At 47.9% G+C, this 55,673-nt stretch carries 59 protein-coding genes (2 of these 59 cut by a window edge); 31 read left to right on the top strand and 28 right to left on the bottom strand.

Annotated features, from left to right (window positions below; all coding sequences use genetic code 11):
* A protein-coding gene (locus tag ACZ5NB_RS14715; RefSeq protein WP_460234702.1) for a proline--tRNA ligase crosses the window boundary here: on the bottom strand, positions 1-91 show its 5' portion. It extends 1,634 nt beyond the left edge of the window; the window shows 91 of its 1,725 coding nt (coding positions 1-91); its start codon is at positions 89-91; the stop codon falls past the left edge of the window.
* Positions 92-202: 111 nt separating this feature from the next.
* On the opposite strand from ACZ5NB_RS14715, the gene ACZ5NB_RS14710 reads away from it, so the two are divergent.
* The gene (locus ACZ5NB_RS14710) at positions 203-628 is read left to right on the top strand and encodes an HIT domain-containing protein (RefSeq protein WP_460234701.1); all 426 of its coding nucleotides are present in this window, start codon (positions 203-205) and stop codon (positions 626-628) included.
* 86 nt (positions 629-714) lie between these two features.
* Here the strand turns inward: ACZ5NB_RS14710 and ACZ5NB_RS14705 are convergent, their stop codons facing one another.
* Positions 715-1,149 carry an HU family DNA-binding protein gene (locus ACZ5NB_RS14705; RefSeq protein ID WP_460234700.1) on the bottom strand — a complete coding sequence of 145 codons (435 nt, stop codon included), beginning with the start codon at positions 1,147-1,149 and terminating at the stop codon, positions 715-717.
* Between the two features lie 550 nt (positions 1,150-1,699).
* On the opposite strand from ACZ5NB_RS14705, the gene ACZ5NB_RS14700 reads away from it, so the two are divergent.
* The 13 genes from ACZ5NB_RS14700 (at position 1,700) to queE (ending at position 12,417) form a co-directional block, all read left to right on the top strand.
* Positions 1,700-2,029 (top strand): FmdB family zinc ribbon protein, encoded by a 330-nt coding sequence (locus ACZ5NB_RS14700; protein WP_460234699.1) that lies wholly within the window; start codon positions 1,700-1,702, stop codon positions 2,027-2,029.
* 116 nt (positions 2,030-2,145) lie between these two features.
* Positions 2,146-3,933: an aspartate--tRNA ligase gene (aspS, locus tag ACZ5NB_RS14695; protein ID WP_460234698.1), complete on the top strand. Its 1,788-nt coding sequence runs from the start codon at positions 2,146-2,148 to the stop codon at positions 3,931-3,933.
* A 181-nt stretch (positions 3,934-4,114) separates the two neighbouring features.
* A complete protein-coding gene (gene ruvC, locus ACZ5NB_RS14690; RefSeq protein ID WP_460234697.1) occupies positions 4,115-4,633 on the top strand; it encodes a crossover junction endodeoxyribonuclease RuvC in 519 nt (172 codons plus the stop codon).
* Between the two features lie 49 nt (positions 4,634-4,682).
* On the top strand, positions 4,683-5,312 hold the full coding sequence (ruvA, locus tag ACZ5NB_RS14685; RefSeq protein ID WP_460234696.1) for a Holliday junction branch migration protein RuvA: 630 nt from the start codon (positions 4,683-4,685) through the stop codon (positions 5,310-5,312).
* A gap of 23 nt (positions 5,313-5,335) precedes the next feature.
* Positions 5,336-6,424 carry a Holliday junction branch migration DNA helicase RuvB gene (gene ruvB / locus ACZ5NB_RS14680; protein ID WP_460234695.1) on the top strand — a complete coding sequence of 363 codons (1,089 nt, stop codon included), beginning with the start codon at positions 5,336-5,338 and terminating at the stop codon, positions 6,422-6,424.
* A gap of 18 nt (positions 6,425-6,442) precedes the next feature.
* Positions 6,443-6,847, top strand: coding sequence for a tol-pal system-associated acyl-CoA thioesterase (gene ybgC / locus ACZ5NB_RS14675; RefSeq protein WP_460234694.1), 405 nt, complete (start codon positions 6,443-6,445; stop codon positions 6,845-6,847).
* A 115-nt stretch (positions 6,848-6,962) separates the two neighbouring features.
* A complete protein-coding gene (gene tolQ / locus ACZ5NB_RS14670; RefSeq protein ID WP_460234693.1) occupies positions 6,963-7,658 on the top strand; it encodes a protein TolQ in 696 nt (231 codons plus the stop codon).
* Positions 7,659-7,683: 25 nt separating this feature from the next.
* Positions 7,684-8,109 carry a protein TolR gene (tolR, locus tag ACZ5NB_RS14665; RefSeq protein ID WP_460234692.1) on the top strand — a complete coding sequence of 142 codons (426 nt, stop codon included), beginning with the start codon at positions 7,684-7,686 and terminating at the stop codon, positions 8,107-8,109.
* Between the two features lie 32 nt (positions 8,110-8,141).
* Complete coding sequence (tolA, locus tag ACZ5NB_RS14660; RefSeq protein WP_460234691.1) at positions 8,142-8,900, top strand: cell envelope integrity protein TolA; 759 nt, start codon at positions 8,142-8,144, stop codon at positions 8,898-8,900.
* A complete protein-coding gene (gene tolB, locus ACZ5NB_RS14655; RefSeq protein ID WP_460234690.1) occupies positions 8,897-10,201 on the top strand; it encodes a Tol-Pal system beta propeller repeat protein TolB in 1,305 nt (434 codons plus the stop codon). The genes tolA and tolB overlap by 4 nt, the downstream gene beginning before the upstream one ends.
* 63 nt (positions 10,202-10,264) lie before the next feature.
* Entirely contained in the window at positions 10,265-10,777 is a 513-nt protein-coding gene (pal, locus tag ACZ5NB_RS14650) for a peptidoglycan-associated lipoprotein Pal (RefSeq protein WP_460234689.1), read from the top strand.
* 58 nt (positions 10,778-10,835) lie between these two features.
* On the top strand, positions 10,836-11,642 hold the full coding sequence (gene ybgF / locus ACZ5NB_RS14645) for a tol-pal system protein YbgF (protein WP_460234688.1): 807 nt from the start codon (positions 10,836-10,838) through the stop codon (positions 11,640-11,642).
* 124 nt (positions 11,643-11,766) lie between these two features.
* Entirely contained in the window at positions 11,767-12,417 is a 651-nt protein-coding gene (gene queE, locus ACZ5NB_RS14640) for a 7-carboxy-7-deazaguanine synthase QueE (RefSeq protein WP_460234687.1), read from the top strand.
* Positions 12,418-12,429: 12 nt separating this feature from the next.
* Here the strand turns inward: queE and ACZ5NB_RS14635 are convergent, their stop codons facing one another.
* From ACZ5NB_RS14635 to ACZ5NB_RS14620, 4 genes are all read right to left on the bottom strand, one after another.
* Entirely contained in the window at positions 12,430-13,536 is a 1,107-nt protein-coding gene (locus tag ACZ5NB_RS14635; RefSeq protein WP_460234686.1) for a D-alanine--D-alanine ligase family protein, read from the bottom strand.
* Between the two features lie 436 nt (positions 13,537-13,972).
* Positions 13,973-15,367, bottom strand: coding sequence for an FAD-binding oxidoreductase (locus tag ACZ5NB_RS14630; protein ID WP_460234685.1), 1,395 nt, complete (start codon positions 15,365-15,367; stop codon positions 13,973-13,975).
* Between the two features lie 80 nt (positions 15,368-15,447).
* Positions 15,448-16,185, bottom strand: a complete 738-nt coding sequence (locus ACZ5NB_RS14625; protein ID WP_460234684.1) for an oxygen-binding di-iron domain-containing protein — start codon at positions 16,183-16,185, stop codon at positions 15,448-15,450.
* A gap of 36 nt (positions 16,186-16,221) precedes the next feature.
* Entirely contained in the window at positions 16,222-16,833 is a 612-nt protein-coding gene (locus ACZ5NB_RS14620) for a chemotaxis protein (RefSeq protein WP_460234683.1), read from the bottom strand.
* A gap of 170 nt (positions 16,834-17,003) precedes the next feature.
* Between ACZ5NB_RS14620 and ACZ5NB_RS14615 the strand changes: the two genes are divergently transcribed.
* Positions 17,004-18,401, top strand: coding sequence for an exonuclease domain-containing protein (locus tag ACZ5NB_RS14615; RefSeq protein ID WP_460234682.1), 1,398 nt, complete (start codon positions 17,004-17,006; stop codon positions 18,399-18,401).
* Between the two features lie 10 nt (positions 18,402-18,411).
* On the opposite strand, the gene ACZ5NB_RS14610 is transcribed toward ACZ5NB_RS14615, so the two are convergent.
* From ACZ5NB_RS14610 to ACZ5NB_RS14600, 3 genes are all read right to left on the bottom strand, one after another.
* Positions 18,412-18,747, bottom strand: coding sequence for a zinc ribbon domain-containing protein YjdM (locus tag ACZ5NB_RS14610; RefSeq protein WP_460234681.1), 336 nt, complete (start codon positions 18,745-18,747; stop codon positions 18,412-18,414).
* Between the two features lie 367 nt (positions 18,748-19,114).
* The gene (locus tag ACZ5NB_RS14605; RefSeq protein ID WP_460234679.1) at positions 19,115-19,765 is read right to left on the bottom strand and encodes a pyridoxamine 5'-phosphate oxidase family protein; all 651 of its coding nucleotides are present in this window, start codon (positions 19,763-19,765) and stop codon (positions 19,115-19,117) included.
* The gene (locus tag ACZ5NB_RS14600) at positions 19,737-20,300 is read right to left on the bottom strand and encodes a CDP-alcohol phosphatidyltransferase family protein (protein ID WP_460234678.1); all 564 of its coding nucleotides are present in this window, start codon (positions 20,298-20,300) and stop codon (positions 19,737-19,739) included. The genes ACZ5NB_RS14605 and ACZ5NB_RS14600 overlap by 29 nt, the downstream gene beginning before the upstream one ends.
* A 142-nt stretch (positions 20,301-20,442) precedes the next feature.
* Here ACZ5NB_RS14600 and ACZ5NB_RS14595 point away from each other — a divergent pair, with 142 nt between their 5' ends.
* Entirely contained in the window at positions 20,443-21,141 is a 699-nt protein-coding gene (locus ACZ5NB_RS14595; protein WP_460234677.1) for a class I SAM-dependent methyltransferase, read from the top strand.
* Positions 21,142-21,146: 5 nt separating this feature from the next.
* Here ACZ5NB_RS14595 and ACZ5NB_RS14590 read toward each other — a convergent pair whose 3' ends face one another.
* Both ACZ5NB_RS14590 and ACZ5NB_RS14585 read right to left on the bottom strand, forming a co-directional pair.
* A complete protein-coding gene (locus ACZ5NB_RS14590; protein ID WP_460234676.1) occupies positions 21,147-21,734 on the bottom strand; it encodes a LysE family translocator in 588 nt (195 codons plus the stop codon).
* A 40-nt stretch (positions 21,735-21,774) separates the two neighbouring features.
* A complete protein-coding gene (locus ACZ5NB_RS14585) occupies positions 21,775-22,566 on the bottom strand; it encodes a PhzF family phenazine biosynthesis protein (RefSeq protein WP_460234675.1) in 792 nt (263 codons plus the stop codon).
* Positions 22,567-22,768: 202 nt separating this feature from the next.
* Between ACZ5NB_RS14585 and ACZ5NB_RS14580 the strand changes: the two genes are divergently transcribed.
* From ACZ5NB_RS14580 to ACZ5NB_RS14570, 3 genes are all read left to right on the top strand, one after another.
* Positions 22,769-24,184 (top strand): aminotransferase-like domain-containing protein, encoded by a 1,416-nt coding sequence (locus tag ACZ5NB_RS14580; protein WP_460234674.1) that lies wholly within the window; start codon positions 22,769-22,771, stop codon positions 24,182-24,184.
* Positions 24,185-24,216: 32 nt separating this feature from the next.
* A complete protein-coding gene (locus ACZ5NB_RS14575; protein ID WP_460234673.1) occupies positions 24,217-24,846 on the top strand; it encodes a hypothetical protein in 630 nt (209 codons plus the stop codon).
* A gap of 443 nt (positions 24,847-25,289) precedes the next feature.
* Entirely contained in the window at positions 25,290-25,580 is a 291-nt protein-coding gene (locus ACZ5NB_RS14570) for a hypothetical protein (protein WP_460234672.1), read from the top strand.
* On the opposite strand, the gene ACZ5NB_RS14565 is transcribed toward ACZ5NB_RS14570, so the two are convergent.
* The 10 genes from ACZ5NB_RS14565 to pcnB all read right to left on the bottom strand — a co-directional run bounded on the left by ACZ5NB_RS14565 (position 25,577) and on the right by pcnB (position 35,042).
* A complete protein-coding gene (locus ACZ5NB_RS14565) occupies positions 25,577-25,996 on the bottom strand; it encodes an MmcQ/YjbR family DNA-binding protein (RefSeq protein ID WP_460234671.1) in 420 nt (139 codons plus the stop codon). The genes ACZ5NB_RS14570 and ACZ5NB_RS14565 overlap by 4 nt on opposite strands.
* A gap of 19 nt (positions 25,997-26,015) precedes the next feature.
* On the bottom strand, positions 26,016-26,537 hold the full coding sequence (locus ACZ5NB_RS14560) for a DUF2314 domain-containing protein (RefSeq protein WP_460234670.1): 522 nt from the start codon (positions 26,535-26,537) through the stop codon (positions 26,016-26,018).
* A gap of 25 nt (positions 26,538-26,562) precedes the next feature.
* Entirely contained in the window at positions 26,563-27,429 is an 867-nt protein-coding gene (locus ACZ5NB_RS14555; RefSeq protein WP_460234669.1) for an MBL fold metallo-hydrolase, read from the bottom strand.
* Between the two features lie 104 nt (positions 27,430-27,533).
* Complete coding sequence (locus ACZ5NB_RS14550) at positions 27,534-28,583, bottom strand: M14 family metallopeptidase (RefSeq protein ID WP_460234668.1); 1,050 nt, start codon at positions 28,581-28,583, stop codon at positions 27,534-27,536.
* 22 nt (positions 28,584-28,605) lie between these two features.
* Positions 28,606-30,081, bottom strand: coding sequence for a glutamate--cysteine ligase (locus ACZ5NB_RS14545; RefSeq protein ID WP_460234667.1), 1,476 nt, complete (start codon positions 30,079-30,081; stop codon positions 28,606-28,608).
* 69 nt (positions 30,082-30,150) lie between these two features.
* A complete protein-coding gene (locus tag ACZ5NB_RS14540) occupies positions 30,151-31,557 on the bottom strand; it encodes a YihY/virulence factor BrkB family protein (RefSeq protein ID WP_460234666.1) in 1,407 nt (468 codons plus the stop codon).
* A 26-nt stretch (positions 31,558-31,583) separates the two neighbouring features.
* Positions 31,584-32,411 carry a 3-methyl-2-oxobutanoate hydroxymethyltransferase gene (gene panB, locus ACZ5NB_RS14535; protein WP_460234665.1) on the bottom strand — a complete coding sequence of 276 codons (828 nt, stop codon included), beginning with the start codon at positions 32,409-32,411 and terminating at the stop codon, positions 31,584-31,586.
* Between the two features lie 47 nt (positions 32,412-32,458).
* Positions 32,459-33,136, bottom strand: coding sequence for a deoxynucleoside kinase (locus ACZ5NB_RS14530; RefSeq protein ID WP_460234664.1), 678 nt, complete (start codon positions 33,134-33,136; stop codon positions 32,459-32,461).
* 10 nt (positions 33,137-33,146) lie between these two features.
* Positions 33,147-33,695: a 2-amino-4-hydroxy-6-hydroxymethyldihydropteridine diphosphokinase gene (folK, locus tag ACZ5NB_RS14525; protein ID WP_460234663.1), complete on the bottom strand. Its 549-nt coding sequence runs from the start codon at positions 33,693-33,695 to the stop codon at positions 33,147-33,149.
* A gap of 3 nt (positions 33,696-33,698) precedes the next feature.
* The gene (gene pcnB, locus ACZ5NB_RS14520; RefSeq protein WP_460234662.1) at positions 33,699-35,042 is read right to left on the bottom strand and encodes a polynucleotide adenylyltransferase PcnB; all 1,344 of its coding nucleotides are present in this window, start codon (positions 35,040-35,042) and stop codon (positions 33,699-33,701) included.
* Between the two features lie 367 nt (positions 35,043-35,409).
* On the opposite strand from pcnB, the gene ACZ5NB_RS14515 reads away from it, so the two are divergent.
* Positions 35,410-35,580, top strand: a complete 171-nt coding sequence (locus ACZ5NB_RS14515) for a hypothetical protein (RefSeq protein ID WP_464107567.1) — start codon at positions 35,410-35,412, stop codon at positions 35,578-35,580.
* On the opposite strand, the gene ACZ5NB_RS14510 is transcribed toward ACZ5NB_RS14515, so the two are convergent.
* The 4 genes from ACZ5NB_RS14510 to dksA all read right to left on the bottom strand — a co-directional run bounded on the left by ACZ5NB_RS14510 (position 35,577) and on the right by dksA (position 41,798).
* Positions 35,577-36,995: a sigma-54-dependent transcriptional regulator gene (locus ACZ5NB_RS14510; RefSeq protein ID WP_460234661.1), complete on the bottom strand. Its 1,419-nt coding sequence runs from the start codon at positions 36,993-36,995 to the stop codon at positions 35,577-35,579. The genes ACZ5NB_RS14515 and ACZ5NB_RS14510 overlap by 4 nt on opposite strands.
* A gap of 156 nt (positions 36,996-37,151) precedes the next feature.
* Positions 37,152-40,094 (bottom strand): ATP-binding protein, encoded by a 2,943-nt coding sequence (locus ACZ5NB_RS14505; protein WP_460234660.1) that lies wholly within the window; start codon positions 40,092-40,094, stop codon positions 37,152-37,154.
* A 245-nt stretch (positions 40,095-40,339) separates the two neighbouring features.
* The gene (gene gluQRS / locus ACZ5NB_RS14500; protein ID WP_460234659.1) at positions 40,340-41,293 is read right to left on the bottom strand and encodes a tRNA glutamyl-Q(34) synthetase GluQRS; all 954 of its coding nucleotides are present in this window, start codon (positions 41,291-41,293) and stop codon (positions 40,340-40,342) included.
* Positions 41,294-41,354: 61 nt separating this feature from the next.
* Positions 41,355-41,798, bottom strand: a complete 444-nt coding sequence (gene dksA / locus ACZ5NB_RS14495) for an RNA polymerase-binding protein DksA (RefSeq protein WP_460234658.1) — start codon at positions 41,796-41,798, stop codon at positions 41,355-41,357.
* A gap of 246 nt (positions 41,799-42,044) precedes the next feature.
* On the opposite strand from dksA, the gene sfsA reads away from it, so the two are divergent.
* Entirely contained in the window at positions 42,045-42,770 is a 726-nt protein-coding gene (gene sfsA / locus ACZ5NB_RS14490; RefSeq protein ID WP_460234657.1) for a DNA/RNA nuclease SfsA, read from the top strand.
* Positions 42,771-42,784: 14 nt separating this feature from the next.
* On the opposite strand, the gene ACZ5NB_RS14485 is transcribed toward sfsA, so the two are convergent.
* From ACZ5NB_RS14485 to ACZ5NB_RS14475, 3 genes are all read right to left on the bottom strand, one after another.
* Positions 42,785-43,135 (bottom strand): Rieske (2Fe-2S) protein, encoded by a 351-nt coding sequence (locus tag ACZ5NB_RS14485; RefSeq protein WP_460234656.1) that lies wholly within the window; start codon positions 43,133-43,135, stop codon positions 42,785-42,787.
* A gap of 110 nt (positions 43,136-43,245) precedes the next feature.
* Positions 43,246-44,028 carry a Crp/Fnr family transcriptional regulator gene (locus tag ACZ5NB_RS14480; RefSeq protein WP_460234655.1) on the bottom strand — a complete coding sequence of 261 codons (783 nt, stop codon included), beginning with the start codon at positions 44,026-44,028 and terminating at the stop codon, positions 43,246-43,248.
* 199 nt (positions 44,029-44,227) lie between these two features.
* Positions 44,228-44,506, bottom strand: a complete 279-nt coding sequence (locus tag ACZ5NB_RS14475; RefSeq protein WP_460234654.1) for a TfoX/Sxy family protein — start codon at positions 44,504-44,506, stop codon at positions 44,228-44,230.
* Between the two features lie 298 nt (positions 44,507-44,804).
* Here ACZ5NB_RS14475 and ACZ5NB_RS14470 point away from each other — a divergent pair, with 298 nt between their 5' ends.
* The 10 genes from ACZ5NB_RS14470 to ACZ5NB_RS14425 form a co-directional block, all read left to right on the top strand.
* On the top strand, positions 44,805-45,485 hold the full coding sequence (locus ACZ5NB_RS14470; RefSeq protein WP_460234653.1) for a M15 family metallopeptidase: 681 nt from the start codon (positions 44,805-44,807) through the stop codon (positions 45,483-45,485).
* 37 nt (positions 45,486-45,522) lie between these two features.
* Entirely contained in the window at positions 45,523-46,182 is a 660-nt protein-coding gene (locus ACZ5NB_RS14465; RefSeq protein WP_460234652.1) for an HAD family hydrolase, read from the top strand.
* Between the two features lie 210 nt (positions 46,183-46,392).
* The gene (locus tag ACZ5NB_RS14460) at positions 46,393-46,827 is read left to right on the top strand and encodes a MarR family winged helix-turn-helix transcriptional regulator (protein ID WP_460234651.1); all 435 of its coding nucleotides are present in this window, start codon (positions 46,393-46,395) and stop codon (positions 46,825-46,827) included.
* Between the two features lie 3 nt (positions 46,828-46,830).
* Positions 46,831-47,889, top strand: a complete 1,059-nt coding sequence (locus ACZ5NB_RS14455) for an HlyD family secretion protein (protein ID WP_460234650.1) — start codon at positions 46,831-46,833, stop codon at positions 47,887-47,889.
* Between the two features lie 25 nt (positions 47,890-47,914).
* Positions 47,915-49,432 (top strand): DHA2 family efflux MFS transporter permease subunit, encoded by a 1,518-nt coding sequence (locus ACZ5NB_RS14450; RefSeq protein ID WP_460234649.1) that lies wholly within the window; start codon positions 47,915-47,917, stop codon positions 49,430-49,432.
* A 107-nt stretch (positions 49,433-49,539) separates the two neighbouring features.
* Positions 49,540-50,355: a serine O-acetyltransferase gene (cysE, locus tag ACZ5NB_RS14445; protein ID WP_460234648.1), complete on the top strand. Its 816-nt coding sequence runs from the start codon at positions 49,540-49,542 to the stop codon at positions 50,353-50,355.
* A gap of 208 nt (positions 50,356-50,563) precedes the next feature.
* On the top strand, positions 50,564-51,457 hold the full coding sequence (htpX, locus tag ACZ5NB_RS14440; protein WP_460234647.1) for a protease HtpX: 894 nt from the start codon (positions 50,564-50,566) through the stop codon (positions 51,455-51,457).
* A 133-nt stretch (positions 51,458-51,590) separates the two neighbouring features.
* A complete protein-coding gene (locus tag ACZ5NB_RS14435; RefSeq protein ID WP_460234646.1) occupies positions 51,591-52,475 on the top strand; it encodes a hypothetical protein in 885 nt (294 codons plus the stop codon).
* Between the two features lie 330 nt (positions 52,476-52,805).
* Positions 52,806-54,995 (top strand): molybdopterin oxidoreductase family protein, encoded by a 2,190-nt coding sequence (locus ACZ5NB_RS14430; RefSeq protein WP_460234645.1) that lies wholly within the window; start codon positions 52,806-52,808, stop codon positions 54,993-54,995.
* 76 nt (positions 54,996-55,071) lie between these two features.
* On the top strand, positions 55,072-55,673 hold the beginning of the coding sequence (locus ACZ5NB_RS14425; protein ID WP_460234644.1) for a DmsC/YnfH family molybdoenzyme membrane anchor subunit. It continues 1,309 nt past the right edge of the window; the window shows 602 of its 1,911 coding nt (coding positions 1-602); it begins with the start codon at positions 55,072-55,074; its stop codon lies off the right edge, out of view.

The raw sequence follows: 55,673 nt of genomic DNA, 5'->3' as shown, positions 1-55,673 counted from the left end.
TACCAGCGCGTAGCATCAACTGGTGGCTGATAACTTCGGCATCGGCTGGAGTTTCTTTCTTAGTGGCAATGAGGTAACGGCTAGCGCGCATAGTAGTGATATCTCGAATTGGTGTGCTTTGCGCCCACGAATGGGTTCTAGTGCATTGAGTATAAAAGCGGGTATTCTACGGCGAACTGGAATTGATTTCACGGAGGTCGTTATGTTTAGTTTGCACCCTCAAATAGAGCAAGATACCGTTTTGTTGGGGCGCTTTGAGTTGTCGCTGGTATTGTTGCACCGGGAGGCTTCCTACCCCTGGGTCTTGTTGGTTCCTCAACGTGAGTCGATGGCTGAAATTTACCACTTGAGTTTGGAGGATCGACAGCAATTGATGCGTGAATCCTGCCACCTCTCGGAAGTCATGGCGGACCTATTTGTGCCCGACAAAATGAATGTAGCGGCCATTGGTAACAAGGTGGCGCAGCTGCATGTCCATCACGTGGCACGTTTTAAAACAGATCCAGCTTGGCCTGGGCCGATTTGGGGGGCGGATATCGAGCCTAAATGTTATGGGGAGGAAGAGCTACGAGCGCTTTGCGATCGATTTAAAAGCGCGTTAGCCGGTGATGATTTCACTCCAGCGTAGGCCAAAGCGGCTTAGCTAAGCCAATAAATCAAAAAAGCCCTGGCGTCTCCGGCAGGGCTTTTTCGTTGAATGAAACGGGTGAGAGCTTACTCAGCCATTTCCTTCATTTTCTTCAGTGGGCGGATTTTAACCTGAATGCTGGCAGGCTTTGCCTTAAAGACGGTTTCTTCACCAGTGAATGGATTGATGCCTTTGCGTGCCTTCTTCGCAGGCTTCTTCACGGTAACCACTTTCAATAAACCAGGTAATACGAACTCACCGGCACCACGCTTGTTGATGTGGCCTTCGATGATGTCAGACAGCTCGTCAAGAACAGAAGAAACCTGCTTGCGAGATAGCTCAGTGTTTTCTGAGATCTGGTTAAGGATCTGAGTTTTGCTGTAGCGCTCTTTGATAGCTTTGATTTTTTTAGCTGGAGCAGCTGCTTTTTTCGCTGGAGCCTTTTTCTTGGCAGCAGCTTTTTTTACAGGTGCTTTCTTAGCAGGAGCTTTTTTCTTTGCAGCAGTCTTTCGAACAGCCATGCGCGTATCCTTTTGTTGGTTTATAGGTTGTAAATTTATTGGTATTTCATGTCGGGATGCTAGAAAACGAGGGAATCCTAAGGATTGGGTCGCTTTACTAGTATTCCTTTAAGTTAGTTGTAGACCAAAATTCCGGGTCGGCAAGGGGATCTTGACGACCAAAAGCCCTGAAAACCCTTTATTTATAGGCTAAAACTAGCCAACTAATCGGCAGGTGCTATATATAAAGGATATTTTTGGCATCGGCAACAAAAAAATACCGAAATACCCTTAAATACCAGTCTTTTAGTGGCTTTACCACGAAAGTCCTTCAAATATGAGATTTGGGCAAGTCTCTTTACTGGGTTGCCGGGGACTCCAGTTTCGCTGAATTTGAACCATAACCCTGACAGTCCAGGTACCTTGGAGGCCCTTTAGATTAATTTGCCGGTTTGCTAATTTGTGAATTCATCTAGGGCTAGACACCAGGTATAATGCGCGGCTCTTTGAAACACACCATTGATTAGATTGGCTGTTTTATGCCTGTGAACGTGTAAAGTGAGGTGCAGTCATGCCTATATATGAATATCAATGCCAGTCTTGCGGTCATGAGCTGGAAGCTTTGCAGAAGATGAGTGATCCTCTATTGACGGATTGCCCAGCGTGTAAAGAAGCTAGCCTCAAGAAAAAGATTTCGGCTGCCGGCTTTAGGCTCAAAGGGAGTGGTTGGTATGAAACCGACTTTAAGACGGGTAAAAAGAAGAACGTCGCAGGTGATTCGTCGGCGTCGGGTTCCAGCGCTTCGTCGGGGAGCCAATCTTCGAGCGGCTCGTCTGGCGGCGAGAAGACTTCGCCAGCTAAAAAGACAACTTCAAGCTCGTCTTCAGCGCCTGCGTCGTAATATTGAAAATCGGCCTCGGCAATATCTCCAAGCAGGGGATAGCCCTAATGAAGGCAACAACAAGTAGCAGCGGCCTAAATATTGGCTGCAAATAAGGTAAGACTTAGGATAATTTTATGCGTACCGACTACTGTGGTGTGATCGACACTGCGTTTATTGATCGTGAAGTCACTTTGTGCGGCTGGGTAGACCGTCGTCGCGACCACGGTGGAGTTATTTTCATCGACTTACGTGACCGAGAAGGCATTGTGCAAGTGGTGTTTGACCCCGATGCCAATGAGCACTTCGAGCTTGCCGACAAAGTTCGTAGCGAATATGTGCTTCAGGTGACTGGTAAAGTCCGTGCGCGTAGTGAGTCCACCGTTAATCCAAACATGCGAACAGGTGCCATCGAAGTTTACGGCACGCAGTTGCAAATCTTGAATGCTTCGGAAACGCCGCCTTTCCCTCTCGATGAGCATAACTCGGTGGGTGAAGACGTCCGCTTAAAGTTCCGCTATCTCGATTTGCGTCGCCACGATATGCAGCAAACCCTGCGTTTACGCTCACGAGTTACCAGCATCGTGCGTAACTTCCTGGATGACAACGGCTTTCTTGATATCGAGACGCCGATTCTGACGCGTGCGACACCAGAAGGTGCCCGTGATTACTTGGTGCCTTCACGCACCCATCAGGGCAAATTCTTCGCGTTGCCACAATCACCACAGCTCTTTAAGCAGTTGTTAATGGTGTCTGGTTTTGACCGTTACTATCAAATCGCGAAATGTTTCCGCGATGAAGACTTACGAGCTGATCGACAGCCCGAATTCACTCAAATTGATATTGAAACCTCTTTCATGGATCAAGAGCAAATTATGGCAATCAACGAAGAGTTGATTTCTAAGTTGTTCAAAGAGGTGCTCGATGTAGATCTCGGAACCTTCCCACGCATGCCATATGCTGAAGCGATGGCGAAGTACGGTTCTGATAAGCCGGATTTACGTATTCCGCTCGAATTGGTAGACGTAAAAGATTTGATGACCGAAGTGGAATTCAAAGTCTTTTCTGGCCCAGCGAAAGACCCGAAAGGCCGTGTGACTGTGATGAAAGTCCCTGGTGGTAACGACAAGCTTACCCGTAAGCAAATCGATGACTACACCAAATTTGTCGGTATATACGGCGCGAAAGGCTTGGCTTACATTAAAGTTAACGACCGCAGCGACCTCGACAATGGTTTGCAGTCGCCCATTGTTAAATTCTTACCAAACGATGTTCGACAGGCTATTCTCGACCGCGTTGAAGCCGACAATGGCGACCTGCTGTTCTTTGGTGCTGATAGCGCCAAAGTGGTATCTGAAGCGCTCGGTGCATTGCGTTGTAAGTTAGGTGAAGACCTTGACCTTTACACCTGTGAGTGGGCCCCCCTTTGGGTGGTTGATTTCCCTATGTTTGAAGAGACGGACGACGGGGGTTTAACAGCGTTACACCATCCGTTCACGGCGCCCTCGTGTTCGCCGCAAGAGCTGCGCGACAATCCAGCCGAAGCGTTGTCACTTGCTTATGATATCGTGATCAATGGCTCTGAACTTGGTGGTGGTTCGGTGCGTATCCACAATCAAGAGATGCAGCAAGCGGTATTCGATGTCTTGAAAATCTCCCCTGAAGAGCAACGAGAAAAGTTTGGCTTCTTGCTGGATGCACTGAAATACGGTGCGCCACCTCACGGCGGCTTAGCCTATGGCTTGGATCGTATCGTTATGTGGTTGAGCGGTTCACTCTCCATTCGTGATGTGATTGCCTTCCCGAAAACACAGTCTGCTGCATGTGTCATGACCGATGCGCCCGGAGCCGTCGATACAGAGCAGTTGCGAGAACTCAGTATTCGCTTGCGTACGAAGGAAAAGGACGCAGCAAAAAGCGAATAGCCCGTAGCGACGCTATAGAAACCGTTTAATTAAATAAAGGCTGCGATTTTTCGCGGCCTTTTTTTTAGACGCTGTCTGAGTACGCTTATGCCGGGGAAACCGTTGGATTCGCATGATCTTAAGTCGCGACAAGCGCTGGGATTGGTTAGACTAGCCACTGTTAACCGGAGATACCCCGAACATGGCGTTAATTTTAGGCATCGACCCCGGCTCGCGTAAAACTGGTTTTGGGATTATCAATGCCCAAGGTAGTCGTAGTGAATATGTCACCAGCGGTGTTATCCGTATTCCAGATATGGACTTGCCTGCCCGCCTTAAACTTATTTTCGACTCTGTGACCGAAGTAATTCAAGAATACTGCCCGCAGGAAATGGCGATTGAGCAGGTGTTCATGGCAAAGAGCGCTGGGTCTGCTCTAAAGTTGGGGCAAGCTCGAGGCGCGGCGATCGTGGCTGCGGTTAATCAAGCACTACCGGTGTCAGAATACGAAGCGAGGAAGATTAAGCAAAGCGTGGTGGGCACTGGCAGCGCCGACAAGTTGCAAGTGCAGCACATGGTTAAAACGTTACTCAAGCTACCCAAGTCACCCCAGGAAGATGCCGCCGATGCATTGGCGACGGCATTGTGTCACGCGAACACACAACAGCATCTGATAAAATTTGCACGCGCGCGAACCTTTCGCCGTGGCCGCATGGTATAGCTAGTCTCACCATGCTTTACACAGAATAATGAGAGATAATTAATAGAACATGATTGGACGACTACGCGGCATACTTGTTGAGAAGCAATCACCAGAACTGCTGATCGATGTGGGTGGTGTGCACTATGAAGTATTAGCGCCAATGACCAGTATTTACCAGCTTCCTGAGTTAAACGCTGAAGTCACATTGCATACCCACCTTTCAGTTAGTGAAACCGCCCAACAATTGTATGGATTTTATGACAAGCGCGATCGTGAACTGTTCAGAACGTTAATTAAAGTCAACGGCGTTGGCCCGAAACTCGGCCTCGCAATTCTTTCCGGAATGGATACCAACGATATTGTTAGTTGCGTTAAAGACAATAATCTCGCTGCACTCGTTAAAGTCCCGGGTGTTGGTAAAAAAACGGCTGAACGTTTATTGATTGAATTACGCGATCGCTTGAAAGACTGGCAAACGACCTCCAGCGGTGTCATGCCTGAGAATACTCTAAATGACGATCAGCCAACGAGCGACGTTGCCAGTGATATCGTCGCCGAAGCAGAAAGTGCCTTAATCGCTTTAGGGTACAAGCCTGCTCAAGCACTTCAAGTGGTTGTAGCAACACAAAAGGAACATCAGGCAGAGCGCAGTGAAGAGTTAATTCGTCTAGCGCTTAGAAGTTTGGCTAGCGCCTAGAAGGCGACAATAGAAACCTCACTATGATTGAAAAAGACCGCCTTATACACGGTGATGCGCAACCAATGGAAGATCAGCAGGATCGCGCAGTTAGGCCGAAAAGCCTCGCGGAATATATTGGTCAGCCGGCCGTTAGCGAGCAAATGGGCATCTTTGTGGAAGCCGCTAAAAAGCGCGGTGAGTCCCTCGATCACACGCTTATCTTTGGGCCTCCTGGCTTAGGGAAAACGACCTTAGCGAATATCATCGCCGCTGAAATGGGTGTCGACATCAAAACCACGTCTGGCCCGGTACTGGAAAAAGCGGGTGACCTGGCAGCGTTGATGACAAACCTAGAGCCTGGCGACGTATTGTTTATTGATGAAATCCATCGCCTCAGTCCCGTTGTTGAAGAAGTTATCTATCCCGCTATGGAAGATTTTCAGCTGGATATCATGATTGGTGAAGGCCCTGCCGCGCGTTCCATAAAATTAGATTTGCCCCCCTTTACTCTGGTCGGCGCAACAACACGTGCCGGGCTGCTAACCTCGCCACTGCGTGATCGTTTTGGCATCGTGCAGCGACTAGAGTTCTACAATGTGCAGGACTTAACCAACATCGTTAGCCGTTCGGCAAGTTTAATGGGGATTCGCATCGAGCCAGAAGGTGCTCACGAAGTTGCTCGTCGTTCGCGTGGAACGCCGCGTATTGCCAATCGATTATTACGTCGTGTCCGCGATTTCGCGGAAGTTAAAGGGGATGGCACGGTGACCGGCGATGTGGCCGACAGCGCATTGAATATGTTGAAAGTTGATCATCAAGGCTTCGATCATATGGATAGGCGTATGCTACTAGCGATGATTGAGAAGTTTGGTGGCGGCCCAGTGGGTGTCGATAGTTTGGCGGCTGCCATTAGCGAAGAGCGCGATACCATTGAAGATGTATTGGAACCATATCTTATTCAGCAAGGTTTTATCACCCGAACCCCGCGTGGCCGGGTGGTAACCCCCCATGCTTATGAGCATTTTGGTTTAAGGCCAAATGAAAAGCCGAAGAATACTGCTGGATTGAAAACAGATGGTGCCCAGGGTGGATTATTTGATGGCGAAAATAAAATCATTGATGACAACTAATAGAGCGAGATTGGTTTAATGGGGGAATTTTCACTGCCGATCAAAGTCTACATCGAAGATACTGATGCGGGCGGTATTGTCTATCATGCCAATTATTTAAAATTTATGGAGCGATCACGCACCGAATACTTGGCGACTTTTGGCTTTGATAAACCAGCGACCTTGGATGATGGGTTGTTGCTAGTGGTACACTCAATGAATATTGAATTTCGCAGCGCGGCCCGCCTTGGGGACATGCTGCAAGCCACCACTGAGGTTCTATCCGCAAAACGCAGTTACGTGATTTTTGAACAGCAAGTGCGACATAACCAGCAGTTGTTATGCAGAGCAGAGGTTAAAATCGCCTGTGTGCATGCAGAGTCAATGAAACCAACGGCAATGCCTGAGGTTATGCAAAAGAGCCTTAAGTCGGCTCAACACTAATCACATTCGATGGAATACTTTGTGGCAGACACGGAGTTCGGCTACATTTGTCAGACCATGTTTGGCTAACCAATTGCAGTTGGCTCTTGGTGGCAGAGAATACTAGGAAAATATTATGGGTGAAGCAGCAGAAACTCTTTCGATTTGGAGTTTAATCGTTAACGCTAGTTTGCTTGTGCAAGCGGTGATGTTTTTATTGTTTTTGGCCTCAGTTGTATCCTGGGGAATGATAATTCAACGTGGCTTGTACCAAAAGCAGGCTTATCGATCGTTCGTTGCTTTTGAAAAAGAATTTTGGTCCGGCGTCGATCTCAATCAGTTATTCCGGCAGGGGAACAATAAAACCGGAAAGGGCGCGATGGATGGTGTGGAAAATATATTTCGCGCTGGTTTTAAAGAGTTTACGCGTTTACGACAAAAAGGTGCTGTAGACGCAGATGCGGTGATGGAGGGCACGCAGCGTGCAATGCGAGTCGCACTTCGTCGAGAAGAAGAAAAATTAGAAGAAAATTTACCGTTCTTAGCGAGTGTTGCATCAGTCAGTCCCTATATTGGCCTGTTTGGTACCGTGTGGGGCATCATGAATTCGTTTCGCGGATTAGCAGGCGTGCATCAGGCCACGCTTGCCGCGGTTGCACCGGGAATTTCAGAAGCGTTGGTGGCGACGGCAATGGGGTTGTTTGCCGCTATTCCAGCGGTGCTTGCCTACAACCGTTATTCGGCCCGTGCTGAAACCTTGACCAGCAACTATGAAACATTTGCCGAAGAGTTTTCATCAATTCTTCATCGTCAAGTACATGCCAAGTCGTAATCGACGATTGAGTTGAGGAGGTAACATGGCTGACGTGAGGAAAGGCAAGCGTAAACCGATGGCAGAAATCAACGTGGTTCCCTACATCGATGTGATGTTGGTACTACTGATTATCTTTATGGTAACCGCGCCGTTGTTGATGCAGGGTGTAAAGGTGGAGTTGCCCCAAGCACCATCAGCGCCTATAGACCAAAAACAAGATGAGCCTCTAATTGTTTCCATTAAAGCCGATGGTAGCTACTTTGTGAAATTAGGCGGCGACCCAGAGTCATCGAAACCGCTTGAGGAAATAAAAAATATGGTGGGTATCGTGCTGAAGAGAGCACCTGAAACACCTATTTTGGTGTGGGGTGACACGAGCGTTCCCTACGGTAAGGTTGTTGCGTTGATGTCAGAATTACAAAACGCTGGTGCGGGTTCGGTAGGGCTTGTTACCGAGCCGCCAGGTTAAACGTAAAGCGATAGACAAGGCTCAATAAATTGATGCGCGGCGCTAGCTCCTACAATCTCCCGATCTTAATCAGTGTTTTGCTTCACGGTGCGCTGGTTGCTGCGGTAGCGTGGGGGTGGAAAGCGGCGTCTCATGAGAACCAAGTGGTTGTGCCGCGGTATATTGAAGCCAAAATGGTCGAGCTAAAAGCGACCACGCCCAAGGCGGCTAAACCCAAACAAACTAAAAAAATTGATTTAGCAGCACAGCGTGCCGAACAGGCTCGCAAAAAGCGTGAAGCGGATGCAAAGCGCAAAGCCGCGTTAGCCAAGAAGCAGCAAGCAGAAAAAGAGAAGAAAGAGCGCGAGGCTCAAGAACGTAAAGCGCGAGAATTGGCTGAGAAAGAACGTAAAGCGAAAGAATTAGCGATGGCCGAGCAGCTTCGCATGGAAGACGAGTTAAATGACTTGCTTGAAGAAGAAGACGCCTTGATGCGTGCCCAGCAGGCAGAAGCCACCGCGCAAAGCTACATGGCATTGATTACAGAGCGAATTCGCCAAAACTGGAGCCGTCCCCCGTCTGCTCGCAACGGCATGAAGACGCGGTTGCAAATTCAGTTGGTGCCAACGGGTCGCATCGTTGATGTGTCGATTACAGACGGTAGTGGCAACGCTGCGTTCGATCGCTCGGCCGAGCAGGCTGTGTGGAAAGTGGAGCAATTTACGGAGCTGCAGGGTATGGACTCTGCGGTGTTTGAACAATATTTCAGAAAAGTATCGGTTTTATTTGAACCTCAGGATCTGCGCTTATGAGGCATTTGGTTGCTATTAATTGTGTTGTGGCGTTTTTAGTGGTGGTATTTAGTTCACCACTGTACGCCCAGTTAGAAATTGTTATCGATAGTGGTGTAGATGATCCTACCCCCATCGCTGTTTCTCCTATGGGGTGGTCTGGTGAACCACTACCGGAAGATATTTCAGAAATCGTTGCCGCAGACTTACGTCGTAGTGGTTTGTTCGCGCCGGTGTCTCGCAGCGACATGCTGTCATCGCCGAAGCGCGAATCTGAAGTCTATTACCGCGACTGGCGCTTGCTGAAAACTGAGTTTTTGGTGATTGGTAACCTGACGCGCAATCCTGCAGGCAACTACCGGCTTGAGTTTAAAATGTTCGACATTTTCGCTGAGCGACGGGTGTTGTCATTAAACATCGAAGCCGGGCCAAATAGCCTTCGCGATATTGCCCACCACGTCAGCGATAAAGTGTATGAGTACGTCACCAATATCCGCGGGATTTTTTCGACACAAATCGCCTATGTTGAACAAACCGATAAAACCTATCGTTTGATGGTGGCGGATGCCGATGGCGCGCGCGCGAAAATGATTTTTCAATCTCGTCCAGATGAGCCGCTATTATCGCCTTCTTGGTCACCTGATGGTCGTTACCTTGCGTATGTATCTTATGAAACAACACGGCCAGCTATATTCATTCAAGAAGTAGCTACTGGCGTTCGACAACAAATGACGAATTTCAAAGGGTTAAACGGGGCACCATCCTGGTCGCCAGATGGTCAAAAACTAGCCATTACACTGTCGAAAGATGGTGATCCAGATATCTATATTTTGGACATCGCAAGTAAAAAACTCTCTAGGCCTGCACCGCATTGGGCCATTGATACCGAACCGGCTTGGACGGTAGACGGAAAAGGAATTGTTTTCACTTCAGATAGGGGCGGTAAGCCACAAATTTATCAAGTAACTCTTGCCAGCGGGCGGGTAGAGCGCTTAACCTTCTCTGGTGATTACAACGCAAGGCCCCGTGTATCACCGGATGGCAAGACGATTGTCTTTGTGCATCGAGATAATGGGGTGTTTTATATTGCGGCACAGGACACCACCACGGGCATCTATCGTTTGTTGACACCTGCTTCAGATGATTTGGACTACGATGAGTCTCCAACCGTGGCGCCAAATGGTGCTTTGTTATTGTATGCAACGAAATACCGTGGGAAGGGGATTCTAGCGGCAGTTTCACTGGATTCAGGTAGCAAATTCCGGCTTCCCTCCAAAAAAGGGGATGTAAGGGAACCGGCATGGGCACCTTTTGTGAATTAACTCTTTGATTTTTTAAAGATTTTCCTATAACTTTTCCGCATCTAACTACAATGGGAGTGAAAGATGGTTACCAATTCATTAAAAATGCTGCTAGTGATGGCCTGCACCTTAGGTTTAATGGTCGGTTGTGCAACCACCGAAGAAACCGATATGGGTGATGAAGGCACCATGACTGATAGCACTAGCGGCACTGAAACCGGTACAGCAGGTGGCACTGGCGTCACTGTATCTGATACCGAAGAAGACCCTGCGGCCGGCATAGACACTGTATTTTACTTCGACTTCGATCAATCGATTCTTAAGGCCGAAGCACGTTCAGCGTTAACTGCACATGCTGCAATTTTGAAAAATAACACTGACAGTGTTCGTCTTGAAGGTCACGCAGATGAGCGTGGTACTCGCGAATACAACATGGCTCTAGGTGAGCGTCGTGCGAATGCAGTGCGTGATTTCCTAGTGCTTCAAGGTGTTGAGCGTTCACGCATTGAAACTGTTAGCTACGGTGAAGAGCGTCCAGCTCAGCTTGGCAGCAGTGAATCTGCATGGTCGATGAACCGTCGCGTAGAAATGAACTAGTCTTTTTGACTAGCATTCTGCAGACACGATTCTACAGACAAAGAAAGATATTGCTCTAATGAGATACCCACTGATCACCGCTGCCGGCCTGGCAGCGGTGTTTCTCGTTTCAAGTGCCCCTACTTTCGCTCAAGTGGAAGTGGTGGAATCCTCTCCAACCATTCGCCCGATCGGTCAACCACGGAACGCGCCAGCGACACCCGTGGATGAATCTGGTGGCGGTAGTATGCAAGCTGATATCTACTTCCAATTGCAGACCCTGCAGCAGGAAGTGGCAAACCTTCGTGGTTTAGTTGAAGAGCAGGCCTACGAATTAAAACGCTTGAAGCAACAGCGTTTGGATGACTACGTCGATCTCGATCGTCGAATCAGCGACCTATCTGGCGGCTCAAAGCCGGCGGCAAGCGCTACTCCAGTTGCGAATAGCACCCCGGCAAACCCTCCAGCTACTGCGTCGACACCAGCCCAACCTCGAACGCCAGCGCCTAGCGCAGACGAATTTGAGACATACAATGCCGCTATGGATCAAATTCGGGCTAAGCAGTACGACAAAGCGATTGAAGCCTTTAACAGTTACCTGTCGACGTTTCCGAATGGGCAGTATGCAGGCAATTCATTTCACTGGTTGGGACAGTTGCATCAAATTCGTAATGAGGGAGAGCAAGCGAAGAAGGCGTATCAAACAGTGGTTGATAGCTATCCAAGCCATGCAAAAGCTCAAGATGCGAAGCTAAAATTGGGACAGTTGCTGTTTCAGCAGGGTGACAAAGCGCAGTCGAAAAAGCTACTGCAGGAAGTAGCAAGTAGCGGTGCCGATGAAGCTCGCCTGGCAAAGAACTTTTTGCAACAAAATTTCCCTCAGTAGTCGCTGAATTTATTTCAGTCACTTAGATACACCGTAACGGCGAGCTATGTAGCTCGTCGTTTTTATTTACACCCTAGTTTCTCGCCTAAACTGTGAATATTCAAAAGATCCAAACGGTAGCCTTATGACAGCGCCTTCACTTCGAATTACAGAAATTTTTTACTCGTTGCAGGGCGAAGCACGCACTGTAGGTAAGCCTACGGTTTTCGTGCGTTTAACGGGTTGCCCACTTCGATGCCAGTATTGCGATTCAGAATATGCGTTTCATGGTGGTGAGCAAAAAACGCTGAATGATATTGTTGAGCAAGTGGCCAGTTTCGAGCCTCGGTTTATTTGCGTGACCGGAGGTGAACCTTTGGCTCAACCAAATTGTTTGCCTTTGCTAAAACTGCTGTGTGACAAAGGTTGGGAGGTCTCCCTCGAAACCAGCGGCGCAATGCCAATCGATAACGTGGATAGCCGGGTTAGTCGGGTTGTGGATCTCAAAACGCCTGGTTCTGGTGAAGTATCGAAAAACCTCTACGACAATATTGCGCATTTAACCCCAAACGATCAGATCAAATTTGTTATTTGCAATCGGGAAGACTACGAGTGGGCATGCTTTAAACTCAACGAATACGACCTAGTAAATCGTGTCGATGAAGTACTCTTTTCTAGCAGTTTCAACCAGCTAAAACCACGCGATCTAGCCGATTGGATCGTGAAAGATAATCTACCCGTCCGTTTTCAACTACAACAGCACAAATACCTTTGGGGTGATCAGCCCGGGTACTAATGCTGTTTACCATTAGAAACAATCCAATGTTGTTTTTAATGTTTGCTTTTGCTGATGACCTTGTATTGCCAGCTCAATTAACTTGTCGCATAGCTCAGAAAACGCAATGCCGCTATGTTCCCATAACTTTGGGAACAAGCTAGTGCTGGTTAATCCCGGTAAGGTGTTTAATTCGTTTATCCATAACTGATCGCCCTTCAAGAAAAAGTCGACACGAGCCATTCCTTGGCAGTCCAAAGCCTGAAAAGCTCGCTCGGAAAGATACTGCACTTGTTCGGTCATACGTTTATCAATATCTGCAGGTACGCGTAAATGAGTGCTCTCAGTATCCCAATACTTGGCTTCATAGTCATAGAACGGTTTAGAGCAGAGCACTTCACCAACAGCAGAGGTCCAACAGGTATGGTTTCCGACAACGCCACACTCTAGCTCTCTGCCACGGATTCCCTGTTCGAAAACTACCTTGTGATCAAAGTGCTGCGCGAGATGCATTGCATGGCGAAACTCGCTCTTTCGCGTTACCGCACTAATGCCGATAGACGAGCCACTGTTTGCAGGCTTTACAAAAAAATAATCACCCAAAGCATCGACAATTTCATCGTAGGTAGGAGAGTAGCGTAGTGTATTAAAAGCAAGATGGTCGACGACAGGTAGTCCAGCTTCCTTGAGTAGACGTTTACTGATGTCTTTGTCCATGATGATAGACGAACTCATCACATCACAACCGACATAAGGAACATTCGCCATATTTAAAAACCCTTGGAGTGATCCGTCTTCACCTGTGCGTCCGTGTACCAGCGGAAAAACGACATCAATTTCGCTTTCGATTCGGGTGGTGTGAAGGTTAATTAACTGACCTGGGTAGTCGGGCAATAGTGCGATTGCAGGCGCATGTTCTGGCCACAAGGTCGGAATAAAGCCCGGTAACGCCGCTTGTTGCAGTGCTGGTTGAGAGTTGGTTTGTAGATGCCAGCTACCGCTTTCGTTAATTCTGATTAATAAGGGAGTGTACTTTTGGGTGTCGAGAGACTGAACTAAGTTCAATGCCGACTCGATAGAAACCGCATGCTCTGTTGATTGGCCGCCATAAATAATTGCGAGCTTCAGTGGTTTAGCCATGGTGTTGTCCTGTTGGTCGATTACGTGTTGTAAAGTGTCGCAATCGTGATGGAAAACAGCCAGTGATGGATTGTGAACAATTGTGGCGAAATTCGGCAATCGGAATGGTGCTGGTCAGTGGCGATGTGCGAAAGGCTTTATAGCTTTCGTAATGTAACTTATGAGCCTTTCCTTATTAAATACACGCTGCTCTATGTGGAGATAATTGAGAGGTCGCGTGATAGGTAGGCGAGGTGTGGGTAGGCAGAGGTACCGCTTTAGTCTGTGGTTTCTTAATTAAAAACCGTGCGATTGCTATGATTGGATTAAAACTGCCCAGTACTAGCAAAACGCAGTGGTGATTCGAAAATACTCGGTCTCTCAAGGTAAAAGCCTATTGCTGAGAACGTGGTGACTTTAGATGGTGGCCGTTGTTTTTGTTTTCGCTATGATTGTCTTAAAAAATTCGCCCTGGCGATAAAATATTCTTTGGATCTAAACTCGCTTTAATTGTTTTCATGAGTGCGATCTCTGCACTCGACCGGCTATAGGGAAGAAATTCTTTTTTCATTAAGCCGATACCATGCTCAGCGGAAATTGCGCCGTTTAGCTCTTTAATGATGCCATAAATGGTTTCATCAACAGCGTGGTGAGCTTCTCGGTTTCCTTCGCCGACATGCGCCAATACGTGCAAGTTACCATCACCAATATGGCCAAATAAGCTGATGGTTGCTTCTGGCCATTGATCCCGAATGCGTTGTTCTACTTGCTCACCAAAATATTGCATATCGCCAATGGCCATACTGACATCATAGGCATGCATACGTCCGATGGCGCGCGGAATCTCTGTGGCGCCATCGCGAATCGCCCAAAGCTGTTGCACTTCTTTATCGCTTTGAGAAATTACCGCGTCGCTGATGAGTTCATTTTCAAAAGCGGCTTCCATGGTTTGGTTAAATAATGTTTGGTCGGCTTCACCGGCGGTCCCCATGCTTTCGACCAGCACGCTGAAGGGCGTAGCTTGCTTAAAGGGTAAGATGACATGGGGTACATGTTGTTGGATTTGTTCGTAAGTGTTTTGCCAAAGCACTTCAAAAGCTGTCAGGTTGCCGCCTAAGTGTTGTTGCATGTGTACTAGCAATTTGCTGACATCTTCGAAATTGTTTAATTGACAAAAACTGACAACTTGAGAGTTAGGTTTCGGAAATAATTTTAATACCGCTTTGGTAATGATACCCAGCGTACCTTCACTACCAATAAACAATTGCTTTAGGTCGTAACCCGTGTTGTTTTTTCGCAGCTTATGCATTTCGTTAATGATGGTGCCATCAGCGAGTACCATTTCCATGCCTATCACTAAGTCTCGCATCATGCCGTAACGAATCACTCGGTTGCCTCCAGCATTGGTGGCGAGATTGCCGCCTATGCTGCAACTGCCGCGCGCACCGAGATCTAGAGGAAACAGCAAGCCTGCTTCGTCTGCTTTTTCCTGAACTATTTGCAGGGGCGTTCCCGCTTCAACGGTGATACTTGCGCTGTAAGGATCTACCTCAAGTATTGAATTCATTCTGTCCAAGCTGAGGGTGACTTCGCCTTCTAAGGGCGCTGCCGCAGATACCAAACCAGTCATTCCGCCTTGAGGGCTCACAGGTTGGTCGTTTTGATGGCACAGAGACAATATTTGAGAGACTTGCTCGGTGTTGGCTGGGCGAAGGTGTAACACGGGGCAAATTTTTCTAGCGCCCATTATGTCTTTGTAGTGTTTTTGATCGATGGCGTCGCCTTCGCGATAACCTTGTGGTCCAACGATTTGCTTGAGTTCTTCAAAGAATGGGGATGCTGTTGTGGTCATAACGTTTGCTAAACTGGCCAGTTGAAGCGGCCAAGTTTAGCACAGCGAGAGATTAAGAAAGGTTAGCCTAGAGGCGAAATTTACTTTGCGATAGCGGTTCCGACATCTAGGGTTTCGAACCAGTCGAGGAATCGTTTGATGTTATTCCCGGTAAATACTCGACCATGTTGCGGTGCCATGATGTCGATGTCTAGTTGCCTGACGCGGTTAATCCAGTCCTGCTTGGCGCGGTTGGAGGGCATCCAGCGTTCATGGAAGCCTTTCATTTTGGGTATGTGCTCGTCAAAATCGGTCACCTCAAATGGCGCGCCAGCGGGTTCTAATGCTGCACCAATATCACCGCTCATTAATATTTTCGCCTGCGGGTCGTAGACGTGAAAGTTACCCGAAGCGTGTAGGTAGTGAGCAGGGATAAATTTTAGCGTTACGCCGTCGAGTTCCAAGGAATCACCGCCATCGGGAATGGAGACGTATTCAATAGTATCCATTCCAAAATGACGAATAAAACCCTCCCATAGCCATGGTGCGTGGAGTTTCGCGTGTTCAAGTGCTTTGTCCCAGAGTCCCAGAGAGGAAATGATATCTGGGTCTTGGTGTGAGGCGAATAGGTGGGTAATTTGCTCGACCGGCACTTGTTTTACCACGCTAGCCAGCATGGCTGAGAAAAGCTCGACGCCACCTGGGTCCATCAACAGTGCGTTATTTGCGGTGCGCACCATATACTGGTTGGTATCGATAATTTTGTCGGGTTTGTCTGGATCTCGACCAAACATAAACCACTGATGACGACCGTTGTTGAAAATCTCGCGTGTTAGCATAATCGATCCGTGATGTTGGTAGTGTTAAAGCGATTGCTATGACAATCCTGCAAACAGTTGTTGTGAATGACGGACGTGGTTCTGTATTTTTCCAGCGGCGTCGCCGACGTTAGAGGCAATAACAGACAGCGGCTGCTCAAATTGTTTCCCAGACTGTGAGGCTTCAACTCGCGACATTGTTGATAGCACGGCGGCTGTCCGGAGCTCTCTGGAGAGTTCCTCTAAATCACTGTGAAGGCCCTGAACTTGCTGCTCAAATGCGCCTTTTAGCTCTACGTGTTCGGCTTCAATCTTAGAATAGGCTGGCGCTAGGCTGGTTAAAAATTCAGCATCTTCCGCTAACGTGTAGGCTCGCTTGAAGCTATCGAGGGTCGCCTCGACTCTAGCTGACTCAGAGGCCATGCGGCTAATGACAATTGCCCGGCCATTAATTTGCTGGGACGCTTCCACCGTTTTACTGGCTAAGTCGTCAATGAACTCTGTAATGGCTCGAAACCCCGCTGCGCCTTGTCCTGCTCGTAGGGCAAGTGCGCGGGCATTGCTCGCTGTGAGCGCGATTTGACGCGCTACCAACATGGCTTTATGGAGTTCTGATGCGACGATTGCTGCAACCACAAAATGGGTGCGATGCTGACTACCCGAGCTCATGAATGTCTCTTTCCTGTTGTCATTACCCTAGGCGACCTCGGCTGAAGCGGAGAGGGTGACTCGTGTTCTCTTAAGTTATAGCACATTCCACCGATAGCGCCGTCTCTTGACGGGTAGATTTATCTGGGTAAATATACAGTTGTTTTTATCGTGTTAGGGGCACCTGAATCATGCTATTCCCCCAGGGACATTTCGTTTTTCTCGATTTGGAGACTACCGGTGGTAAGGCTAGCCAAGATCGCATCACAGAGGTGGGGCTTATCGAGGTGCTTGATGGTGAGGTGGTAGATCAATATCAAAGTCTAGTGAATCCGGGTGTCCCTATTTCTTCCTTCATTACATCACTGACGGGTATTGACGACCAGCTTGTAGCCGATGCACCTGCGTTCTCGGATATTGCAGAAGACCTGCTGAGTCATCTACACGGGAGAACACTGGTGGCGCATAACGCCAGGTTTGATCATGGTTTTTTGAAGAATGAATTCAAACGATTAGGTTATGACTATCGCACCAAGGTGATGTGCACGGTTAAGCTTTCTCGCCTCGTGACCCCCGATCTCAACAAGCACAGTCTTGATAATCTCATTCATGTTCACGGCTTACATGTCGATGCTCGCCACCGAGCGATGGGTGATGCTGATTTGTTGGTGCAACTGGTTGCGCGCTGGTCTCGTTTACTGGGGGTTGAGGCAGTGCAGACCGCTATCCAGCAATTAACTCGCCGTTCTAGCATGCCGCCAAACCTCCCGCTTGACGAAGTGGATAAGTTACCGAATTGCCCGGGAGTCTATAAATTTTATGATAACCGTGATGCACTGCTCTACGTGGGAAAATCGGTGAGCATACGTGACCGAGTTAAATCACATTTTAGCGCTGACCATGCCAGTGACAAAGAAATGGAATTGTCACGTCAAGTGGTGAGAATTGAATACGTAGAGACTGCCGGTGATTTAGGCGCGCAATTACTAGAGGCAAATTTAATTAAAACACAATCACCAATTTATAACCGTCAGTTGCGTCGGAATAAAAAACTTTGGTATATGCTGCTAGAGCAAGACGGCAACGGTTATCTCCGAGTTGCGATTAAAAGCGGCGACTCTCTTCCTCTGGAATCTCTAGATAAAACAGTTGGGCTGTTTCGCTCTAAGAAAATGACAGAACAAACGCTTCGTAAAGTCGCGGAAGACAATAGTCTCTGTCATCGCCTCACAGGACTGGAAAAATCAAGAAAAGGGGCGTGTTTTGCGCACCAGCTTAAACGCTGCCATGGCGCCTGTGTTGGAAAAGAAGAAGCCGCTGATTACAACCAACGACTTTTGTCAGGTTTGGACGATTGGCGGGTTAAAGTCTGGCCTTATGCGGGGCCTGTGGTGATAAAAGAGATGTCAGCGCAGCTGACAAATTTCCATCTCATTGATCAATGGTGCTATCTTGGTTCTGCTGAATCTATTGAGTCATTGCCTGATCAAAAATCCACAACCCCTTTCGAATACGACCTCTATAAAATTGTGCTGAAGTTTTTTGACAAGGCCGATAAAAATCCAAACTATCAGCTTATTATGCTTTAGATAAAGTTGATCAGTTTACCTTTTTAACAAACTCAGATTTCAATTTCATGGCTCCGATGCCATCGATTTTGCAGTCAATGTCGTGGTCTCCATCGACTAGCCGAATGTTTTTTACTTTGGTGCCTACTTTGACGACAGACGATGAACCTTTGACCTTCAAATCTTTAATAACGGTCACGGTATCGCCGTCCTGAAGCGGGTTGCCATTGGCATCGAAAATTGTGTTGTCGTCTTCTAGTGATTCGGCTTCTGACCATTCGTGGGCACATTCGGGGCAAATTAATAATGTGCCGTCTGAGTAGGTAAACTCAGAATTACACTTAGGGCAGTTGGGAAAGTCGCTCATAATAAATCACTTATGGTTAGTAATGGATGGGAGGGGTTATCGATTTCCCCATATTTTACAGACAGCCCGGTCATTGCCGAGTAAGCCAACTACGGTGCACACTAGACCCGCGCCTGAGAAAACAATGAGAGGTAATAAGTAACCTATATCGCCTGCTTTGATTGCGCTAGGTGCGAGAAACAAACTTAACCCTAAAAATAGAATGCCAACAACGATGAGTACTTTTCTGTTTAAGGGCTTGTAAGAATACGGGTCGGTACCCGATTCAAACGGCGAAAGGATAGGGAAGAATAATTTTCTGAAAAATGATTTCATAATAGTGTTCGCAATAGTCGGAAGTATATTGATTGCTTTTTTAGGAGTTTAGTTATCGCTTTGCAGTTGGCAAAACATCGCTGAAAACCGCTTCACTTTTCCAGTCTGGCTCGGGAGTTTTTTGACCCGATTGCGGTACGTACTGATTAGTGCCAATTTTTTTATGTGGGTGAATGTAGCGGCCGCAATTGACAAATATATTCGTGATTTCTATCTGGACAATGTACTCGGATTCTGGGTATTCGTCACGCAGAGGGTTCTCAATCTGTACGCTAGCTTCACCGTGAACTCGTAGTCTATTCGGCGAGCTAAAATCAATAAACAGGAGGCCAATCTTGGTTGAGTCGATAATGTTGCCGGCAGTCAAAAACATGCCATTCCCATCGTAACCAGGAAACGCCAATTGTCGCTCGTTAAGCACTTTTACAAACCCTGGGTTGCCTCCTTTGTATGACACCGTGGGCTGTCCAGCCTCATCAACCGTGCTGACGAAAACCATGTCCTGCGAACTAATAAACGCTTGTTCCGCTTCAGTGAGCTGATCGTGAACAATGATTTTGTTGAGGCGGTCTGCAAGCTTTTCAGACGCAAAGGTTTGTTGTAGATGTCGGTGGCCGTTTTTATAAAAATCTTTCACAATAGCTATGCTGTGGTTGTTGGTTGCATCAATTAAGTTAGTTGTCGGGTGTGTTTGCCGAAGCATGGGTCATGGCTTTCCCGCCCCACACTTTAATGTAATTGCCGCCGCTAATTACTGCGAGTGCAATGAGTAGCCACAACATGCCCTGAAACATTTCGGCGGTAAAAACCGGTGTCACTTGTTGAGTGAGCACCATTAAAACAAAACAAATCTGCACTAGCGTACTGGCTTTTCCCCAAAAGCTAGGAGCCATATCGTATCGTCCATAAAGCCAGTGATAGCAAATGGCGCCGGTGAGTATCACTACATCGCGGGCAACCACTAGCCAGGCAACCCATTCTGGAACCAGCCCTACCCACGCCAGGCTAACGAAGGTGCCGATCAGTAACGCTTTATCGGATATCGGGTCAGCGATGGCACCGTATCGAGATTGAGCATTGAATCGTCGCGCAATCCACCCATCTAGCCCGTCGGTTACTCCCGCAATAAAGGCAAGTACCAGCACTAGAGAAAACTCTCCCTCGATGATTAACCAAGCAATCGGTGCGGCAAGAAGAATACGCAACGTTGTTAATAGGTTAGGAACTTGCTTCAGCATGCGAGATTAGGCTCTATTTGAGTCGACTTGATAAGACAAAAAGTTGTCGTATATCGATATAGGCGTTGGCGCATATTGTAGAGTAAAGTGGCCCGTTTACGTAGTCACTATTGGCATAAACTTACAATTACAAAGGATAATTATGCTTGATTCACCATCTGCCCAAACGCGTTCTTCGGGTATCAATGAGCAAACTAGCGCAGATGGTCAGGCAGTCTATAGTCGCACAGTATTAGCTATCTATGACTGGTGGGTGTTGGGTGTTTCAAATCACTACATCTGGAAATGCCCCACACATATTTTACGTGAAGAGTTCAAAAAGTTCGCCAGTGCAAATCATCTCGACATTGGTGTCGGTACGGGCTATTACCTACAGCGCTGCTTGTTGCCCACACAGCATCGTCTCGCGTTAATGGATTTAAATGAAAATAGTTTACGTGTCGCCAGTGCGCGATCTGGGCTCCGTAACGTCGAATTATACCAACGCAATGTGTTAGTCCCTTTTGATTTAAATTGCCCACATTTTGATTCAATCAGTATGAACTACTTGCTGCACTGTATTCCAGGCTCTATGGCTGAAAAGCTTGTGGTAATGAGGCATGCAGCGGATTACTTGCAGCCAGGAGGTGTTCTTTATGGCAGTACGATTTTGTCGCAAGGTGTTCGCAGTGCTACTCGCGCCAAAAAATTAATGAATTTCTACAATAAGAAAGGAATTTTTCACAACGCGGGAGATAATAAAGACGCATTGGAAAATGGTCTGAGAGAAATATTTGATGACGTGGAGTGTCGTGTCGAAGGCTGTGTTGCGATCTTCTCTGCCAGGAAGCCCGCACAGTAGCCGCGTTACCATATCCACAGCGAGGCAACAGTGTACATGGTTAGCAACACCAAACTGGCTTGCACGCTGCGGCGATAGCGAGAGTTGTTGTAGATGCTCTGTAGAAACCGCCCAAATAACGTCCAGGCTGAAATGCTGCCCATTGCGACCACCATAAAGGTAACAACGAATGATGCGATGTTGTACCAGTGTGTATCCGATATAAATAGTACAGTTGCCGTGATGCCCACTAACCACGCTTTAGGGTTGATAAATTGAAAACTGGCCGCTTGCCAGCATGTCATCGGTTTAGATGCGATATTAGATTCTGAGATAGCATTTTGTAGGTGGAGAATGTTCCACAAAAGATACAACAAATATAATGATGCAGCAAAAGACAGCAGCCATCGCGCATAAGGGCTTGCCAGGATTGTCTGTCCAATTCCGTAGCCGCACATGATAAAAATCACCGTCATACCCAATTCTATTCCCAACGCATGTGGAACTGTTTTTATAAATCCAAATTGCATGCCGGATGCCGCGAGCATTAAATTGTTGGGACCTGGCGTAATTGAGGCAACAAACGCAAATACGATTAACGCGTAAAAATCCATCTTTCTTCGCTTAGTAGGTTGGTATAAGTCGATGACTAATTTACTGGTTTAAGTTGCCGCGCATAACTAATACGGCATTCCCAAAAATATTCACACGGTTCCCTCTCACCTCAAGCTGAAGATCGCCCGATCGCGAGGAAATTTGCCGAGCGTTAAGTGCTGACTTGCCTAGTTGCTCGCGCCAGTAATAGGCAAGAGCGCAGTGTGCAGAACCGGTGACGGGGTCCTCATTGATCCCTTTGCTTGGGGCAAAAAAACGTGAGACAAAATCAATACTTTTATTATTCGCAGGCGCCGTGACGATAATGGGGTCAAAGGCTTTTAGGGCGCTAAAGTCTGGTGAAAGGTTGGCCACAGATTTTTCGTAGGGAAGTACCAACAAATATCGGTCGTCTGTGCGATAGCACTCGGCTGATGCTAGATCGAGCGCATCTAGCAGGGCCTCGTTGGGAGCGCACTGCTTGATTGGGGTTAAAGGAAAGTCCATACACAACATTTGACGATCACGATGTTGATGTACGAAGAGCTTGCCGCTTTGGGTATGGAACGTGAGTTGATTACTACAAGAAATACCCTCGTTGAACAAAGTGAAGGCCGACGCGAGCGTCGCGTGGCCGCATAGCGCGACTTCCACTGTGGGCGTAAACCAGCGCAGATCCCATTCTGTGTCGCTGCGCCTGCGAAGAAATGCTGTTTCCGAGAGATTAAATTCTGCGGCAACGTGTTGCATCCAGGCGTCGGATTGCTCGTCGTCAACAATCACTACGGCGGCTGGGTTGCCGTGGAAAGGATCTCGTGTGAAGGCATCAACAATGAAACACGGTGCAGGCATGGTTGCGTCCTCTGTCATTAGGGAAGATGACGCTAGTGTAGCGATGACGTATCATCGATACAGATGCAAGTTACATATTTTTGATACGGTACAGATGTGTTTTTTATGGATCTGTATTGTTCAAGGTGACCAAATCTGTACTGCTTTTCTCAGTTAAGTGAGCAACGCGAACCTTTAGACCTTCTCTCGTTGGACGACAATTATGGCTCAACTGCTTTATCAAGACATCGCCTTTGAACTGGCAGAACAAATCGAACGAGGGATCTTGCAGCCCGGTGAGCGCTTGCTGGGGGTGCGACGCTTTAGTGCAGCTCGAGGTGTCAGTCCGTCTACTGTGGTGGCTGCGTATCGGCAGCTCGAACAGGATGGCTTCATCGAGGCGAGAGAGCGATCAGGTTTTTATGTGTTGTCTCGTGCGGATGAGTCTTTAGCGGAGCCAGACGTGTCGCGACCGTTAGTGGAGCCGACAGACGTTAGCGGCCAGGCGTTGGTGTTACAGTTAATTCTGGCTGCCAGGGACCCTAACATCATCAACTTAGGTGCGGCTGTTCCGGTCACAGAGCTTTTACCTCAACGCGAAATGAACCGCATTATGTCTAAGATTGGGCGTGAAGAACCTGCGCCAATGAGTAGTTATAACTTGCCAGGGCTGGCAAAGCTTCGGCGTGAGGTCGTTAAGTATTATCTTCAAGCTCAATGTGCTCTGCACCCGGATGATGTGGTGATTACGAGTGGCTGCCAGGAGGCGGTGTATTTGAGTCTAAAAGTACTGACTCAACCGGGAGATATTGTTGCCTTAGAGTCGCCTGCTTATTACGGCTTGTTGCAAGTGGTCGAGTCACTCGGTCTCAAGGCGTTGGAGATTCCTACTCATCCGCGTGAAGGAATGAGTCTTGATGCGTTACAGCTTGCCGCCGAGCAATGGCCAATCAAAGCGTGCGTGTTGAGTAGTAATTTTAGTAATCCTTTGGGTGCAGTCCTTTCAGATGACGCCAAGCAGCGACTGGTGCTACTAGCAGAACAACTGGATTTTATGTTGATCGAAGACGATATTTACGGCGATACCAGTTTTGATCAACGTCGTCCCAGCAACTTAAAATCCTTCGACCAATCTAGTCGCGTGATGTTGTGCGGTTCTTTTTCCAAAACTATTGCGCCTGGGTTGCGTGTTGGCTGGGTGATTAATACGGCCTACAAGAGTGAGCTTGCGTATCAAAAGTTCGTTACAAATTGTAGCGCGTCGAGCATTTCTCAATTGGCGCTTTTAAATTACCTGCAGTCAGGCGCCTATGCTCGCCATGTAAAACAGTTGCGGATGAGTTTATCCGCAACGAGTAAGCAACTTATCAGTGCGGTTGCGCGGCATTTCCCGGCAGAGTGTAAAATAACCCAACCGGCTGGCGGATGCGTGGTGTGGATTGAGTTGCCGCTACAGATAGATAGCGTGGCACTGGCCCAGCGCGCCTATCGGGAGCATATCAGTATTGCGCCCGGTGTTATGTTTTCCGCTTCCGAAAAATATCGCCACCACATTCGATTGAGCTTTGGCTATCACTGGTCTGACAAATTCGATTGGGCTATCCAGCGGCTTGGTCATTTGATTCAAGAGAAGTACTAGCAGAAATCGCTATTCAACACAGGATGACAACCATGACTGCATTCGAGCAGGAGTTTTTGGAGAAATACTTAAATTTTGGTTTAGGGTCTATGCCCAAGTCTGATATCGATGCACTGGTAATGCATTTGTTAGATCAGCACGGATATTCTGGGTCTCCACCACTTTCGCAGTATAGTAATCAATCGGTCAGCGAATTGCTGCGGACACCTGTCAGTAAGGTGAAGCGTTTACGCTACGATGCAGCGTTAAAGTTTGGTGGCAGAGTGGAAGATCAAGCGCAGGCGCGATTGTTGGCGGCATTAAGTCGCGCCAGCTTGGAGCCTGAAGGCGACAAGGTTTGCCTGATTATTGAAGATACGCTGGCGAAAAACTGGTTGCAGGGTCAATTAAAAAAATCGCAGCAAATCTTTGAGCACTCATTTAACACGGAAATTGTTAAGGTGTCTGCACGCGGGTTGTTTGACGTGTTAGAAGCTTTTTTCGATAAAAAGGCGATCGCTGATTTTCGTAAGGGCTATGAATTAACATTAGCGAAAAAGAGCCAGGCGGCTATTAAGCGGGAGTTTAAACAATTGGTCATTAATTTTGCTCATACGGCAGCGAAGAAGGCAGGTGCGGAAGTTGTGGCATTGTTTAAACAGCAAATCATGCCGGGTTTATAACGCCTGTCGCCCCAAAAACAGGGGTGCGACAATTTGCCACATAACAATTTTATATGGGGTCCGTATAATAGGTTCTACAGGTAAGCGAGTTGGTGGCCATTCCCCAAGTTGGTCAGTAACAAAGATGCTTTCCTGGTTTCATAACATCGCTTTGTGCGCTGCTGCGGTAGCGCATTTTTTATTTGCATTTCTGCTAACCACTTGAATTTAATTCTCTTTTTAAATGACGGCGATAGATTGTTAACGCAGTTTGCCAGCGTATCACCTAAGTCTATGTAGTTTGCTAGAGAATTATTGCGAGACGTAATGCATGTAAGCAGTTAATGGCTTCACAGTTTTCTCAGAGTACTTTGAACAACCCCTCAATTTTATCACTTCGCTATTGAGACCTTTCGGTAGTCGCTTATCTTAAAGCCCTCGACCAATTAAAAGCAGAGGGCGCTATGGCTGGTGTAATCTTTTCCCAGAAGAGTATTTTTCATCTTAATAAATTATCCAATGCAGTCTATAGAAAGTCTGCCAAGCGGTTTCGACTGAAAGACAAGGACGGTGTGAGAGACCTGATACATTTTGCGGGTGGATTACAAGATCGTAGCGTGAATACTTTTGTCGCCCAGTTTATGGACTCACTTAGCCTAGCTGAGCGACATGTGTTGATGGCGAATGACGTGGTAGCTCCAGGTATTCCGTTGGGCAGCGATAAAGTACCTGGGTGGTACGCCCAGGCCGTTTAGCGGTAGAGGACTTCGGTTCCCTGCCTAAGTTCGAGGGCTAGTCGTTCTGCTTTGCGGAGCCCTCGCACAACCAACGTGTAAGAATGATCAATTAATCGCTCAACTTCTTTATCCGGTACTGCCTCTAGGATGCAAGCCTTGGTTGTGTTGGCAACCAGGTCATTATCTAAAAACAACGTATTCCAGTGGCGCTTGTTCATGTGGTAGCCTGGAATAATACCAGGGAATATATCACGCAGTGCTAGGGATTCATCCGGGGCGCACTTTAGATTCAAAATGTCTCGACCTTGGTGCCGCGACAGTAGCGCAAACATTTTGCCTGCAATTTTGAATGCCGCTGCTTTATCGCCAAATGGATAATCCTCTTTGGCTTCCGGCTTGCTAAGTAAATAGTGTTTCGCTTGTTGTTTGTCCATCTGTGCGACTACTAGCCCGCTAGTTTAGTTTGCTACAGTCCAACCCGTATAGTTCCATAAATTGTTCGGCATGTTCTGGTGCCGTTTCAAGCAGTTCGACGCAACCCGTGTAATTCCCATGCATGACGTTGGTTTTCTTGTCATCAAAAGTCCAATCGATAATTTGTCCGCGTGAGAAACGAATAACTTCGCCTTTAAAGACTGACTCTATTAATTTTGGTTCGTCGCTAATGCGACCAGCAAAATCACCTTGATATTCTTCAAAGGGAAAGATCCAAAAGAACTCGGTGACATCACCTTCTTGTATGCCAATTTTCACGGAGTAACCTTGTGTTCCTTCTGGCTTCGATCGCGCAGTTTTTAAAAAGTAATCGAGCTGCTCTCGAGCTTTATTATATGCGGCCTGCATTGTAGGGTCATCAGAATGAATATAGTCGCTGTCGTCAGTTGATGAGCCTACCTCGGGCTGTAAGCTGAAATGAACGATCGTCAGTCCTGCCAATATGAATATCATTCCGAAAAAAAGTAATTTGTTTTGCATAACTAATATCTTATGAGTTTACGGTTTAATTGTCGGTCTCTAAGTACCATGTATTATTGTCATCGAGGCGAACCCTTCCCGCTGCTGGTTTAGAAAAGTGTGTGCCAATGACTAAAGTGTCTTCATCCGCTAGGGTTTGCAACGTACGTTTTCTCGTGGAAGACGCCGCTTCGATGTCCTCGTCGAACTGGCAGTGCCAATCGGGTCGAGCAATCTGGCAAGGATGGTGAATAAAGTCTCCGGTGATCAACGCCTTTTCGCCATTTGACTGGATTGAAACACTCACATGCCCGGGTGTGTGACCTGGCGTTGGAATAAGCTGAAGACCAGGGTCTATTGTGTGATTCATCTCCACCAGCGTCACTAGCCCCGCGTTGAAGATTGGTGTCACAGAATCTTCCATCACCGCCTGTTGGTCGGTGGATTTACTGCGAGACCAAAATTCGTACTCCTGTTTGCCGATTAAATATTCAGCGTTAGGAAAGGTAGGTACCCAATTTCCCTCTTCTAACAGGGTATTCCAGCCAACGTGATCGACATGCAGGTGCGTGCATACGACATGCGTCACGTTGTGTCGTTGCCAGCCAATATGGGCTAGCCGATCTAGGAAGTCAGTGTGTAATGCCTGTCCTGCCGTTAGTCTGCGTGGCTTATCATTACCAATACAGGTATCTACTAGCAGTTTAATATCTCCTGCTTCAATTAATAAGGCTTGAATAGCCATGAGAAGGTGACCTTGCTCACTGAGGTAATGGGGTTTAAGCCATGAAATCTTTGCAAGCTCGTCGGGCGTTGCTCCAGGTAGCAAAAAGGATTTGTTGTTGTAGGGGAGTTTGAAAACGGTTTCCACTACGCAGTGGATAGTGATTTCGCCTACTTGCCAAGTTTGCACACGTCCTCCAGTGGTTTTGCGCTAGATGCATGCTGATTGAGGTCGAGCATAATGCGTTAAATTTGCCTCGGGAGCAAATGGCAAGGGTGATGGCTATCTTTAACTTAGTCGGCTGTTACGAAATAAAATAAGCAGTCTTTTTTCGCGATCTCCGGGTTGGTGGTGACCATAAAAAATTTCAACTGTTGAGTAGGTCGAAGAATCCCGTTGTCCGTCTGAAAATAGTGCTGGGAGACTTCTTCCCCGTGGGAATTCGTCGCACGTAAAACGTCTTCCATTTGGGTGTTGAGAAAACCCAGGTCATTGGTTTCGTCTACAAAGCCAAAGTTAAGATGTTCGATACTAGGAGATAGGGTTAAATCAACGTCTTGCTGTGGTACTTCTTCGTAGATAATGGAGGCGTTTTCGGTAAGTTCTAAACGAATGGGGTTATGGAAAAGTTCTAGATCAAAATCCGTTTGGGGCGGTGTTAACACATCGTCGCGAATGACAAATTGCTCGATACCTTCCTGGGCGAGAAGGTGAGACTCCATATCCGCTGCGCCGCCGCACTCTATGGTGACGGTGGGAACAACATGTTCACTGATCTCCATTAGGGCACCCAGGTTTAAATCGGTGACAATCATGCGTTGTGTAAACAGTGAGACCAATGCATCGTGTCGAGGATCCATAAAAGTGGTAACACCAAAAGAGGGCCCTGAGCCTGATGTGTTATGAACATCGATGACTGCTTCGGGTTGCAGATACTCAATGGTTTCTAGGATGCCCTTTGCTAATTGATCTTGTGGGTTGTCTTCAAATGGCGCGCTAAAGCATCGGTTTAAATCTTTTTGTCCCGGTAACATGCGGTAGTGGAATGTGGGTGGTGATTTCGCGGCGGCTACACTGGCGATAATGCAGTGAATATCTACTGCGGGTTTGATACCCATTTTTAAAAGATGATAGAGCGCGATTAATCCTGACGGTTCGTTGCCGTGCAGTAGCGTTACAATAACGCGAGATCGAGCGCCATCTTGGCCTGGTAAGTATAGGTGCGTAGGGCCATTCAGATGGTGTAAAAAGTCCAGCGCTGATTCGCCTAGCTCTTGAGATGCGGGTGACGACCAGCATTGAAATGGATAAAAATTAGGAAAAATCTGGCTTTGCGGTTTCATAAGTTGCCTTTACGTAAATGCATTATTTCCATTGCGCAACGGGAATATTGGCAGCGCTGTTTTCGCGGTACTCTTGTATCATGGCAACCAGTGCGGCAGGTCGCGACAGTTGCTGTTCCAGCTGACGAAGTTTGTTAAGTTGCCACTGTGCGCCATTTTGTCGGGTTTGCAAACGCTCATCGATGATACCCAATAAACGATCAAAGTCCGCATGCAAAAAACCAATTGCAGTGAGGTGTTCGCTAAGTTTAGGTAGTAAATCCTTCAGAATTTCCGTTACAGGCCGGTAGGTTAACTTGTTTTGCTTAATGTCCGGCCAAATGAGTTCTGCGTTTAATCCATGTTCAGCCGCGCGATGAAAATTTTTAATACAATATTCGAAAGGTATTGCGGGTAATTTTTCGTTAATGCCGATCCGTTGCATTTCGGTAAGGCCAATTAATAGTGCGGCATTTGCCATCATGTCGACAATCGTTGGGCCTGCAGGCAGTGCGCGCATTTCGATTCGCAGGTGACCCTCATCGGCAGGATCAAATACCGGACGATTCCAAAGCCATACACTTCCTTGTTGAAGTCTCAATTCATGGAGTGATGGCACACCACCTTGGTTATAAATCTCGAGCGGATCTTCGGTGCTTATCAAGGGCAAGATAGGCTGATAAAGATAAATTGACTCCGCGAATAACTCGCTGGCGCCGTGCCGCAACCAGCTGTGCCCATAATTAACTCGAGCGGGTGTTGGGTGCGCTAGGTCAGGGCGGCGGCAATCAATCGACTGCTTAAACAAGGGGATGCGGGACTCGTGCCACAAGCGGTGCCCGAATAGAATCGGTGAGTTTGCGCCGAGCGCTAAGGCGAGTGGCGTTACAAGTTGCAGTGCGTTATAGGTATCGGCAAAGCGTTCTGGTGCCACACGCAAATGAATTTGAAACGACGTACAGGCTCCTTCGAGAGTAACGTCTTGCATTGAATGGTTAAGGTGTTCAGAGCCTTGGATATCAATGGTAAATGGGCCGCCGCGAATCTCCGACAGTTGCTTAGTTAACGCCTCGTAGCGTTTAGTTTTGGTCATTACATGGTAGCCCGTATCGGCTGCCTGGAGTGTCGGTAAAATCCCCACCGGGATTGCAGATCCTCCCCATTGCTGCGCACATTCATTGATACGTTTTAATACCGACAGCGCCTCAGCTTCGGTTTTTGCGAGGCAGTTGTCGTTAATTGCGTAGGGGCTGAAGTTGTATTCTAAATTGTACCGGTTGAGTTCGAGTGTTAACTGTGGGTCTTGTAGTTGGTTTTGAATGTCTTGATTGAGAAGCAGGGGGTGTCCATTGTTATCAATCAGATAGAGTTCCAGCTCGGCACCGAAGGTGGTGGGGCCTACGCCAAAATTTGGCTTGGCAAGTAGTCGTTCCAGTACATAGAGATTATCGCGGACCCGTTTTCCAAAGGCGCGATAGTCTTCGGCAGAAAACTCGGTTCGATCAACCTCTATGCCCATAAACACCTCTTTTGTGGAATACCATCGTTAGAGTATGCCGGAGGATCGTTCGGAAGGTGATGATGAGAATCAACTTGCCGTGGCTTTCTTCTCTCCGACGTCTAGCGCTTTGGGTAAGTCGACATCTGTGTTTGATGGCGCTTGCTGGGCCGTTTGGCGAACCCATTGCGCTAATGTTAAGTCGTCAAAAATTTGTTGGTAAGACTGCTCGATCTTTTGGGTTAACTGTAGAACATTGTGATCTTGTTTGAGTGAGGCGGGTAACGGGTTATCTGATTGACGCAGTGCTTTTAAAAGATCGCAAATCAAGATATGGTCGAGCGCTTTCGCCGGAAATAGTTTGTCGCCGCCATCACCGCCTTGAATCAAAAAACCATTGTCCACCAGCTTTTGGTAGATTCGATTGATCGCTTCGGGTCCTACCGATAGGTTCGATTCCATTTCACTGATTGATAACCCGCCGCCGTCGCCATCAAATTGTTTTGCAACCCGATACATCATCGATAAACCGGTGTGTTCGTCAATTTCTGCGCTAGGATTGTTTACCCTTGAGCGTGTAATTTGCATCGCGTGTTGTGCATAGAAAGCAACCGAGGCTCCAAACAATAAAATCAGCCAGCATAGGTAAAGCCACCATAAAGAAACGATACCAATAGCAAAGCCGGAGTAAATTGCAGCATAGCTACCTTGACTTGCTGAAACTGCAAAAAACTTCGCAAACGCAAAGCCTACAGTTTGCCACAGGATGCCGCCGGTGATTCCACCAATAAACGCATAGCGAATTTTGACTTTGGTATTGGGAATAAAAGTGTAGAGAAAAGTGAATAAGCCGATGATCATAAAGTATGGCGTCATGCGGCTGAATGTCGCGAAGAGCCAGCCAAGCGGGCCTATTTCTAGCAGGTATGTCATGATGGCCGAGTTCATTAGCGTGCCTGTTGCGCCAAGTGCCGAGAAAACTAATACCGGACCGATAATAATGACACTCAGGTAATTGCTAAAACGCTGGCCAATGGTTCGAGGTTGGCTTACTCGCCATATTTGATTGAAAGAGTTTTCAACTTTTTGTACTAGCGATATGACCGTGTAGATCAATAAACCAAGGCCAACAGACCCTAAAACACCCACCTTAAAGTTATCAACAAATCCAACAATGTTGGCCACTAATTCTGGGCCTTGTGAGCCGAGTGGTTCTGTTAAGGTATTGAGCAACGGTTCTAATTGATTGTGAACACCAAAACCCTTTAAAACTGAAAAGCTTAACGCCAAAAACGGGACGATGGATAAAATGGTGGTGTACACCAACCCCATCGCGTGTAACGTGATGTTGCCACTGAATAAATCGCGAATAGCGGCAAACAGTACGCGGCTTGTATGCCAAAGCGTACGGTGCGCTTTTAAGTCAACACTGGTTTCTACACTGAATAGCCATGTATCTGCTTTCGCGAGCAAACCATCAATCTTACGTGTTGCCATTGTCTATCCCTGGGCCTCTATACGTGTTAGCCGAAAGTATGCGCATCTTCGGGGAAAATACCTTCTTTCACATCGTTGGCATATTTAAGCAGTGCGCCGGGAATGTCTCCGGCCTCAATCAAAAAGTTTTTAGAAAATTTGGGCGGTTGGGGTGTTAAACCGAGAATGTCATTAATGACCAAGACTTGCGCGTCGGTTTCTCTGCCGGCTCCAATGCCGATGGTGCACATACCGACGGCGTCGGTGACGCGCTTCGCTAACGCCGAAGGTACACACTCCAAGACGACTAAATCGGCACCGGCTTCGTCGAGCAGTTTCGCGTCGTGTAAAATTTTATCGGCTTGCTCGTCGTTTTTACCTTGTACTCGAAAGCCGCCAAAAATATTAACAGACTGAGGTGTCAAACCGAGATGCGCGCACACCGGAATCCCGCGTTGGGTCAGCATGTAAACAGTTTCAGCTAGCCACTCACCACCTTCGAGTTTAACCATATTGGCACCGGCGCGCATAATGCGTGCTGCATTGGTCATGGCTTGCTCTGGTGTTGCATAGGTCATGAACGGTAAATCACCCATAATCAGCGATTTATCATTACCTCGGCGCACGGCTTCGACGTGGTAGATCATTTGCTCCATAGTCACGGGAATCGTCGATTCATACCCGAGCACAGTCATGCCGAGACTGTCGCCCACTAATAGCACCTCAATGCCGGTTTTTTGTGCCATCGCTGACATCGGGGCGTCGTAAAGCGCAACAGTGACAAACTTTTGCTTTTCGGCTTTCATTTTACGCAGGGTGTTAACAGTGATCGGCTTTTCTAAAGCAGATTCTTTAGTGAGGTTTGCGTAGGGCATGGTGTTTTACCTTAGTGTTGATTAATCAACGGCGGTCGATTCACGCATTAAAGTGCGGCAGGGTTGTAGTAATGACGGCCACTCTTAATGCTAAGCAGGTAGTCAACAAACTGTTTGTAGTGTTCATCATTGTTGACTAGGTCAATTTCCGCTGCATTGACAATTAATAATGGTGACTGGTGGTAGTAGTGAAAAAATTTAGTGTAGGCGTCGTTAAGAGCGCGCAAATAGGCGGTGTCGATATGTTTTTCTGCTTTGATACCGCGATGGTTAATACGCTCGATTAATACGTCTAACGGCGCTTGCAAATATACAACGATATCGGGGGTTGGCGTATCAATGGTGAGCTGATCATAGACTTGTTGGTAGAGTCGAAACTCGTCGTCGTCCAGTGTTACTTGAGCGAAGAGCTGGTCTTTTTCCATCAAAAAGTCGGCGATACGCACGGGTTCAAACATGTCACCTTGGCGTAGGGCTTGAATTTGTTTGGCGCGCTGAAACAAAAAGTGCAGCTGTGTGGGTAGCGCATTGACGCGTTGGTTTTGATAAAAGCGTTCAAGAAATGGGTTGTCTTCGGCTTGCTCAAGTAGTGTGTCGTAGCCAAAGGTTTGGGCGAGATTTTTTGCGAGCGTGGTTTTGCCGACGCCAATAGGGCCTTCTACCGCGATAAAGCGGGGAACCTGACTTGGATCGTAATCCACTTGCACGTTAAGGGCGCCGTTCACACCTTACTCCTTACTTCATCGGCTCGGATAATACCAAGTTTGGGGGAGTCGCCTCTGGGGCGAGTCGTTGCAAACCTGACATTGAGCTTTGCGATATTAATGTCGATAGCTGAGTCCCATCGGGAAACACCATGTCGGGATCAATATCCGCCAGGGGATAGAGTACAAAATTGCGCTCCGTTAGGCGAGGATGAGGTATCTGTAAATTATCGCTGTCTAATGTTTGATCACCAAATAGCAAAATGTCTAAATCTAGGGTCCGAGCCGCCCAGCGAATGCGTCGTTCTCGGCCGTGGTTCGCTTCTATCGCTTGCGTGTGTTCAAGCAGTTGATGTGGTGACAGTTGTGTGTCTAGTTGTAACGCGCCGTTGATGTAGTCTGGCTGTTCACCAGGACCAATAGCCTTGGAGCGGTACCAGGCCGATAGCGCAGTAACTCGGCTATTGGGTAGGCATTTCAGCTGCTCCACAGCCGAACTGACCTGAGATAGTGGGTCAGATAGGTTGCTGCCCAGCGCAATGTACGCTTGCACGGTGGTGTTTGGTGAGGGTGTTTTCATGTGCTAGTGGCTTGTGGGTGGGCTTTTCTTTTTTGGGCGGCGGCGTGATCGATTCTTCGCCCCTCCCTTTGACCCGCTGAGTTTGCTTACCATTTCCTTGCGCTCGGCTTCTTCAGCGGATTGGAATGTTGTCCACCACACGCCTAGGCCGTCTAAGGACTCGCCAGACTCTTCCCTCAATAGCAGAAAGTCATAGGCCGCGCGGAATTTGGGGTGTTCAATTGCCCGAAACGCCTGAAGGCCGTTGCGGCGTCGGAGCCGGAATTGCAGCTCCCAAATGTCGCGGATCGTCATCGTGAATCGTTTGGGAATCGCAACCCGCTGACATTGCCGCGAAAGTACCCATTGTGCGGCCTGGTGAATCGCGGGAATGGGGCTTAAGCCATCGTCTATTAATTGTTGCGTTTGGCGCTGAACCACCGGCCACAGTATGACGGCAAAGATAAACGCTGGGGTCACCCGTTGATCATTGCGGATTCGTCGGTCGGTATTGGCTGCTGCCAGTGTAATGAGTTTGTCGGCTTGGCCGGGGGCATCGGTATCCAGCACTTCTTGGGTTGCTGGGAATAGCTGTTCGAACAAATGCCGGTGACGAAGCTCTTGGTAACAAGCTTCGGCGTAGCCGCCCATTAAGAGCTTGAGAGATTCATCAAATAGCCGTGCTGGCGGAATGTCTGCCAGTAGATGGGCCAATTCGGTTATGGGCGCGGCGGTCTTGGTTTCGATGTCGAAGTCCAGTTTTGCTGCTAGACGGGCCGCTCTCAGCATGCGTACAGGGTCTTCTTGATAGCGTGTCGCTGGGTCCCCGATCATACGCACGAGGTGAGCATCGACATCTGCAAGCCCGTCTGTAAAATCTGTGACTTCCTCTCGGTTAGGTGAGTAGTACAACGCATTCATAGTGAAATCACGGCGCAAGGCGTCGGATTTTAGGTCACCATAGACATTATCTCTGACTAAGCGGCCCTGCTGGTTGGTGGCTGCATGGCGACTGTCGGTGGCGTTATGTGAGCCACGGAAGGTGGTTACCTCGAGCACTTCGCGCCCCATCCGCACGTGGACAATCCGAAAGCGTTTGCCAACGATGCGTGCATTGCGGAAGACTTTTTTTGTCTGTTCTGGCGTCGCATCCGTAGCGATATCAAAATCCTTTGGATGACCATCAAGTAGTAAGTCTCTGACACCCCCACCGACGATATAGGCCTCGTAACCAGCCTTCTCCAGCTCACTAATCACGCGCAAGGCGCCTCGGCTAATGTCATCGAGATGCATATGGTGTGTCGCAGCGGTGGCGGTATCGGATCGATTGCCTCTTGACGCTATACGACGTATGAATGATTTCAACATAGGAGGGAAACAGGTGGTTGTCTGCAAGCTAGCGGGTTATGTAAGGATCAAAAAATTAGCTGGCGATTCTATCACGGCCAGGGTGCATAGCGGCAATTATTGCCCAATTGGGGCTACGGTGGGGGAAATGCATTCTCTAGAAAGCAAAACGGGAAAGCCTAAGCTTTCCCGTCAATCGTAACTTCACATCTAACTGTTGTTTTTATCAAACTTCCTTGCTGCGAATTTGCTACCTGGCAAACCCTCTCCAATCAATAAGTCAGTACTTGTCTATTATTCTTATTTTTTGTTGTTCTTATTATTATCTGTTTTTGCTTTGTAGTTATTATTTGTTGTTCTTATTATGTAGCTGGTTAAAGCATTCCTTGTGCCAACAATTAAAAACTCAATAAAAACAATGGGTTATAAAAATGCGGCGGGTGTTCTCAGGGCTGGTGAAGTGGGGGTGCGTTACCGTATTTCTCGGCTTTTGTTACCTTTGGTGATGAGAGGTAACGCCTTAATGAAAAAACTGCTTAGTGGAGGGGAACTTTTCTAACTTCCGGTTTTAACAGTCTTTTTGCGCGGGATACCGAGGCGTTGGCGTCTTTCCCATAGGCACTTACGGCTGACGCCCAACTTACGGGCCAATTCCGTCTCGCTCATCGTGTCTTGGTGTTCTAGCACGAATCGCTGGAAGTAGTCCTCAAGGGAGAGGTCTTCATTAGGGTCCATATGCTGCTTGCGAGGTGGCGCTTTGGGCATAGGGCTGATCTGTTGAAAGGGGTTGTCAGACTCTTGCATGTCGACCACGGGTACGAGGTCGAGGTCAATCGATAGGAGGTCGTGGCTGATTTCTCTATCACTTTCTGACAGGATAACCGCCCGTTGTACAGCGTTTTCTAGCTCCCGAACATTGCCCGGCCATGTATACGTCGTGATGGCTTGGACCGCCTCTGGGGAAAAGCTGAGACCGGGCTTATCAAACTTTTCACAGTATCTAGCTAACATCGCTTCGGCTAAGGCAATGATATCTTTACCGCGCTCGCGCAAAGGCGGTAGTACTAGCTGAACAACGTTGATACGGTAAAAAAGGTCTTCGCGGAAACGGCCTTCCTGCGCCAATTGGCCTAAATTACGGTGAGTTGCAGCCACGAGTCGAACGTCCACTTTGCGGCTCTCAATTGAACCAATGGGTCGGACTTCACCTTCTTGCAGGACTCTTAGCAAGCGAGCTTGTGCCTCTAACGGCAGCTCACCTATTTCATCAAGGAACAGGGTGCCTCCATCGGCGGCAGCCACCAGCCCTTCGCGAGTTGCTTGCGCGCCGGTAAAGGCGCCTTTTTCGTGGCCGAATAGCTCCGATTCAATCAGCGTATCTGGAATAGCGGCGCAGTTAACAGAAATCAGGGGCTGCTGGTGACGCGGGCTTTCTGCGTGGATGGCTTTAGCGACTAACTCTTTCCCTGTGCCTGTCTCTCCATGCACCAGCACGGTGGCACTGGTGGGCGCAACCTTGTGAATTCGATTATAGATTTCTTTCATCACGTTGCTTGAGCCAATCATGCCGTTAACAGCTGCGCTAGACGTTTTGGATTTGCTCGGTGCTGCTTTTTTGCTCGCCTCGGATTTCCCTAAAGCTTGTTTTACTGCAGCGATCATCTTGTCGTGATCAAAAGGTTTAGCAATGTAGTCCACGGCACCCATACGCATAGAATCAACGGCCGAACGTAAGCTGGCGTAGCTCGTCATGATTAATACAGGGACATCGTCTGCTAGTTGAATTAGGTCGGTGCCGGGTGCTCCGGGTAAGCGGAGATCGCTGATAATGAGGTCGAAGTGCGACAGAACAAACTTGGTGGTGGCCTCTTTGACTGATGCAGCGATAGCGACATCGTATTTATGGCGTTCCAATAGTTTGCGTAGTGCAGTGCGAATAATGGCTTCGTCTTCGACGACCAATATTTTGCTCATAATCTAGCCAGGGTGAGTTCTTGTATTTACGTCTGCCGGTTTCTTCCGGTAACAATTTTTATGATGTTGGTAACACTTTGACCTATCGTAGGCGATTTTGATCCCAAAGCAAACAGTCTCGTGCCTTTGAAGGTAACAAACTTAGTGGTATTTGATCTAGGCGGGGAATTGCAGAGTGAAGCGAGCGCCGCGGCCAGTCGCTTCGTTAACCGGGCTCTGGATCTCTATCTGGCCCTCGTGGTCGGTGACAATACTGTATACCATCGAGAGGCCCAGGCCAGTGCCTTCACCTGGCTCTTTGGTGGTGTAGAAGGGCTCGAGGATTTGCCCGAGTTTATTGGCAGGAATGCCATGGCCTTCGTCTTCAATTGAAACCGTCACCATGCCATTGATAATGGCCCCAGTTACCGGAATGCGGCCTCCAGCTGGGCTTGCGTCTCTTGCATTACTGAGGAGATTGACGAAGACCTGGATTAGTCTCTGAGCATCGCCACGAATGACGAGAGACTCGTTTAGCTGGTTGTCGTAGTGGACTTCGGTTTTGTCCTTCTGGAGTGACAATAAGTGGATGGCTTCATCCGCGCAGTCACTTAGATGCACTAGTTCGTAGGTTTCAGCATGATTGCTACCGGCATGGGAGAAGCTGACAAGCGATTGGACTATTCGCGTAATACGATCGGTTTGTTCCAGGATTTGTTCCGCGCTTTCTAATAGCTCTTTGTCCTTAGTTTCGTATTGAATGTTTTGTGCAAGGCAGGCAATTCCGGTAACGGGATTACCAATTTCATGTGCAACCCCTGCTGCAAGCCGTCCTACTGATGCTAGGCGCTCCGAGTGGATCAGCTCATTTTCCAAACGTTGCAGCTCCGTAACGTCTTCAATCAATATCACCTGACAGTCTGCGCTGCTCGGTACCGGACCCTCAATTAATGCCTTGTGTAAGCTATACCAGCAGGTGTGATTGTCGATCTCTGTCGCTTGACGGTGAGTGTGGGTGTGCTGATCAGCGGAGAAGTCTGCAATAAGAGTATGCCAAGGTTCGATTAAGTTGCTGAGATGGGAGCCAGTCACGTCGTCGCTATCGATTCCGGTCAACTCAGCCATAGCATTGTTCCAAGTTAGCACCTCTAAATCGGGGCCCAAAGAACAAATGGCCATTGGAAGTTCTTGTAGCGTTTTTCGATAATATAAACGCAAGTTGTTGAGTTCCGCAGCGACCCCGGATAGCTCGCGGTTATCCCTTTCGAAGCGTCGTTCTATTAAGTTGATGTCGGCGCTTCCTGAGTGAGTGGGAATCTTGTAGGGAATATGCTCGTCGAGAATTTCCCCCGCTACCGAAATGCCAAATAATCCAGATAAGTTAGCTTCTAATCGGTTTCTCAGTCGGCGTAACGCATAGGGACGCCGTTCACTGCGATTTAGCTCAAGCTCTCGAAGCGCGCGGTCGACCTCCTGTTCTGCAATGTCGGCACCTAAGCGATCCGCAAGGCGGCTTTTAAATTCTCCAGCGCTAGAGATATCTAAAGTATTTCGGACTGGATGACTTATTTCATCAGCGCTGCACAACTCCGCGCTGTAGTGCTCTGCGTCTGAGGTTTTTGTGAACAGTGATACACCAACAAAAACTAAAATATTGAGGCTCAGTGACCACAAGGTAATGGCATTCCACTGATTAAATCCGAGTAAAATGGATTGATTGTTATTGGGCAACTCAATAGCATTAATGCCAACAATGGTCGGTAAAAATAATCCGAACCCCCACACCAAGGTGCCAACACTCAAGCCTGCGAGAAACCCTTTGCTGTTCGCGCGTGGCCAATAAGCAATGGCAATAATGCCGGGTAAGAATTGCAGAGCTTGAATAAATCCGAGTAATGCTAAATCGGTTAAGTTGTAACGGCTATGTACGAGCTGGTAGAACAAGAAACCGGCAATGAAAACACCGAATATCAAACCGCGTCGTAACCACAGCAATAAATGAAAGATATTCCAGCGCGCGTTAAGCTTCAATATTGGCAAAAGCCATTGATTGAGTAGCATTGTGGTGAGTGCTAATGATATTGCGACGAGTGCACCTGTCGATGCCGATAGCCCACCTAAAAACGCGAGCATCGTTAACGCGGGGGAACCACTTTCTAGTGGCACGCCTAAGGTAAAATATTCGGGCGACATTGTGAGTTGTAACTCTTTGCCAGCCCATAAAATGGGAAAAATTGGCAACGCCATGAACAGAAGAAATAATGGGAAAGCCCAACCCACCGTACGGATAGCGTTGCGTACAGGATTTTCAACCACACTCATGTGAAAAATATGTGGCATCGCCACGGCTGTGGCTAAAAAAATAATCAACAATGTATGCGAAGCGGAGTCTTGAACCGGCGCATACAATCTGTCGAGGTGAACGCTATTGTTTTGTAACCAGTTATCGAGACCGCTCATACCACCAAAAACATGGTGAACGGCAAACAGTCCAACTGCGCACAAGGCACAGACTTTTAACAAAGACTCAAATGCCATTGCGGTAATAAGGCCGCGATGTTTGTCGCGGCTCGAACCGAACAGCACGGTAAATATGGCCAGAATAACGCAATAAATTAATGCCAACACTTCTCGGCTACTGAAGCCCGTATCGGTTAAAGGCAAATCCTCATTACGCGCGGCGGTTAAAATTGTCAGTGTGTCAGAGACGGCTTGAAGTTGTAGAGCAAGTAGGGGAATCACTGCGAGGCACATACACAACGTTGCGAGCACACCAACGGAATGATTGTGGTAGCGAAATACCAAGAGGTCTGCTAACGAACGAACTTGGTAGCGCCGGGCAATTTCTGTAAGTGGCGCGAGCGCGACAGGTGCGAAAATAAAAATTGCGCCAACACCCAGATAGTAAGCCAGTGCGCCATAGCCAAATTGATCGGCCAAATCGACGATGCCATAAAACTCCCAGGCGCTAGCGACAATACCTAACGATAAAATATAGGTCAGGGGGTGGCGGACGACGGAATCGGGGATCCAACCGCGTTCGGTAATAAATGCAATGCCAAACAAAACGAGCATGTAGCAAACGCAATAAAACGCAACGAGAGGTAAATCAAAAACCATAGCTAGATGCTGTCTTTTTTACGCCGGCTGTGAATGAAGTATGCCGCGATTATGACTATCAACCAGATAACGTAGGGCCGGTACCATGCACCATTCGGATTCACGATCCAGGTGAACAGCGCCGGTGAAAAAATATAAACCCCCAAAATGATCAAAACCAGAGGACGTGTTTTCATTATTGTTAATCGTCGTTATGGGTCACTGACTAGGATACTACCTGTTGCGAGCTGGCCGTGGCAAATCGCTTACCGGTCTTGGTTTGAATCCGGGGGTTGATAACCCATGATTTTGGGAACCTGGTTTATATCCCAGTTGTGAATTGCCCAGCTCAACAATTCGCTTGGCTCAGCTCCTCGCAGCGTTGTAGGAGGCATCTGCCTGAGAAAGGAGAGTGCTTGCCACAAATTTTCTGATGGTTGGGCATCGTTGAGTGGTGACGCGTGATGTTGCTTACTCAGTTTTTGCCCCAGTGCATTTAAAGCGACTGGGCAATGCCCGAACCGTGGAGCCGTTGCTCCCAACAATTGGAACAGCAGCTTTTGCGGTCCTGTAGACTCGAGTAGGTCAGAGCCCCGAATAACGTGGGTAATACCTTGATAGATATCGTCCACTACAACAGCGAGTTGATAAGCGTATAAGCCGTCCTTGCGTTTGATAATAAAATCGCCCATTTCGGCAGCAACATCCTGCTGTTGGGGGCCAAAAACCAGGTCGTCATATATTTGTATGTGAGAGGCTTGAACGCTTGCTGGAAAGTCGTGGCTCAATAGTCGCCAGGCAACTGGCTCATCCTGTCGAATAGGTGTATCGGGGGTGCGACACGTGCCTGGGTAAATGCCGCCAAGTGCGGCAATGGCTTTTCGGGTGCAGCGACATGGGAATGTAACACCCATGTCGGATAACAGTGTTAAGGCTTCCCGATAGGCATCCTGGCGTTGGCTTTGCCAGAGGATTTCACCGTCCCAGTGAAGCTTGTGCGTTTCAAGACTTTTGACAATAGCGTCTGCTGACCCAGCAACCTCTCTAGGGGGGTCGAGATCTTCCACTCTTAAGAGCCATTGGCCCTGGTGGTGTCGCGCATCAAGATAACTGGCTAAGGCAGAGACGAGCGAACCGAAATGCAATGGTCCCGAAGGTGAGGGGGCAAATCGCCCAACATACGGAGTAATGTTCGCAATGGAGACGGCTGGGGAGGTCACAGCTAGGCGCACTCCGGCGAGTGGGCCCAGCTGTGTTTAGCAGCGCAAGACAGCAAGATAATTAACCGCTGATTTGCTTCTCTTTGATTTCGTCTAAGGTTTTGCAGTCCACGCACAGCGTCGCTGTAGGACGTGCTTCGAGACGACGAATACCTATCTCGACGCCGCAGGTATCGCAAAAACCATAGTCATCGTTATCAATGAGCTCCAGAGTGGAGTCAATTTTTTTGATCAGCTTGCGCTCACGATCGCGAGTGCGAAGCTCTAAGCTGAAGGCTTCTTCTTGGCTTGCACGATCGGCGGGGTCTGGTGGATTGGATGCTTCATCCTTCATGTGGCTCATGGTTCGATCCACTTCTTCCATCAATTCCCTTTTCCATGCCAGTAAGAGCGCACGGAAATGATCACGCTGAGCTTCGTTCATGTACTCTTCACCCTTTTTCTCTTTATAGGGTGAAAAACCGTGCATGCTGAAGCTTTCAATCTTAGCTGAAGTTTTAGGCATCGTTATGGCCTCTTTTCAACACAACATATCCATCGTAAAGGGCTACCTTTTGTCCCGCAGAGCGGTACTGGGGGGGGCCCCGTTTTTTGAACCGTGCAACCTACCAGAACTCAACAAGCTGCGCCAGCAATTTTTGATAGTAGGGGCCCTTCAGGGCCGGCTCTTAGGTATACGGCGTCATTTAAAGATCCATAGTATGATGTTTCCTTGTTCAGCAAAATTAACCTACAAGTTTAGCCAGATGTTATGAAGTTTAATCCTCCGCTTATTAAGGGGCGATTTGTGCGCCGCTATAAACGCTTTTTCGCCGATGTGGAGTTGGAATCCGGAGAAACGGTGACAGCTCACTGCCCAAATACGGGATCAATGAAAAACTGTTTAGTAGAAGGTTCTCCCTGTTGGATATCCAAGTCCGATAACCCTAAGCGCAAACTTGCTTACACTTGGGAGATAGCCACCGTTCCGGGTAGAAAAAAAGCGGGAGTAAATACCGGTAGGGCCAACGCATTGGTGGAAGAGGCCATTAAAAATGGGGTCATTGAAGAGCTTCAAGGCTATAGCGAAATCCGGAGAGAGGTGCCTTATGGTGCAGAACGCAGTCGAATTGATTTTTTTTTGGCGGGGCACGCTAAGCAAAAAGACTGCTATGTCGAAGTGAAAAACGTTACCTTGGCACTCAGTAAGGGTGTCGGTGCTTTTCCGGACTCAATAAGTGAACGTGGTCAAAAGCACCTACGCGAATTAATGTCGCAAGTGGACAAGGGATATCGCGCGGTGCTGCTTTTTTGTGTCCAGCATACGGGCATTGAGCATGTCGTGCCGGCAGATGACATTGATGTTCGTTATGGAGAGTTGTTGAGAGAAGCCCTTTATCTAGGCGTGGAGGTGCTGGCGTATCGAGCGGCATTAACCGCTCGCGAAATAGCTATTAAAGAACGAATCGCTTTTAGTGCGCCTGAACTCTATGAATGAGCTACCAAGTGATTCTAGAGTTGCGCTAAAACAGAACTGGCAACACTGATTTTTCCATTAATAATTTCGACAGGAACAGACTCCAAGCTACGTCCGGGGCAAGGACCTGCGACACAGAGACCCGAATCAATTGTAAACAACGCGCCGTGACTTGTGCACTGAATCAACTCATTGTCCTTGTCGAGGAAGCGATCTGGTGTCCAGTTTAATGGCAGTTGCACATGCGGGCAGCGGTTAACGTAAACGTAAACTTGCTGTCGTTTTTTGACGGCGAAAAGTTCTTTACCCTCTATGCTAATACTTTTGCTGCCTGGATCGGCTATTTCATGAAGATAGCATAACGTTTTTAATCCAAAGTCACTCATTGGTTTGACTCGCTCGAATTGGATGGGGGTACGTTAGCCTATAAGTCTTCGGTGTACAAACAGAGGGCGGTCCTGTCTGGTGGTCAACGGTCGTGACTTTAATCGTGGCTTTATTGGAGCGAGCGAACTTGGCGATTGAGTTGATTAATTTTTTCAGCCATCTCTTCCACAAGATTAACAGCGACTTTAGGGTGGTGGGCAACGAGGTCCAGGAATTCGTCTTTTCTCACGGCAAGCACACTGCAAGCGCTGGTGGCAATTACTGACGCATTGCGACGTTGTCCGGTAAAAACGGCCATCGCGCCAAAAATTTCTTCAGCTTTAATCTCACCGACTTTAATCTCATCGTGGATTGCGTCAGCGCTACCTTCGAGTAGTGTGTATACGCATTCAGCTTCTTCTCCCTGAGCGATGATCGTATCGCCTTCCTCAAAGTGTAAAAAACCGGTAGCTGGCTGATAAAGCCCAGGGGTTTCCACCGCTAATGCTTGGCGGTAGTAACTTGCTTGGCTTATCAGCAGTAATGTCCAGTGTTTTTGTAAAGTCTCCGAGCTGTTAACGTGAGCCATTAACTGATCGCGAGTATAGGGAATTAATTCGACAGGTGAGTCGGCGCTATAGGGACCTTCTTCTAGTTTGAGAGACTTTGCGAAACCTAATAGGTCACCAGGTTGCGCGCGAAATACAACCTTGCCGCCAAACTCGTAGTCTAAGAGACCTTCTTTGAGGACAAAAATTCTGGTATTCGGTTGGCCGTCAAAAAGATCCTGAACACTGCTCATTGCAATAGGGTCTCCGTCACTCGGAAGACCTTCCAGAATGTGTTTGGTGAGGCTGCAAATGCGTTTGGCGAGCTCATCGAGCTCGGGAAGATGTTTTTCGGGTAACTGCATATCGACTATAAACTCTTAGGACAGGCGATATTCTATGAAGAAAAATACCCTAACCCAACGTCGTAACGATAGCTGGTTGTGACCGATGGACTTATGGTATTGAGGTGGAAAATCAGGAAAAATCTGAGAACATGGTCACAACATTGGGGGGCTGAGTGAATTCATGACAGCCCCAGATTGATATGTGATTACAGTTTGTTTAGCTTACAGAAAAGTCTTCTGCTTCAGCTTCTTCGACTAAGCGTTCTTTTAAATCAGGTTCGAGCGCTTTCCAGTGAATATCCAAGAGAGCGCCCTCTAAGGCGTAGAGCATTACTTTGGATACATTGATGCCGCGGGCTTTAATCCGCCGATACGCCTGGACCGACCCCATGCTTTTTAAATCGTCATAGGTGCTGACGCCAATAGCGCGTAGGATATTGACCGAGGCAGCGCCTAGGTTTTTGAGTTCTATTAGTTCTTTTGCGTGCTCAACCAAAACTACGAGGGCCCCCACAAAATTAAGTGCTTTAAAATTATTAGTATCTGCGTTCACCTGATTGAAAAATTAGAGGTGATAGCATATTAGTAAGCACGATATATATAATACTTCACGGCTTTATATAGCTGAGGGTTATAATACAGGTTTGGTTTCACTCTGCAATTTGTTTTCAGCACTTTTTGAACCTGTATTTCGCATTTTGGATATGAATAATTGCGGGTCGTAATTGAGGGATCAAAAATTCGACTCGACGTTTTAACGCGCAACAAATTAAGCGACACAAATGATGATCAAAATGACAAGGCAAATTCTCTTCGGTTTTGATCACTCGCATTTGTGTGTCGTACCCGGATCGTCGGCTTGGTTGCATAAAGACGTCATCGCTCCATTGAGTGCGTTGTGCGCAAAAGCGAGTGAAGCAGGTTTCGACCTGGTGGTTGCCAGCGGATTTCGAAGCGTTGAAAAACAAACAGACATTTGGAATGGGAAAGTAAGAGGAGAGCGGCCAGTTCTCAACAGTGATGGTCAGCCAATCGACACACGAAAACTAACAGACTGGGAATTATTGCAAGCGATTTTGCGCTGGTCCGCGTTACCTGGGGCTTCTCGGCACCACTGGGGAACGGATTTTGATATCTACGATAAACGTTGTTTGCCTGCAGGCTACCGGCTTCAGCTCACCGTAGAGGAATGCGAGCCGGGAGGTGTCTTTGCAGCTTTTTACGAGTGGTTTAGTCCGTTAATTGATAGTGATCAGGCAAATGGTTTTTTTCGCCCTTATGCGATTGATTACGGTGGTGTAAGTCGTGAACCTTGGCATTTAAGTTATCGCCCGTTGGCAGATGAATTTTGTGCGGCACTCTCAATCGATGCACTAGCTGAAATAGTTGAGCAGAGTGAAATGTTGTATAAGGATCTCGTACTAAAAAAACTCCCCGAGATTTATCAGTGTTACGTATTAAATCGGCCTTCGTGAATGACATAAAAAACCTAAAAAGAGTTCTCCAGTTAAAATGTTAGTGATATTTGATTGCGATGGTGTGTTGGTTGATAGCGAACAGATTGCCAATGAAACTATGCAGACGCACTTGGCAAAATATGGATTACTTTTATCGATTCGAGATATTAATAATGCTTTTCGCGGTCTCTCGTTGGAATCGGTAATCGATAAAATAATCCACGAATTTGGAGTTTCGATACCCGAAAACTTCCTCAATCAATTACAAAAAAATACCTTTGATTCTTTCCGCGAACGGTTACAGCCAATAGACGGTGTCGAGGCTGTGTTGCAACGCTTGGTTCAGCAGAAGGTGCCGATCTGCGTCGCGTCCAGCGGTAGTCATGATAAGTTGAGTTTGACCTTGGGTATCACAGGGCTTGATAGGTATTTTGATGGCTTCATCTATAGTGCCGCTGATGTTCATCGAGGGAAGCCCGCTCCGGACTTATTTTTGTATGCGGCACGGCAAATGGGGGTGACCCCAAGTGACGCTGTGGTTATTGAGGATTCTGTCGCGGGTATCAATGCGGCAAAATCCGCTGGTATGCAAGTGTTTGCTTACTGTGAGCCGTCTTTGTCGCCGGGAGATATCGAGGCGCGCCTTGGTGCTGGGGCGCAGTGCTTTTTCTCCATGGCCAATTTGCCCCACTACCTAGACGAAGTCTTGGTCTAACAATGCCGGCCTCCCCAGAAGGCGAGGCAAGGGCCTGACTTATGCGCTAGCCTCCAACTCAATCCTGCAATTACCAGCTTATACAAAATTTACTAACACTATGCCTTGGAAATTGTCTTATAATAAGCATTGCTTATTATAAGACAGTGATGCATATTTCAGTTTGGCATCACCTGTTAGCCCTCTAGCAATTGAATTGGAAATGACAATATGAGTGTTTTCGAAGAACCCGGACTCGGGTTTTTAATTACCGACATTGCGCGCTTACTCCGTAAGGTGTTTCAGCGCAGCATGGTTGGTAGTGAGCTGACGTTGGCGCAGTCTCGCGCGTTGGTGTATGTCGCACGAAACCCAGGGATTCGTCAGGTTGAGCTCGCTGATCGTTTAGAGGTTCAGCCAATCACCCTTGCACGACTGATTGATCAACTACAAAAGTTAGAGTTGGTTGAGCGCCGTCCAGATCCCAATGATCGCCGGGCTCATAAGCTATATCCCCTCGAAAAAGCCACTTATCACCTGCAAAAAATAGAAGAGGTCATTATCGAGGTCCGGAAAGAGGCCTTTGCTGGGCTTTCCGAGGAAGAAAAACAAATTATGCTCAAAGCCGTTAATCAAATAAAAGATAACTTATCAAAAAGCGTTTAGCGAATGAGTGATACTGCGATGTCTGTTAAAACTGTCACCCAAAATCAACTAAAGCGCTTTGTGTTTATGGTCGTTGTGCCTTTGGGTGTGCTCGTCATGTGCCTTATGATCTACCTTAACGGAGGGCGTTATGTTGAAACGGACAATGCCTACATTAAGGCTGATATTGTGCCTATTAGTGCTCGAGTGGCGGGTACGATTGATTACGTGAATGTCATAGAAAACCAAACCGTCGCCCGGGGAGACTTGCTTTTTCGAATTGATAATACGCCTTTTCGTGTTCAAGTTGACAAAGCGCAGGCGCGTCTAGGTGAAGTTGAAGCGACATTGAATGCGCTGCGCAGTAAGTATCTTGAACAGCAAGTGAAGCTCGATGTTGAGAAAGAAAATTTAGCGTTCAACGAGCGCGAATTAAATAGACAGCGAGATTTAAAAGGCAAAAATTTTGTCTCAGAATCAGTGATGGATGATTTAGAGCATGCGGTAAAAACATCGAAACAAAACTTGGCGATTATGCGTCACGATATAGATCAAATCGAAGCGGAGCTTGGTGGTAAGACCCGCGGCTCTTTAACGGATCATCCCTCCTATCAACTCGCTTTGGCTGACTTGCGCCATGCGGAATATGAATTAGCCCACACCGAAGTGCGTGCCCCCTTGGCGGGTGTGGTCAGTAACATTCCAAAGCTGGGGCAATTTGTGCGTGAGGGTATTAATGCGGCCGCGCTGGTGGCGCATGCCAATATATGGATCGAGGCTAACTTCCCTGAAACCGATTTGACGCATGTTCAAGTTGGCCAAGCGGTGACGTTTACTGTGGACAGCTACCCAGATATCACCTGGAAAGGTGAGGTAGAAAGTATTAGTCCAGCTACTGGCGCTGAGTTCGCTATTTTACCGCCGCAAAACGCCACGGGTAATTGGGTGAAGATAGCGCAGCGCGTGCCTGTAAGAGTAAGAATACATTTCACCCAAGATTCACCACCGCTGAGAGTTGGCTTGAGTGCTGTTGTCGATATTGATACAGGGCACGTGCGTAAATTGCTCGGCGTTTCCTTGTAAGTTTTATCCCAGTTGAAGCGTAACGATGGACGCACCTGAAGCTACAGCATTATCCGGTCGCCAGCGTGGGCTTATCACGTTGTCGGTCATGTTGGCGACCATCATGCAGGCGATCGATACAACTATCGCTAATGTGGCGCTACCGCATATGCAGGGCTCAATGGGGGTGTTTCAAGATCAAATTGCCTGGGTGCTAACGTCCTATGTATTGGCTGCGGCAATTTTTATTCCGCTGACAGGGTTTCTCGCCGCACGCTTGGGGCGTCGGCGTTTGTTTTTAATTTGTGTAGTCGGTTTTACGCTCGCCTCGATGCTTTGTGGCGCAGCGCAAGATATCTATCAAATCGTTCTGTTCCGTTTCGTGCAAGGTGTTTTTGGTGCGCCATTAGTGCCGCTGTCCCAGGCCGTTATGCTAGATACCTATCCACGAGAAAAACATGGCTCCGCCATGGCGATGTGGGGTATGGGCGTTATGCTAGGGCCGGTCATCGGCCCAACACTCGGAGGCTGGTTAACGGAATACTATTCTTGGCGATGGGTGTTTTATATTAATTTACCGATCGGCATATTTACCGTCATCGGCTTGATGAGTTTTTTACCTGAGACCGCAGTAGATAAACACCGGCGATTCGATTACTTAGGCTTTTTCTTATTAGCCATTAGCGTTGGTGCCATGCAGATGATGCTGGACCGAGGAGAATCCTTGGATTGGTTTAATAGTCTTGAGGTTGTCATTGAGGCGATCATTGCGGCTGTCTTTTTTTATCTTTTTGTTGTTCACATCTATACCAACGAGCGGCCATTTATCGATCCAAGTATCTTTAAAGACAGAAATTTCGTTGTCGGAATGTCATTTATGTTTTTGATCGGGATTATTTTGCTCGCTGTGCTGGCACTACTGCCGCCGTTAATGCAGGGGTTGCTGGGTTATCCTGTGTTAACAGTGGGGAATCTGCTAGCCCCTCGGGGTGCAGGTACGATGATCAGTATGTTAATTGCTGGGCGTTTAGTGACAAAGATGGATCCGCGGATCATGGTTTGTGCGGGTTTGTTGTTGGTGGCGCACTCGCTTTGGGAAATGACGCAATTTAGTGATCAGGTAAGTGGAAAATTTATTCTCGTATCCGGTTTTGTGCAGGGGATTGGGCTGGGGTTGATATTTGTGCCGCTCTCGACATTGACCTTTGCAACGCTCGGCGCACAATGGCGAATTGAAGCTACACCGTTGTATAACTTGGTGCGTAATTTAGGTAGCAGCGTGGGCGTGTCGATGGCTGTAACCTTGCTGGCGCAAAACACACAGGCTAATCACGGAGCCTTTGTAGAGTACCTCTCGACCAATAGAATTGGTTTGCAGCAGGCAATCGACCTTGGTCGAATAGACATCGAGAGTGTTCGTGGGTTATCTCTGATTAATCTTGAGGTGTATCGTCAATCACAGTTTCTTGCTTACCTTCAGGATTTTCGTTTAATGATGTGGATGACGCTGGCAGCGATCCCTTTGTTACTAGTGTTACGAGTCCCTGAGGAAGCTGTGCCTTAGTTTGTGTGGAGCGAAAACTTAGACAGATCCGGTGCCATTGATTGTCAGTTGCCTAACCCTTGTGGCACTCTATGCCTTTAGTTTCGCCGGCACCAAGGTAAAAAACGATGACTGAAACCACAACGACATTGTCAGCAGAAGAAGTTTGGCTCGCTATTCAGAGCGAGGCGGAGCAGGTCGTCGAGAAAGAGCCGGCTTTAGCGAGCTACTACTATGCTGCTATTCTTAAACATAACAACCTTGCTGAAGCGATTAGTTTTGAGCTGGCCAATAAGCTGAATACCTCAACCGTTCCGTCGATGTCGTTGCGTGAATTAATTACGCAAACCTTAGAAGAAAACCCGGCGGTTTACCAAGCTATGGTGCAAGACATTTGCGCTTATAAAGACCGCGATCCAGCCTGCGATAAGTATTGTTTGCCTTTATTGTACTTCAAGGGCTTTCATGCACTGCAAACACACCGTATCGCTCACCAACTTTGGTTGAGTGGGCGACAATTCCTTGCGCTTTACTTACAAAACAAAATGTCACAGCAGTTCGGTGTCGATATCCATCCGGGGGCGCGGATTGGTGGCGGGATTATGATTGATCATGCGACGGGTGTTGTGATTGGTGAGACCTGCGTATTAGGCAATGACATTTCAATTTTGCACTCGGTAACGCTGGGCGGTATTGGTTGCGAGGGTGGCGATAGGCACCCCAAAATTGGTGACGGCGTGCTGCTCAGTGTCGGCGCGAAAGTGCTAGGTAATATTCATATTGGCGAGGGGGTCAGGGTAGGCGCAGGCAGTGTCGTGTTGACCGATGTCCCGGCGCATACAACAGTTGCCGGAGTGCCTGCCCAATTTGTTGGTCAGGCGGCGGAAGATCAACCAGCCTTATCGATGCAGCATGTATGGCAAAAAATGCGTTGTGACGACTAGTATAATCCTCTCTCGTTTGCGGTTCTTTTTCGGCGCTTCATAATAGATTTTTCTTTCTATTGTCTTCGAACTTATTCTCATTTTTCTAGTCTTGAAATCCGTATGGTTTTGCCCCATATCATGGTAGGTAAATGGGTCCGCGCTTTTGTGTGCCAGGCCTATTGTTAGCATTTTGATGATGCGGTTCGTTTTTGATTTGGAGATGTCTGTGTTAAGAATCGGTTTGTTTTTGCTCACCAACTTCGCCGTTATTGTGGTGGCGAGTATTACACTGAATCTACTGGGAGTGGGAAGTTACTTAGACAGCACGGGAAGTGGGCTCAACCTCCAAGCGTTACTTATTTTTTGCGCCGTGTTTGGCTTTGCCGGCTCTTTTATTTCATTGTTCATGTCTAAGTGGCTAGCCAAACGCTCGACTCGAACGCGGGTTATTGATCAGCCGCGCTCGGCTAAAGAGCAGTGGTTGGTAAACACTGTGGCTGAATTGGCTGAACAGGCCGGTATCGGAATGCCTGAGGTGGGTACTTTCCCATCTCAGCAATCCAATGCGTTTGCTACAGGTTGGAATCGTAACAATGCGCTGGTCGCTGTGAGTGATGGGCTGCTATCGCGATTTGATCAAAGTGAAGTACGTGCGGTGCTGGCTCATGAGATTGGGCATGTGGCCAATGGTGATATGGTAACGCTCGCCTTAGTGCAGGGTGTGGTGAATACCTTCGTCATGTTTTTTGCTCGAATCATCGGTCATGTTGTCGATCGCGTTGTGCTCAAAAATGAGCGCGGGCATGGCATCGGTTATTATGTGGCTACTTTTGTTGCGGAAATTATATTGGCGTTCTTGGCGAATATGATTGTGGCGTGGTTCTCGCGTCGCCGCGAATTTAGAGCAGACTACGCGGGAGCTAGTCTTGCGGGCAAAGGCGCTATGATTGGCGCGCTGCAGAGGTTGCAAGCAGAAATGAACGCAAAGGTTCCTAACCAAATGCCAGAGACTCTCGTTGCGTTTGGTATATCTTCTGGTTTTTCTGACAAAATGGCCAGTGCATTTGCCACCCACCCGCCTCTGAATGTTCGCATTCAGCGGCTGCAAAACGAGCTTTAGTGTGCTTGGCTCATCTGCCGTCAGGGCAGTGAGCCGACACGTTTGTCAGCTTATTCAAAGGGCGAGTCGCGCAAAGCGATGCCATCGGTTAGGATGATTAAATAGAGTTATCCAGAGGCTGATAGCAGCAACAATGAGCGACGAAAAGTTTGATATTGTATTTCGCGGCGATATCGTCCTAGGCCATACCTTGCCAGAGGTTAAGCAGCGTTTGGCGCAGCTATTCAAGATTGAGTTAGCTAAAGTAGATGCGCTCTTTACCGGTAAGGCTGTTCCCCTCAAGCGCAACCTCGATAAAGTAAGCGCTGAAAAGTATAAAGCTGCCTTGGTCAAGGCCGGCGCGCAAGTGTCGGTAAAAGCATCTAATGCCAGCGCCGCCCCAGCACCCGCCAGACCGCGCCCCGCAGCGAAACCGGTTGGGAGCATGGCTTCCCCGTCAGAGCAAAAGCCTATCAAGGCGATGACAATGAAGGAGCGTTTGGAGCTTCAGGCAGCTCAAGACGCTGCAAAAGAAGCCGCCAAAAAGGCGCAACAAGAAGCTCGAGCTGAAGCCCTTGAAAACTCACAGCCGGAGGGCGCAGAGGGTTTATCGTTGGCCCCTGTTGGCAGCTTATTGGTGAAACCCAAAGCACCAGAACAGCCTCCTGTGTTAAAAATCGATGGGATGACCTTGCGTCCCGCGCAAGGTGATTTACTGGATGCTAGTGAGAAGCCCTCGCCGGTTGCAGCCCAGGTCGAAGTGGCTGGCTATGACCTTGCGGACGTTGGTGCAGACCTGCTCGCGCCGGGTGAGCGTGCGGAAGAGCCTGAGATTACTATTGATTTTAGCGACTTCGATCTCGCCGAAGTAGGTGCTGACTTACTCTTAGCGGCGGAGCGCCATGAGGTACCCCCGGTAGCCGTAGCAAACAGCGATTTTGAGTTGGCGCCGGTTGGTGCCGATTTGGGAGAAAAAAGAAAAACGGCTCCTCCACCCCCTCCAGATACGAGTAACTTATCGCTAGACCCTAACCCCTAGTAGGTTTGTGGCATCCTTTCCTTCGGCGTTGGCTGAATTGCACCCAATGCCATCCCATTTCTAACATCAGCGTATGTAACCTATTTATTGTAGGGCTGGCGCTTGCCATTTTATCTGTTGTTCACTTTGAGTCTTTTCGACCCCTACGCCTTTGGCTCTATAAGAAGCTGGATGGCATGATTCTTGTTATAAAACCGGTCATATTCATCAGAATTACCTGAAATCACGCATTTTTCTAGTAATGAGTATTTATTTGGTGCGAAAAGCCGAAAATTCAAAAATGAATTGCACCAGAATAAGACCTTAATTTGAGGCTGGAGAACCAAAATAATGCTTTTTGGCCGTAGTGATCGTAACAAAATTAAAATTCTTGATAAAAAAGTCGAAAAGTGGACGTACACCACCTGTGGATACTGCTCCACTGGTTGCAGCATCGAAGTTGGAACCAATAAAGAAGGTAAGGCTGTAGCGACGCGGGGCCGTGCTGATGCTCATGTCAATAAAGGGAAGTTGTGCATCAAGGGCATTTTTGAGCATGAACTCTTCGAAGCGTCGGGCCGTGGTACCACGCCGCTAATACGAGAGAAGACATGGGACGAGTTCCAGTCTACGGATTGGGATACTGCGCTTGATAAAACGGCGGATGAGATTCAGCGTATTCAATCCCAGTATGGGCGTGATGCGTTTGCCATCGTATCTACCGGGCAGATTATGACCGAGGAATTTTATACTCTCGGAAAACTAGCGCGTGGCTGCATTGGTACCAACAACTATGATGGCAATACCACGCTCTGTATGGCATCCGCTGTATCTGGCTATAAACGCTCCTTTGGGCTTGATGGTCCACCGGGTTGTTACGATGATTTTGAGCACACCCACTGCATGATTGCTTGGGGCTCAAACCTGCCTGAGCAACATCCCATTATCTACTGGCGATTAAAAGAAGCACTCGAAAAACGGAAGTTTCCACTTATCGTCGTTGACCCTCGGGTAACTATGTTTGCTCAATTTGCAGATATTCACTTACCGATTACACCGGGCACAGACGTTGTGCTTCAAAACGCATTAATGCATGTCATTTTGGCTGAAGGTTTACAAGACAAAGAATATATCGCTGCATGCACGCAGGGCATCGAAGAAATAGAGGCGTGTGTCAAAGACTACGACCCAGTTTCAGCCTCAAAAATTTGCGGCATCGACGAAGATACGATTCGTAATGTGGCACGGTTATATGCCAAGGCATCGGCTGCGATGAGCATTTGGACGATGGGTATAAATCAAAGCACCCATGGGTCTGATGGTGTGGTGGGTATAAACAATTTGAACCTCATTACGGGCAATATCGGTAAGCCTGGTGGTACTAGCTTATCGATAACTGGTCAGTGCAACGCTATGGGGACGAGGGAATGGTCTTCATGTTCGGGGTTACCGGGTTATCGAATGCTGGAAAATACTGAGCATAGAAAAGAGATTGCAGAGTTCTGGGGAATAGAAGAGGACTTCTTCCCAGAAAAACGCGGGCTCGCTCAAACAGATATTTTTCCGGCAATTGAATCGGGGCAAATTAAAGGCCTTTGGCTGGTAGCGACTAACCCAATGACCTCCATGCCGAACACGGCGCGCATTCGTAAAATAATGGAGAAGCTTGAGTTTTTAGTTGTGCAAGATGCCTACGCTGATGTTGAAAGCAATCAATATGCTCACGTGTATTTTCCGGCTGCAGTGTGGGCAGAAAAAACGGGTTGTTTTACCAATACTGAACGACGCGTTAATTTAATTCGCCCGGTGGTTGAACCCTTGGGTGAATCTAAACCGGACTTTTGGATCTTCACGCAAATGGCCAAGCGATTCCCCAATGGCCAGAAAATCCATTTCCCAGAGGACACGGAAGGTGCGTTTAATGAGATGCGCGAACTGTCTAAAGGTAAAGAGCGAACACTCGATATTTCAGGGATGAACTATGACCTGATTGAAGAAAATCGTGGCATTCAATGGCCTTATCGAGAAGGAAGCGAAGGTGGCGAAGGAGATAAGCGGCTCTATGTCGATGGCAAATTTCCTACTCAAAGTGGCAAGGCAAACTTGATTCCGTTGCCCTTTATCGATAACAACGAAAGACCATGTGAAGATTATCCTTTCTGGTTGAATAGTGGTCGAGTTGTAGAGCACTTCCATACTCGTACAAGAACGGGGAAGTTGGGGAACTGCAATAAATTCAGCCCGACTCCCTATATGGAAATGAACCCCGACGCAGCAGCGGAGCTAGGGGTTAAGCACCAATCGTATGTCCGTTTGGTATCGCGACGAGGTGATGCTGTAGTGATGGTACAACTGACCCAGCGAATACCGCGAAATATGGTGTTCATTCCGTTTCACTTTTTTGACTGTGTTAACCGCCTATCTTTGGGGTTGTTAGATCCTCATTCGCGCCAACCGGCATTTAAACAAGGTGCAGTGCGTATCGAGCATGTAGATCAAGCGACGGCTGCGCAATTAAACGTGCAGCGCCGAAACTTTTAGTAAGGCGTCGTAACTGTTACGCCGCGCGAGCGATATTACACCAGCAAATTGGTAAATGAATTTTTAAGGACCGAGTATGTTATCTGTTTTACGCAGCATCCGAGATCGTCTCGACCAGATGGGTGCCGAGCCGGATCCAGTGTACAGCGAGCCTGTTGGAACCTGGGAGCCTCGGCCCAATGAACAACCCTACGCGTTGTTAAAAACCGATGGGGTAAAGAATGAAAATGTCTACGGACAAAAAATTGATCTACTTGAATTAACGGAACATAAGATCCCAGCGCAAGAATCGCTGATGATCAACCAGAATCCCGCCGTCAGCAAAAACCCGAACCGTTACAAGCAGCACGGGTTTTATTTTAATGCCGACAACTGTATTGGTTGTCATGCATGTGAGGCCGCCTGTAGCGAAAAAAATGGCAACCCTGCCCATATCAGCTTTCGCTCGGTCGGTTACGTTGAAGGCGGAACCTATCCTGACTTTAAACGCATGAATATTTCAATGGCTTGTAACCATTGTGATGACCCGGTGTGTTTAAAAGGTTGCCCTACGCGTGCGTACACTAAGCATCTTGAATATGGTGCAGTACTGCAAGACCCAGATACCTGCTTCGGTTGTGGTTATTGTACTTGGGTGTGTCCCTACAATGCCCCACAGCTCGACCCAATTAAAGGGCA

It is taken from the genome of Aurantivibrio plasticivorans (genome assembly GCF_055392955.1).
The sequence above is the reverse complement of the archived record's forward strand: the minus strand, read 5'-3'. Positions and strand labels throughout refer to the sequence as shown.

What these genes read in the sequence shown, in the direction of transcription:
- ACZ5NB_RS14460 (WP_460234651.1), top strand. Translation starts at nt 46,393, where the DNA reads ATGAGTGTTTTCGAAGAACCCGGACTCGGGTTTTTAATTACCGACATT.
- sfsA (WP_460234657.1), top strand. Translation starts at nt 42,045, where the DNA reads ATGAAGTTTAATCCTCCGCTTATTAAGGGGCGATTTGTGCGCCGCTAT.
- ACZ5NB_RS14630 (WP_460234685.1), bottom strand. Translation starts at nt 15,367, where the DNA reads ATGACCACAACAGCATCCCCATTCTTTGAAGAACTCAAGCAAATCGTT.
- ACZ5NB_RS14610 (WP_460234681.1), bottom strand. Translation starts at nt 18,747, where the DNA reads ATGAGCGACTTTCCCAACTGCCCTAAGTGTAATTCTGAGTTTACCTAC.
- ACZ5NB_RS14635 (WP_460234686.1), bottom strand. Translation starts at nt 13,536, where the DNA reads ATGGCTAAACCACTGAAGCTCGCAATTATTTATGGCGGCCAATCAACA.
- ruvA (WP_460234696.1), top strand. Translation starts at nt 4,683, where the DNA reads ATGATTGGACGACTACGCGGCATACTTGTTGAGAAGCAATCACCAGAA.
- ACZ5NB_RS14435 (WP_460234646.1), top strand. Translation starts at nt 51,591, where the DNA reads ATGAGCGACGAAAAGTTTGATATTGTATTTCGCGGCGATATCGTCCTA.
- ybgF (WP_460234688.1), top strand. Translation starts at nt 10,836, where the DNA reads ATGAGATACCCACTGATCACCGCTGCCGGCCTGGCAGCGGTGTTTCTC.
- aspS (WP_460234698.1), top strand. Translation starts at nt 2,146, where the DNA reads ATGCGTACCGACTACTGTGGTGTGATCGACACTGCGTTTATTGATCGT.
- pcnB (WP_460234662.1), bottom strand. Translation starts at nt 35,042, where the DNA reads ATGTTGAAATCATTCATACGTCGTATAGCGTCAAGAGGCAATCGATCC.
- tolQ (WP_460234693.1), top strand. Translation starts at nt 6,963, where the DNA reads ATGGGTGAAGCAGCAGAAACTCTTTCGATTTGGAGTTTAATCGTTAAC.
- ACZ5NB_RS14480 (WP_460234655.1), bottom strand. Translation starts at nt 44,028, where the DNA reads ATGCAGTTACCCGAAAAACATCTTCCCGAGCTCGATGAGCTCGCCAAA.
- ACZ5NB_RS14565 (WP_460234671.1), bottom strand. Translation starts at nt 25,996, where the DNA reads ATGGACAAACAACAAGCGAAACACTATTTACTTAGCAAGCCGGAAGCC.
- ACZ5NB_RS14455 (WP_460234650.1), top strand. Translation starts at nt 46,831, where the DNA reads ATGAGTGATACTGCGATGTCTGTTAAAACTGTCACCCAAAATCAACTA.
- ACZ5NB_RS14710 (WP_460234701.1), top strand. Translation starts at nt 203, where the DNA reads ATGTTTAGTTTGCACCCTCAAATAGAGCAAGATACCGTTTTGTTGGGG.
- ACZ5NB_RS14465 (WP_460234652.1), top strand. Translation starts at nt 45,523, where the DNA reads ATGTTAGTGATATTTGATTGCGATGGTGTGTTGGTTGATAGCGAACAG.
- ACZ5NB_RS14560 (WP_460234670.1), bottom strand. Translation starts at nt 26,537, where the DNA reads ATGCAAAACAAATTACTTTTTTTCGGAATGATATTCATATTGGCAGGA.
- ACZ5NB_RS14585 (WP_460234675.1), bottom strand. Translation starts at nt 22,566, where the DNA reads ATGCCTGCACCGTGTTTCATTGTTGATGCCTTCACACGAGATCCTTTC.
- ACZ5NB_RS14540 (WP_460234666.1), bottom strand. Translation starts at nt 31,557, where the DNA reads ATGGCAACACGTAAGATTGATGGTTTGCTCGCGAAAGCAGATACATGG.
- ACZ5NB_RS14485 (WP_460234656.1), bottom strand. Translation starts at nt 43,135, where the DNA reads ATGAGTGACTTTGGATTAAAAACGTTATGCTATCTTCATGAAATAGCC.
- ACZ5NB_RS14450 (WP_460234649.1), top strand. Translation starts at nt 47,915, where the DNA reads ATGGACGCACCTGAAGCTACAGCATTATCCGGTCGCCAGCGTGGGCTT.
- ACZ5NB_RS14580 (WP_460234674.1), top strand. Translation starts at nt 22,769, where the DNA reads ATGGCTCAACTGCTTTATCAAGACATCGCCTTTGAACTGGCAGAACAA.
- ACZ5NB_RS14510 (WP_460234661.1), bottom strand. Translation starts at nt 36,995, where the DNA reads ATGAGCAAAATATTGGTCGTCGAAGACGAAGCCATTATTCGCACTGCA.
- tolB (WP_460234690.1), top strand. Translation starts at nt 8,897, where the DNA reads ATGAGGCATTTGGTTGCTATTAATTGTGTTGTGGCGTTTTTAGTGGTG.
- ruvB (WP_460234695.1), top strand. Translation starts at nt 5,336, where the DNA reads ATGATTGAAAAAGACCGCCTTATACACGGTGATGCGCAACCAATGGAA.
- ACZ5NB_RS14575 (WP_460234673.1), top strand. Translation starts at nt 24,217, where the DNA reads ATGACTGCATTCGAGCAGGAGTTTTTGGAGAAATACTTAAATTTTGGT.
- ACZ5NB_RS14615 (WP_460234682.1), top strand. Translation starts at nt 17,004, where the DNA reads ATGCTATTCCCCCAGGGACATTTCGTTTTTCTCGATTTGGAGACTACC.
- ACZ5NB_RS14550 (WP_460234668.1), bottom strand. Translation starts at nt 28,583, where the DNA reads ATGAAACCGCAAAGCCAGATTTTTCCTAATTTTTATCCATTTCAATGC.
- pal (WP_460234689.1), top strand. Translation starts at nt 10,265, where the DNA reads ATGGTTACCAATTCATTAAAAATGCTGCTAGTGATGGCCTGCACCTTA.
- ACZ5NB_RS14590 (WP_460234676.1), bottom strand. Translation starts at nt 21,734, where the DNA reads ATGGATTTTTACGCGTTAATCGTATTTGCGTTTGTTGCCTCAATTACG.
- folK (WP_460234663.1), bottom strand. Translation starts at nt 33,695, where the DNA reads ATGAAAACACCCTCACCAAACACCACCGTGCAAGCGTACATTGCGCTG.
- ACZ5NB_RS14430 (WP_460234645.1), top strand. Translation starts at nt 52,806, where the DNA reads ATGCTTTTTGGCCGTAGTGATCGTAACAAAATTAAAATTCTTGATAAA.
- ACZ5NB_RS14595 (WP_460234677.1), top strand. Translation starts at nt 20,443, where the DNA reads ATGCTTGATTCACCATCTGCCCAAACGCGTTCTTCGGGTATCAATGAG.
- ACZ5NB_RS14600 (WP_460234678.1), bottom strand. Translation starts at nt 20,300, where the DNA reads ATGCTGAAGCAAGTTCCTAACCTATTAACAACGTTGCGTATTCTTCTT.
- ACZ5NB_RS14700 (WP_460234699.1), top strand. Translation starts at nt 1,700, where the DNA reads ATGCCTATATATGAATATCAATGCCAGTCTTGCGGTCATGAGCTGGAA.
- ruvC (WP_460234697.1), top strand. Translation starts at nt 4,115, where the DNA reads ATGGCGTTAATTTTAGGCATCGACCCCGGCTCGCGTAAAACTGGTTTT.
- ACZ5NB_RS14545 (WP_460234667.1), bottom strand. Translation starts at nt 30,081, where the DNA reads ATGGGCATAGAGGTTGATCGAACCGAGTTTTCTGCCGAAGACTATCGC.
- ACZ5NB_RS14625 (WP_460234684.1), bottom strand. Translation starts at nt 16,185, where the DNA reads ATGCTAACACGCGAGATTTTCAACAACGGTCGTCATCAGTGGTTTATG.
- tolR (WP_460234692.1), top strand. Translation starts at nt 7,684, where the DNA reads ATGGCTGACGTGAGGAAAGGCAAGCGTAAACCGATGGCAGAAATCAAC.
- ACZ5NB_RS14620 (WP_460234683.1), bottom strand. Translation starts at nt 16,833, where the DNA reads ATGAGCTCGGGTAGTCAGCATCGCACCCATTTTGTGGTTGCAGCAATC.
- queE (WP_460234687.1), top strand. Translation starts at nt 11,767, where the DNA reads ATGACAGCGCCTTCACTTCGAATTACAGAAATTTTTTACTCGTTGCAG.
- ACZ5NB_RS14570 (WP_460234672.1), top strand. Translation starts at nt 25,290, where the DNA reads ATGGCTGGTGTAATCTTTTCCCAGAAGAGTATTTTTCATCTTAATAAA.
- ACZ5NB_RS14705 (WP_460234700.1), bottom strand. Translation starts at nt 1,149, where the DNA reads ATGGCTGTTCGAAAGACTGCTGCAAAGAAAAAAGCTCCTGCTAAGAAA.
- tolA (WP_460234691.1), top strand. Translation starts at nt 8,142, where the DNA reads ATGCGCGGCGCTAGCTCCTACAATCTCCCGATCTTAATCAGTGTTTTG.
- ACZ5NB_RS14505 (WP_460234660.1), bottom strand. Translation starts at nt 40,094, where the DNA reads ATGGTTTTTGATTTACCTCTCGTTGCGTTTTATTGCGTTTGCTACATG.
- ACZ5NB_RS14605 (WP_460234679.1), bottom strand. Translation starts at nt 19,765, where the DNA reads ATGCTTCGGCAAACACACCCGACAACTAACTTAATTGATGCAACCAAC.
- panB (WP_460234665.1), bottom strand. Translation starts at nt 32,411, where the DNA reads ATGCCCTACGCAAACCTCACTAAAGAATCTGCTTTAGAAAAGCCGATC.
- dksA (WP_460234658.1), bottom strand. Translation starts at nt 41,798, where the DNA reads ATGCCTAAAACTTCAGCTAAGATTGAAAGCTTCAGCATGCACGGTTTT.
- ACZ5NB_RS14470 (WP_460234653.1), top strand. Translation starts at nt 44,805, where the DNA reads ATGACAAGGCAAATTCTCTTCGGTTTTGATCACTCGCATTTGTGTGTC.
- ybgC (WP_460234694.1), top strand. Translation starts at nt 6,443, where the DNA reads ATGGGGGAATTTTCACTGCCGATCAAAGTCTACATCGAAGATACTGAT.
- cysE (WP_460234648.1), top strand. Translation starts at nt 49,540, where the DNA reads ATGACTGAAACCACAACGACATTGTCAGCAGAAGAAGTTTGGCTCGCT.